At 44.2% G+C, this 42,273-nt stretch carries 31 protein-coding genes, 1 pseudogene and 1 riboswitch; of the genes and pseudogenes, 24 read left to right on the top strand and 8 right to left on the bottom strand.

Going from position 1 to position 42,273, the window contains the following annotated elements; all coding sequences use genetic code 11:
* Position 1: 1 nt before the first annotated feature.
* Complete coding sequence (locus GK047_RS30785; protein ID WP_481856064.1) at positions 2-82, top strand: hypothetical protein; 81 nt, start codon at positions 2-4, stop codon at positions 80-82.
* Between the two features lie 155 nt (positions 83-237).
* Here the strand turns inward: GK047_RS30785 and GK047_RS28010 are convergent, their stop codons facing one another.
* On the bottom strand, positions 238-1,746 hold the full coding sequence (locus GK047_RS28010; RefSeq protein WP_275901725.1) for a thiol-activated cytolysin family protein: 1,509 nt from the start codon (positions 1,744-1,746) through the stop codon (positions 238-240).
* A 630-nt stretch (positions 1,747-2,376) separates the two neighbouring features.
* Between GK047_RS28010 and GK047_RS28005 the strand changes: the two genes are divergently transcribed.
* Complete coding sequence (locus tag GK047_RS28005; protein WP_163953914.1) at positions 2,377-3,078, top strand: transposase; 702 nt, start codon at positions 2,377-2,379, stop codon at positions 3,076-3,078.
* A gap of 251 nt (positions 3,079-3,329) precedes the next feature.
* On the opposite strand, the gene GK047_RS28000 is transcribed toward GK047_RS28005, so the two are convergent.
* A complete protein-coding gene (locus GK047_RS28000) occupies positions 3,330-4,316 on the bottom strand; it encodes an aldo/keto reductase (RefSeq protein WP_163953912.1) in 987 nt (328 codons plus the stop codon).
* A gap of 162 nt (positions 4,317-4,478) precedes the next feature.
* On the opposite strand from GK047_RS28000, the gene GK047_RS27995 reads away from it, so the two are divergent.
* The 7 genes and pseudogenes from GK047_RS27995 to GK047_RS27965 all read left to right on the top strand — a co-directional run bounded on the left by GK047_RS27995 (position 4,479) and on the right by GK047_RS27965 (position 15,203).
* Complete coding sequence (locus GK047_RS27995; RefSeq protein WP_163953910.1) at positions 4,479-4,898, top strand: GTP pyrophosphokinase; 420 nt, start codon at positions 4,479-4,481, stop codon at positions 4,896-4,898.
* 300 nt (positions 4,899-5,198) lie between these two features.
* Positions 5,199-9,764: a CBM96 family carbohydrate-binding protein gene (locus GK047_RS29970; protein WP_240344331.1), complete on the top strand. Its 4,566-nt coding sequence runs from the start codon at positions 5,199-5,201 to the stop codon at positions 9,762-9,764.
* 369 nt (positions 9,765-10,133) lie between these two features.
* Positions 10,134-11,303, top strand: a pseudogene (locus GK047_RS29965) (family 8 glycosyl hydrolase); the annotation flags it as partial.
* Entirely contained in the window at positions 11,301-12,017 is a 717-nt protein-coding gene (locus GK047_RS29955; RefSeq protein ID WP_346010401.1) for a galactose-binding domain-containing protein, read from the top strand. The pseudogene GK047_RS29965 and the gene GK047_RS29955, both read left to right, overlap by 3 nt.
* Complete coding sequence (locus GK047_RS27975; protein WP_205517018.1) at positions 12,004-12,636, top strand: CBM96 family carbohydrate-binding protein; 633 nt, start codon at positions 12,004-12,006, stop codon at positions 12,634-12,636. The genes GK047_RS29955 and GK047_RS27975 overlap by 14 nt, the downstream gene beginning before the upstream one ends.
* A gap of 593 nt (positions 12,637-13,229) precedes the next feature.
* Positions 13,230-14,180 (top strand): cysteine synthase A, encoded by a 951-nt coding sequence (cysK, locus tag GK047_RS27970; RefSeq protein WP_163953905.1) that lies wholly within the window; start codon positions 13,230-13,232, stop codon positions 14,178-14,180.
* Between the two features lie 9 nt (positions 14,181-14,189).
* On the top strand, positions 14,190-15,203 hold the full coding sequence (locus GK047_RS27965; RefSeq protein ID WP_163953903.1) for a 1-aminocyclopropane-1-carboxylate deaminase/D-cysteine desulfhydrase: 1,014 nt from the start codon (positions 14,190-14,192) through the stop codon (positions 15,201-15,203).
* Positions 15,204-15,272: 69 nt separating this feature from the next.
* Here GK047_RS27965 and GK047_RS27960 read toward each other — a convergent pair whose 3' ends face one another.
* Positions 15,273-15,827, bottom strand: coding sequence for a hypothetical protein (locus GK047_RS27960; RefSeq protein ID WP_163953901.1), 555 nt, complete (start codon positions 15,825-15,827; stop codon positions 15,273-15,275).
* Positions 15,828-16,005: 178 nt separating this feature from the next.
* On the bottom strand, positions 16,006-16,755 hold the full coding sequence (locus GK047_RS27955) for a Calx-beta domain-containing protein (protein WP_163953899.1): 750 nt from the start codon (positions 16,753-16,755) through the stop codon (positions 16,006-16,008).
* Positions 16,756-17,101: 346 nt separating this feature from the next.
* On the opposite strand from GK047_RS27955, the gene GK047_RS27950 reads away from it, so the two are divergent.
* The 10 genes from GK047_RS27950 to GK047_RS27905 all read left to right on the top strand — a co-directional run bounded on the left by GK047_RS27950 (position 17,102) and on the right by GK047_RS27905 (position 29,009).
* Positions 17,102-17,287, top strand: coding sequence for a hypothetical protein (locus tag GK047_RS27950; protein WP_163953897.1), 186 nt, complete (start codon positions 17,102-17,104; stop codon positions 17,285-17,287).
* A 107-nt stretch (positions 17,288-17,394) separates the two neighbouring features.
* The gene (locus GK047_RS27945; RefSeq protein WP_163953895.1) at positions 17,395-17,688 is read left to right on the top strand and encodes a Dabb family protein; all 294 of its coding nucleotides are present in this window, start codon (positions 17,395-17,397) and stop codon (positions 17,686-17,688) included.
* A 203-nt stretch (positions 17,689-17,891) separates the two neighbouring features.
* Positions 17,892-18,428 carry a glycerol-3-phosphate responsive antiterminator gene (locus GK047_RS27940; protein ID WP_163953893.1) on the top strand — a complete coding sequence of 179 codons (537 nt, stop codon included), beginning with the start codon at positions 17,892-17,894 and terminating at the stop codon, positions 18,426-18,428.
* Between the two features lie 240 nt (positions 18,429-18,668).
* Positions 18,669-19,553 carry an HAD-IIA family hydrolase gene (locus GK047_RS27935; RefSeq protein ID WP_163953891.1) on the top strand — a complete coding sequence of 295 codons (885 nt, stop codon included), beginning with the start codon at positions 18,669-18,671 and terminating at the stop codon, positions 19,551-19,553.
* A 66-nt stretch (positions 19,554-19,619) separates the two neighbouring features.
* Positions 19,620-20,954: an ABC transporter substrate-binding protein gene (locus tag GK047_RS27930; RefSeq protein ID WP_163953890.1), complete on the top strand. Its 1,335-nt coding sequence runs from the start codon at positions 19,620-19,622 to the stop codon at positions 20,952-20,954.
* A gap of 127 nt (positions 20,955-21,081) precedes the next feature.
* Positions 21,082-24,726, top strand: coding sequence for an S-layer homology domain-containing protein (locus GK047_RS27925; RefSeq protein ID WP_163953888.1), 3,645 nt, complete (start codon positions 21,082-21,084; stop codon positions 24,724-24,726).
* Positions 24,727-24,767: 41 nt separating this feature from the next.
* Complete coding sequence (locus tag GK047_RS27920; RefSeq protein ID WP_163953918.1) at positions 24,768-25,652, top strand: carbohydrate ABC transporter permease; 885 nt, start codon at positions 24,768-24,770, stop codon at positions 25,650-25,652.
* A gap of 19 nt (positions 25,653-25,671) precedes the next feature.
* The gene (locus GK047_RS27915) at positions 25,672-26,487 is read left to right on the top strand and encodes a carbohydrate ABC transporter permease (RefSeq protein ID WP_163953886.1); all 816 of its coding nucleotides are present in this window, start codon (positions 25,672-25,674) and stop codon (positions 26,485-26,487) included.
* A 46-nt stretch (positions 26,488-26,533) separates the two neighbouring features.
* Positions 26,534-27,280 (top strand): glycerophosphodiester phosphodiesterase, encoded by a 747-nt coding sequence (locus GK047_RS27910; protein WP_163953884.1) that lies wholly within the window; start codon positions 26,534-26,536, stop codon positions 27,278-27,280.
* 166 nt (positions 27,281-27,446) lie between these two features.
* Positions 27,447-29,009 carry a tetratricopeptide repeat protein gene (locus GK047_RS27905; RefSeq protein ID WP_163953882.1) on the top strand — a complete coding sequence of 521 codons (1,563 nt, stop codon included), beginning with the start codon at positions 27,447-27,449 and terminating at the stop codon, positions 29,007-29,009.
* A gap of 217 nt (positions 29,010-29,226) precedes the next feature.
* Here GK047_RS27905 and GK047_RS27900 read toward each other — a convergent pair whose 3' ends face one another.
* Both GK047_RS27900 and GK047_RS27895 read right to left on the bottom strand, forming a co-directional pair.
* Complete coding sequence (locus tag GK047_RS27900) at positions 29,227-29,856, bottom strand: CAP domain-containing protein (protein WP_163953881.1); 630 nt, start codon at positions 29,854-29,856, stop codon at positions 29,227-29,229.
* A gap of 7 nt (positions 29,857-29,863) precedes the next feature.
* Positions 29,864-29,999: riboswitch (cyclic di-AMP (ydaO/yuaA leader) on the bottom strand.
* 191 nt (positions 30,000-30,190) lie between these two features.
* The gene (locus GK047_RS27895) at positions 30,191-30,889 is read right to left on the bottom strand and encodes a response regulator transcription factor (protein ID WP_163953879.1); all 699 of its coding nucleotides are present in this window, start codon (positions 30,887-30,889) and stop codon (positions 30,191-30,193) included.
* Between the two features lie 281 nt (positions 30,890-31,170).
* Here GK047_RS27895 and GK047_RS27890 point away from each other — a divergent pair, with 281 nt between their 5' ends.
* The 3 genes from GK047_RS27890 to GK047_RS27880 all read left to right on the top strand — a co-directional run bounded on the left by GK047_RS27890 (position 31,171) and on the right by GK047_RS27880 (position 36,222).
* On the top strand, positions 31,171-31,563 hold the full coding sequence (locus tag GK047_RS27890) for a hypothetical protein (RefSeq protein WP_163953877.1): 393 nt from the start codon (positions 31,171-31,173) through the stop codon (positions 31,561-31,563).
* Positions 31,564-31,648: 85 nt separating this feature from the next.
* Positions 31,649-32,902 (top strand): GGDEF/EAL domain-containing response regulator, encoded by a 1,254-nt coding sequence (locus GK047_RS27885; protein WP_163953875.1) that lies wholly within the window; start codon positions 31,649-31,651, stop codon positions 32,900-32,902.
* Between the two features lie 80 nt (positions 32,903-32,982).
* On the top strand, positions 32,983-36,222 hold the full coding sequence (locus tag GK047_RS27880) for a response regulator (RefSeq protein WP_163953873.1): 3,240 nt from the start codon (positions 32,983-32,985) through the stop codon (positions 36,220-36,222).
* A gap of 56 nt (positions 36,223-36,278) precedes the next feature.
* On the opposite strand, the gene GK047_RS27875 is transcribed toward GK047_RS27880, so the two are convergent.
* Both GK047_RS27875 and GK047_RS27870 read right to left on the bottom strand, forming a co-directional pair.
* A complete protein-coding gene (locus GK047_RS27875; protein WP_163953872.1) occupies positions 36,279-37,550 on the bottom strand; it encodes a methyl-accepting chemotaxis protein in 1,272 nt (423 codons plus the stop codon).
* A gap of 54 nt (positions 37,551-37,604) precedes the next feature.
* Complete coding sequence (locus GK047_RS27870) at positions 37,605-37,901, bottom strand: hypothetical protein (protein WP_163953870.1); 297 nt, start codon at positions 37,899-37,901, stop codon at positions 37,605-37,607.
* 219 nt (positions 37,902-38,120) lie between these two features.
* Here GK047_RS27870 and GK047_RS27865 point away from each other — a divergent pair, with 219 nt between their 5' ends.
* A complete protein-coding gene (locus GK047_RS27865) occupies positions 38,121-40,169 on the top strand; it encodes a molybdopterin oxidoreductase family protein (protein ID WP_163953868.1) in 2,049 nt (682 codons plus the stop codon).
* A gap of 186 nt (positions 40,170-40,355) precedes the next feature.
* Positions 40,356-42,095: a methyl-accepting chemotaxis protein gene (locus tag GK047_RS27860; RefSeq protein ID WP_163953866.1), complete on the top strand. Its 1,740-nt coding sequence runs from the start codon at positions 40,356-40,358 to the stop codon at positions 42,093-42,095.
* The last annotated feature ends 178 nt before the right edge of the window (positions 42,096-42,273 follow it).

Here is a 42,273-nt window from a genome sequence, read left to right as displayed (position 1 = left end):
TATCCACTTTTACAATACCGAACGATTACAAGCAAAACTAAACGGCCTCAGTCCGAAGGAATTCAGGACCAAGGCCGCTTAATTAATTTTTATTTTTTGTACTGTCTACTTGACGGGGTGCAGTTCAAGCTGGAGCAATACAGTCTTGGACTGCTTTTTTTCTGTTATTCAATCATGTCCCGTTTGCTGAATTCACTGAACTAACTCTTAGAGATTCCACTCTAACAATCTATACAATTATTTACTGATTGCACCGCTTGGGTACAACGTAGTTCCTCCAATTGAAACTTTAATATTGTCTGTTAATGGAACATTGGATTCATTAATAACGGTTCTCCACCAATCCCACGCAAGGCCCGTACATTCTTTTGCGATAATGGTGATGTTTTTGGAGTTCGGCGGCAGCGAGATTACCGTAGAGAAATGTGCTGTTTTATCATAGCCGTTTCCATCCCAAGTTTTATGAGTCAAGATTTCACGTCCATTTGCATCAAATGTATACTCATCCCAGGATATAAAAAACTGAGCAACATAAGCACCCCTATGATCTAGCGTAATTTTCCCTTTCGTAAATTCATTTGCCTTAGACTCAATATATTCCGTATTGTTGTGGACGGCCGCAATCGAATTATCCTTCAAAAAAATGCTTGTATAAGAAATTGGGTAGGCCGGATTTTTAAGACTGAATTGTGCATTTTCCTTTATTATATTTTGAATCACATTAAAATCTTTGGAGACAATCTGATTGTGCGATTGAGCATCGCCGCCTAATACAACAGCAGTAAATGAACTGTTCTCATAAATGTCTTTGTACTGCCCGCTTGCTTGAATGCCCTGACCCTTAAGCAATGCTTTGAATGCTGATTGCACTTCATTACTTTTTGAAGTCGTCTCCAATTTCACATAAATGGTTCTGCCATAAGCAACATTGGATACCATAAGTGGCGGTGCCGAATTACTTACCCCTTTACGGGCTAAATCTGCAAACGTCACATTGCTATCAAATAGATCTGAAGGATTGTTAGGAAGCCCAGCGCTTACGGTATAAAAAATTTGCTTATAGGCCGCAACCATCACTTTTTTCTCGCTTTTTGCAACCGCATCAAAATCGATGCCGAGCGTATTGTCGAGATACTTCGCGTTTACATTCAGTGCGCTAGCAATCTGATTTTTGCTGTAAACCATAGATTCTGAATATTGTAATCTTGCAGGTAAAGTGCGGGTGGCCGAATACTTGTCACTCCAGGTCGAAACTAACTGATCGACTGCACCTGAAACAGTGCCATAGGATGGATTTTGCACCGAAACGGTATTTTCATTTTTCATACCGGGCAAATCGATGCTAATATTGAGTGGTTTTCTCGGAACCATGATCAGATCAGGTTGATTATCAACAAAAGCCTGGTTTGCAAGTTGTATTGCGCCTGGGTAGGTGCGGCTTGTCATCGAATCAATAATCGAAATATCAACGGGTGAGGTTGAGAGGGATTTCTTCTCTCGTTCAACTACGATTATTTTCCCGTCCGCCTGGATCCCTTCTTTGGGAACGAAACTATTGATGTGATCACCATTTACGGCCAACACATCATTCCGATTATAATTCAGGCTAGCGATCCCCGTATCGATATCATTCGAGACGGCTGTTTCAGCAAAGGAAAAACTTGAATAAGTAAAGACATTTAAACCGACTAGCAGACTTATGAGGAATTTTGTGCTTGTAGAATGTTTCAAACTCTTCATGAACATCTCCTCCTGTTAGCAATAAGAATAGTTTGGATCAATAATCACTGACACCATAATACTATATCGGTTTTTTAGTTCCATATGTTTATACTTTACAAAAATTACGATGGAATGACCAACACGCTGTGTTTGTTTTCAAGTTCTTGAAGGTACTTTACCGGGTTCTTTCTAAACCTTCCGTGTGGCACATCTTCGCCCAGTCGAGACACTTTTGACAAACTCAATAACCTTATTCCGCCGCTGCTTCTATTAAACTATCGATCTGTGAGAAAAAAACGGAAGATCCGCTTGGTTTCCGCATACCTTCGGCGAGAGCTTATTGATTTTTCATGACTTCTTTAAATGTCTGTATACCTATGGGAGAGCACTGAAAAACGATTACAGAATAAGAAAAAAAAGACTGGTGAGCGATCATCAGTCTTTTTTCTTGCATAGCTTTATCCATTCACCGCGGTAATTTGATATACTACTTCTGAGGTGACATTATCTTAGAACTAAACAAACAACAAACACTTTCCTTTCACAGCGAATTATATAAATTGATCCCCCAGACCATTTACTTATTCAAATTCACCAACTCATTGACTTTTCGTTCATTATGGATTTTCCCGTCTTGAGGAGACCAAAAAGATTGTGAGCGATGAGCGGTTATTAGCGTGGAAAGGGGTGCAGTCTGCCATAGATCCCGATGCCCGTTTCGGCTGGAAGAGCGCCACAACTTTCTTTTTTGGATACAAAGAAAGCATCGCAATGACAGAGGATGGCATCATTACGGCAATGAAAGTAGAACCAGGTAACGCCAGCGATCCGAAGGCATTCCCCGACCTAATGAAGCAAACGGCTGAAACAGGACTTGTCGTCAAAGAGGTGCTTGCCGACCGAGCGTATGGGAGTTTCACGAATCTCAAGCTCCTAGCTAAGGATGAAATTACGCCAACGATTAAGCTAAATGCCATGATGCTATACGGGCATCAGGACGAACAAAAGGAGAAGTTCCTGTACCATAAAGACAGTGAATCAGTGGAGTGTCCTGCGGGGCATCATAGCACTCGAAAAGCAAAAATGGGGCGAAAAAACGGAAATGAGTGCCAGCGGCTGACATTCTTCTTTGATGTGGATAAGTGCAGCACTTGCCCTCTGCAAGAAGGCTGCTACAAACCAGGATCTAAATCCAAAACGTACTCCGTTCCGATTGTTCCTGATTTCAAACAAAACGCAGTTGAATACCACGAATCTGAAGCGTTTAAGAAACGCTACAAGATGAGATACAAAATTGAGCAGAAGAATAACGAGCTAAAGACTCATCATGGCCTGGCGAATTCACAGTATAGCTGAGGTCTTCTTGGCATGCGAATACAAGCTGTCCTAACTGCAATTGCAGTAAATGCTAAACGAATGGTGAAGCTAGCGCAGTTAATAGTAGCCCTTTAGAGGGCTATTCCACTCGCGTTAATTCCAGTAATTGCAAAAAAAGTCGATGCAATGCTGCTTTAGGCAACAATACATCGACTTTTTCAGTGCTCTCGGATGTTCGAGCCTGTCCTTCTGTCATGTCCACGGGTCAAACCCATTGAAGATGACGAAGGTTACAAGTTTAGCATGCGCATATTAGCTTCTGGATAACGGGTGCCTGAGGCAGCGCCATGGGGAGCGATTTCGTCAATCAGGGCTAATTCGTCCTTCGTCAGCTCAATGTGAAGCGCTCCGATATTTTCGTTCAGATTTTCTCGACGTTTCGTCCCTGGAATCGGAACGATGTCTTCACCTCGCGAGAGAAGCCATGCGAGGGCAAGCTGGGCAGGCTTACAGCCTTTTGATGCAGCAATTTCTTTAATCTGTTCTACAAGATTGAGGTTTTTTTGAAAGTTATCGCCCTGAAACCGAGGGGACATGCGCCGATAATCGTCTTCCGCCAGATCCTCGAATTTCTGGATTTGTCCAGTGAGAAATCCTCTTCCAAGGGGGCTGTAGGGAACGAAGCCGATACCAAATTCACGACAAGTCGGCAAAATTTCATCCTCGACATCGCGGCTCCACAGAGAGTACTCTGTTTGAAGAGCGGTTATGGGATGAATGTGATGAGCACGTCGAATGGTTTCTGGAGCAGCTTCGGATAAACCGAGATAGCGTACTTTCCCTTCAGTTACCAGGTCTGACATGGCCCCGACAGTTTCTTCAATAGGTGTATTGGGATCGACTCTGTGTTGATAGTACAAGTCTATGTATTCAACACCCAAGCGCCGCAGGCTCGCCTCGCAAGCAGCTTTAACGTATTCAGGGCGCCCGCTGATGCCGAGAAATTTGCCGTCCTCGCCGCGCATACTGCCGAACTTTGTTGCAATGACAATTTCATCGCGACGTCCTTTCAAAGCTCGCCCGACGAGTTCTTCGTTCTTTCCAACCCCATACATGTCTGCGGTATCCAGAAACGTAACCCCAAGATCAAAAGCGAGATGAATCGTGCGAAGGGATTCTTCTTCGTCGCGGCCACTATAAAATTCCGACATGCCCATACAACCCAGTCCGAGGGCCGAAACCTCTAAGGTGCTTGTTCCTAAGCTTCTCTTTTTCATCCTATACCGCCTTCCTATAATATTATTTCCATAATATGACTAGTCTGCCTTCAGTGTAGTCTTCTCCAATTGCCTTTACAAGTGCTAGCAAGCTTATTTGCACGATCTCCTCTTTGTAACCTATAATAAAATGGGAACACATATTCCGGGGAAGGTGTCAGAATGAGTACATTAACTAAAGCGATACTATTAGCTGCTAAAGCACATGATGGTCAAACGGATAAAGGTGGAAATCCATACATCCTGCATCCGATTCGGTTAGCTTCAAAAGCTAAGACAACGGAAGAAGCCATTGTTGCCGTCTTACATGATGTGGTGGAGGATTCTGCCTACACATTGTTTGATTTGAGACGTGAAGGTTTTAGTGAGGGGATTCTATATGCGTTGGATGGTTTGACAAGAAGAGTGGATGAGTCCTATGAGGAGTTTATACTAAGAATTAAACAAAACCCGCTAGCCACTAAGGTGAAGCTTCTAGACTTAGAAGATAACCAAGACATTAGCCGCATTCCTAATCCTACCGAAAAGGATTTTGAGAGAATCAATAGATATAAGAAAGCAATGGCTGCACTAACTTTTTAATCTAACGTGAATGTTACGAAAAATTTGGCGAGACAACCTATTAAGCGGGTTGCTCGCTTTTTTCATGTTGTGAATGGTAAGAATATGGCGTGCTGGCCTGCTTACATAAAGGTTACCTAAAAAAAACAACAGTCCATATAAAAAAAGTCTCTTCCATATTCGGGTGAATGGGATTACAACTTAATTATCACAATATTACTCTTCATCCTAGAAGTTGGATATTTGATTGTTTGAAGGGGGGAATTCGTCATTTAGATTAATTCTGACATCTCTACAATTCAAATTTAAGGAGGAATAATTTTGTTGATAGCGAGAAAAGGTTTGGCAGTTGTGCTAGGTGCGACACTTGCTATTTCTTCTTGGGGTTTTCTTCCGGTTTCGAAAGTGGAGGCAGCGGGGGTGCACGAGTCACTTCCAGATTGGTCTAAAGCGGGTTACAAAAGCGGGGCGTCTTTGCCAACGGGGGGGACGGTTATTGATTTAACCACCAAAGGTGTTAAGGCCAATGATGGATTGGATGATTCGGATGCGCTACAGGCAGTAATCGACGCTATCCGCAGCGGGACCCTTACTGTTAATGGCAGCAAGGTCAGCGAGACGAATCGGGCTGTTTTACAATTTCCTGCGGGGCAGATTGATCTGAGTAAATTCACGCGGGTGGATGCGAGTTGGATCACAATTCGAGGTGCGGGCACCGATCCTGCCACGGGGACGAAAATCGTGTTCAAACCAGCAAGCACCTATGTATCCGAAAACGGCCTGCCCGTCATAGACGGAAAGCTATGGCCAGGATATGGAGCCTTTCGTGTGGAGGATCGGGATAAAAGCCCCGATGAACCCGATTACGAAGGCAGTATTAACTTCCATTGGAAGACTGGCGTTAAGGTGGCCGCTGCCGGCGGCGGAACGAAAGGCAGCAGCCAAGTTAAATTGGCTAGCGGAGGAGCCAGTAAATTCAAAGTCGGTGACACCATCTATGTAGGCGCAGCAAATACAACTGATTTTTATCAAATGATGGGCGCGCCGGAAACGTACTGGATTAACCAGCACATGCGCAGTCAAATGTTTAAGGTCGTCAGTCTAAGCGGTGATACGTTAACGATTGATAAGCCACTTGAATTTGACATTCCGTTTAGCAATGGCGGGACAATTCTAGGGACGACTTACTATAGCAAGGTCATGCCGATCAAGCTTGTAGAAGGGGTCGGTTTTGAAAACTTTTATTTCACACAAGATATTTCTTATACGCAATATAGCAATAAGAACGCAAACGATTATGATGCGAACAGCAATCCTGGCGGCGTTGGTCTCAAATATACGAATGAGGCTCCGGAATATGCGATCCATGCGATTGTTTTTAAATGGGCCCAAAATGGATGGGTGAAAGGTATTCGCACCTATATGACAGGTTCACATCCCATCGTTACTGAGTTCGCCAGATACATGGAGTTCCGGGATAATGTCATTTTCGGTGCATGGAATAAAGGAAAAGGCGGACATGGCTACTTCCGCGGATCCAAATTGTATGATAGTAAGATTATCAACAATACAATTGATCGCGTTCGCCATTTAACGCTGCAATGGTCAGCAACGGGCAACGTTGTTTCAGGTAACACGATGACAGTTGATATGAATCTGCATGGTGGTTGGGAGCGTCATAATTTAATCGAAAACAATACGATTACAGTCCCTTTCCTTCATCGGAGCTGGGGCGAGGGTGAGGGCGGGGCAGAGCCAGAAGGCGGAACCTGGTTCCCAATCTGGTACGCAGCGGGGCCTCATGCATCGAAGTGGTCAGGTTCATCTGGCGAGCAAAATGTGTTTTTTAACAACACAATGAGCAAGCAGCAAACGCAGGGTGGAAGCTATACGACGTATGCACCTTATAATGATCCTCACCGTATTTATGAAATAGGTTGGGATGGAACCAAATGGATGCATTTGGCGAAGCCTGCTGGAACGATTATCAGCACATGGACGGACAATGAAAAGGTTGATTATTCGACGGCTCCAAATGCTGGTGTGTATGATTGTTTAACCTTTTCTGGAAACTCCTTATTGGGTAGTGGAACGGCTGTGGTAAATTGTGAAGGCAGTAATCCTGGGGATACGCAAGCACCAACCACACCAGCGAATTTGGCAGTCACAAGCACAACAGCCTCCAGCGTGACACTTTCATGGAGCGCTTCGACCGACAATGTAGGCGTAACCGGCTATGAGGTGTATAGGGGCACAATCTTAGCCGCATCGGTTACAAGCACAAGTGCGACGGTAAGTGGGCTTAGCGCGAGTACAGCCTACACGTTTACAGTGAAGGCCAAAGATGCTGCCAGCAATCTATCTGCTGCTAGTAGTGCGGTAACGGCAACGACAAACAACGGAACGACGCCGCCATCTGCGAATCTGGCTCTGAACAAAACTGGTTTTTCCAGTTCAAATGAAACAACGAGCGTGGGAGCAGCTAAAGCCTTCGATGGCAATGCGATATCGCGGTGGGGAAGCGCCGAGGGGATTGATCCGCAATGGATCTATGTTGATCTTGGCGCGAAGAAAAGCATTAACAAAGTCAAATTATTGTGGGAATCTGCCTATGCGAAGAATTACAAAATCCAAGTATCCACCGATAGCGCAGCGCCTACGAATTGGACGGATGTCTATTCAACCACAACGGGGGACGGGGCCATTGATGAGCTTACTTTCCCAGCGCAAGATGCCAGATATGTAAGGATGTATGGTACGGCTAGAGGAACAGCTTACGGGTATTCTTTGTATGAATTTGAAGTGTACGGTTCAGATTCAACAAGCGGAGACACCCAAGCGCCATCGGCGCCAGCGAGTCTGGCAGTAACCGCTACAACCGCTTCCAGTGTGTCGCTTTCCTGGAATGCATCCATAGACAACGTCGGTGTAACGAGTTATGAGGTATATAACGGCGCGGCGCTTGTGACAAGCGTGACAGGCACTAGCGCAACAATAAGCGGGCTGAGTGCGAGTACGACTTACGCGTTTACAGTAAAGGCGAAAGATGCCGCTGGCAACGTATCCGCTGCAAGCAATACGGTTAGCGCAGCTACAAGCGGAGGTACGCCCAATCCGCCGAATACACCGGTTACGCTAACAGCGATAGCGGATAGCTTCGTTCGCGGAGGTACGTATGCAGGCGACAATTATGGTTCTTTGGATACCATGAGCATCAAATTAAGATCTTCCAATGCCTCTTACGATCGCAAAGGGTATGTGAAGTTTAATACGTCTTCGTTAAGCGGCCCTGTAAGCTCAGCAGCATTAAAGCTTTATGTGACGAATATTCACAGCAATACGACGTCCTACACGTTGGAAGCTAAGGGGATTAGCAATGATGGATGGAGCGAATCCACGCTTAATGCAACGAATCAACCGTCAGAAGCTGGAACCCCTGTGGGTACGGCAACGGTGAATCAAGAAGGCGTCTATATAAATTTTGATGTTACCGCTTTCATTAACAGTCAAACAGACGGAGCGGCAAGTTTCCGACTTGCAGGTCTGAATGAAGATTTGGGTTCTGATTATGCGACCAAAGAAAATGCCAATGCGGCTGCCCGCCCCATTCTTGTGGTCAATGGAGGGGGAAGCAGCGGAGGAGACACACAGGCCCCTTCTGTACCAACCAATCTAACGGTTATGGGGAAAACGTCATCAAGTGTGTCTCTCACTTGGAATGCCTCTACGGATAACACTGGGGTGACGGGTTATGAGGTGTATAACGGTTCGACTTTAGCGGCTACAGTACCGGGTACGAGCGCGACAGTGAGCGGATTAAGTCCCAATACGGCGTATGCATTTAAGGTAAAAGCAAAAGATGCGGCAGGCAATGCTTCCGGGGGAAGCAATCAAGTCAGCGTGACCACGGATAGCGACGTTATTGTCGGGCCCGGTTGCACTAACGCACTAACTTCTACAGCCGCTATTCAGACTGCAATGAAGAATGCGAAGCCCGGCGATGTCATACTTATTGCCCCAGGGGCATACATTGGAGATGTTTCAACGGCCGGCGATATTCCCAGAACTCCTGAAGATCCGTATGGGCCAGGTCTATTTTACTCTCCGAAAAATGGGACGTCTGCAAATCACATTGTGATGAAAAGCTGTGATCCCCAGAATCGTGCCACATTAAAAGGCGTTGCGATGAATGATGGATCCTATGGCATTCATCTGACAGGGGATTATTGGGAGCTTCGCGATCTTGTCATTATGAACGCACAAAAAGGAATTGTTGTGGATAATGGCAATCACAACTTGCTGAATAACGTTGAAGTTCATCTCATTGGGGATGAAGGCGTGCATTTCAGGGATGGCAGCTCGTATAATACGTTGGAATATTCTAAGATTTATGATACGGGCAACTATCAAGCCGGGTATGGAGAAGGGGCTTACGTCGGTTCAGATGAAAGTACGCCCTATGAACATATCGTCATCGGAAATGTCATAAGATACACAGTATTTAATGGCGATATTACAGCAGAGCATATCGATATCAAAGAGGGCGCTGACGGGACGATTGTTGAGTATTGTAACTTCAATGGAACGGGTATCACGGGCGACAATAGCGCCGATAGCTTCATTGATGTGAAGGGCATCAACACCGTTGTCCGTAATAACCAAGGGTATCGGAATGGGAATGCTAATGTGGTGGATGCGTTTCAGGTACGGACTCATGGCTCCCTGTATGGAACAGGAAAGAACAATACTTTTTATAACAATACAGTTAATTTAGATGGCGTGCCGGGCTATGTTGTTTATGCGACGAGTGCAGCTACAGGCACGAAAGCGCATGATGATGTTAGAATAAATGGCGGCAATCTATATAACAACAATGTAAATAAATAAGCAGGAAGTGTACGCTGATTGCTCACAAGGATAACAGTGTCTCAGGTGCTGCAGGTACTCTTTGAACAAAGACTTCGCAGCATCAGATTCCCTTTCCCAATATAGAGTCACTTTTATCCTAAAAGTTAAAACGCTTATATTTAAAAATAACAGGTAAAGGGGGGAGTAGTGATACAGCAGGGCGTTCAGTAAGATTTACATCCTCGGATCTGGATTGATCAAGATGGCAAAAACAATCAATTAGGAGGTATTAGAATGGAAATGACCAAGGTAAGGCCCGTCAAAAATAAGTTGAAGGTTTGGTCTGTTGCTGTGCTTTGCGTTACCTTTTTAACGGCGAGCTTTCTCTCGCCTGCATTAGAGCAGAAGGCCGAAGCTGCAGGCGAGCAAAAGCCCTTTCCACAGCAAGTAAATTATACGGGGATCACGAAACCTAATCATGTTACGCAAACACAATTGAATTCGGATGTTGCTTCTTATTATAATTCATGGAAATCAAGCTACCTGAAAAATGACTTGTCCTCTCTACCCGGCGGATATTATATCAAAGGTAATATAACCGGAGGTGCAGATGGGTATAAACCATTAGGCTCCTCTGAAGGTCAAGGATATGGCATGGTGATTACCGCCTTAATGGCAGGCTACGATACGAATGCAAAAACCATTTACGATGGTCTTTTCAAGACAGCCAGAGCTTATAAAAGCTCAGCAAATGGAAATTTAATGGGTTGGGTGGTGGCAGATGCTAAAGCCGCTCAAGGTCATTTTGACTCGGCTACCGATGGGGATGTGGATATTGCTTACTCCCTGATTCTTGCTCATTATCAATGGGGATCAACAGGTACGATCAATTATTTGGCAGAAGCCAAAAAGATGATTACAGATGGTATTAAAGTGAGTAATGTCACGACCAATAACCGATTGAACCTGGGCGATTGGGATGAGAAAAATGCTTTGAATACGAGACCGTCTGATTGGATGCTTAGTCATTTAAGAGCCTTCTACGAGGTTACGGGTGATCAAACATGGCTTAATGTCATCAATAATCTGTATAGTGTTTACACTTCATTCAGCGCCTCCTATTCCCCAAATACGGGACTGATTTCGGATTTCGTTGTAGGAAATCCACCTCAGCCAGCTCCAAGAAACTTTCTGGATGAGTTTCCAGAAACGGATGAGTACAATTACAATGCATCTCGCGTGCCTTTGCGAATTGTTATGGATTATGGGTTATACGGAGATACAAGAGGTAAAGCAATTGCTGATAAGATGGCTACCTGGATTAAAGGGAAAACAGGCGGCAATCCTGACAATATTAAAGACGGCTATAAATTAAATGGGGCAGTGACAGGTTCAGCAAGCGGATCCGAAGGCGTTTTCGTCGCTCCCTTGATTGCAGCAGCTACATCGAACAGCAGTAATCAAGCTTGGATCAATGCGGGCTGGGATTGGATGAAGAGCCATAAAACAGGCTATTACAGCGACAGCTTTTCATTGTTAAACATGTTGTTTATTTCAGGCAACTGGTGGAAGCCTGTGGCTGGTGGCTCACCAGATACACAAGCACCTTCCGTGCCAGGGAACTTAACCGTTACGGGTAAAACCGCTTCCAGTGTGTCCCTTTCATGGAACGCGTCTACGGACAACGTAGGTGTAACGAGCTATGAGGTTTATAACGGGGCAACATTGGCTGCATCAGTTCCAGGTACGAGTGCAACTGTAAGTGGGTTGAGTGCGAGCACGACATACACCTTTACTGTGAAGGCTAAGGATGCGGCTGGTAACCAATCAGGCGTTAGCAATACAACAACGGCTACGACAAATAACGGACCAACGCAGCCAACGAATCTGGCTCTGAACAAAGCTGGCGTTTCCAGTTCAAACGAAACAACGAGCGTAGGAGCAGCTAAAGCTTTCGATGGCAACGCGACAACAAGATGGGCGAGTGTTGAGGGTGCTGATCCTCAATGGATCTATGTTGATCTTGGCGCTACGAAGAACATTAATCGAGTTAAACTAAATTGGGAAGCTGCTTATGCGAAGGGCTACAAGATTCAAGTATCCACTGATAGCGCATCTCCATCCAATTGGACCGATGTTTATTCAACGACTACAGGGAATGGTGCTATTGATGATCTTACAATCACTGCTCAGGATGCCAGATATGTAAGAATGTATGGCACGGTAAGAGGAACTTCTTACGGATATTCTTTATATGAATTCGAAGTCTATGGTACGGATGTTACAAGGTGATACCCAAGCCAGCAAGACTTATACCTTTGCAGTGAAAGCGAAAGATGCAGCTGGCAATGTTTCTGCTGCGAGTAATGCCGTCAGTGTGACGACAAGTGGAGGAACGTCCAATACGCCAATTACGCTAACGGCAACTGCGGATAGTTCCGTTCGCGGCGGTACCTACGCAGGCGATAATTATGGTTCGCTGACTACCATGAGCGTTAAGCTAAGAGCTTCCAATGCTTCCTACGATCGCAAAGGCTATGTGAAGTTTAATACTTCCGCCTTTAGCGGGAATGTAAGCTCGGCCATTTTGAAGCTTTACGTGACGAATATCCACAGTAATACAACATCATACACATTGGAAGCTAAAGGAATTAATGATGATGTTTGGACTGAGGCTACGATCAACGCAACGAATCAACCCTCCGAAGCTGGGACGTCTGTGGGCACCGTGACGGTTGATCAAGAAGGTGTATATGTAAGTTTTGATGTAACGGCTTTTGTTAACAGCCAGACTGATGGAGCAGTGAGCTTCCGTCTTGCGGGTTTAAATGAAGATTTGGGGGCAGACTACGCGACGAAAGAAAATGCGAATGCAGCAGCCCACCCAATTCTTATCGTTAATGGAGGCTAGTTCTGCATCGCTCGACAAACTGGTTTCTTTTCCTAATTAGTTCGCTGCCCCTTTAGGACGGCGAGTGCCGACAATCCTTCTACTCATGGATTGTCGGCGTTTTTTTTATGTATATGATTTCAATGTAATGTAATGCTAGTTTCATACTTCATGCTCACAGCTTTCACCGAACTATGTTTACTGAAAGATAGTGGTGGAAGAGGTATCGGATTTTGTGAAGATCTTATGAGCATGAAAAAGGGGAGGGTCATGCGGCTTCGGCTGTATGGCTTATTTATGTAGAGGGGCGCTACTTGGATAGAAGGATTAAAGATTGAATAGAAAATACTGATTAGACATGGTTTCCTTGTTTCGGTAAATTTATGAATAGGCATATAGCATACAAAACCAATGTAATTTATATGATTAATAATAATATTTACTTTGTGACAGGAATAAGGAGGAAGATGGCAATGAGGTCAAACCTGACGGCTGCTTCTGAAGATATTAATAGTGAGGAATCTGTGCAATTAATCAAAGAATTGAGCGTGGAACTGGGTGCGCTTTACGGCTCAAGTTCCAGATCCTATTAAATAAACGACGAGGGAGGAAGTATGGGAAACAGAAACAAGCTATGTGATAGTATTCTGGATTTGATCGGCCAAACGCCCATGGTGCGTATTAACAAGCTAGTGAGTGAAGAAGATGCTGAGGTCTATTTGAAGTTGGAATCCTATAATCCAGGCGGCAGTGTGAAGGATCGCACGGCTTATGGCATCATTCGTCAGGCAGAAAAAGATGGTCTACTAAAGCCCGGAGGTACAATTATTGAATTGACAAGCGGTAATACAGGAATTGGCTTGGCTTCTATCGCGGCAGTTCTTGGTTACAAGACCATCATCTATATCCGAGAAAAATATAATAAAGAGAGGTTTGACCTTCTGCGTGCGTTCGGTGCCGAGATTATTACGTTTAGCGCAGATGAAGACATTGATGTCGTGAAAGAAAGAGTGGAAAAACATCATCAAGAATTGCCGAATAGCTTTGTCGCGAGGCAGTCGGAGAATCCGGCAAATCCGGCTATCCACAGGCTGACGACCGCCGAGGAAATTCTGGATCAAACGGATCGCAATCTCGATGCCTTTGTAGCTACCTCTGGAACAGGCGGCACGATAACGGGTATCGGAGAGCGACTGAAAGAAGTGGTGACGAATGTGAGCATCTATCTCGTGGAATCGGAACGTTCGAAGGTTCTCGAAGGAGAAGAACCTGGCGAGCATTATATCTATGGGATTAGTCCTTCGCAAATTCCAGAAGTCATAAATATGCAAATTTTGGAGGAGATCATCCATATTTCGGACGAAAACGCTTGGCTAACGTCAAAGGATTTGGCACGCAAGGAGGGCATTCTTGCCGGTCCTTCTACGGGGGCAGCGGTTTGGGCCGCTATTCAGATCGCTCGTCGCCTAGGTAAAGGCAAGCGGGTGGTTGCGCTTGGACCCGATACGGGAGAACGCTATTTAAGTATTGGTTTATTCGATGACAAACCGCTCGTATTTCAGTAGGAGGTTCACATGGGCAATAACATGGAAACGTTACCTCGCATCATCCTTGGACAGTGGCCTACCCCATTACAGGAAACGAGGCAGTTATCTGAAATCCTGGGCTGCAGGCTATTGGTGAAGCGGGAAGATTTATCTGGGCTTGGAGCTGGGGGAAATAAGGCAAGGAAGCTTGAATTTCATTTGGCTCAAGCTTTAGCAGAGCACGCAACCCATATTATTACGACAGGGGCTGCCCAATCGAATCACGCTCATTTGACGGCCGCGGCAGCTCGTAAATTAGGTCTACAAGCTCAGCTTGTACTAAATGGTCAGTCAGATCTGAACCGCTTGAGCGGTAATTTGTTGTTGGATCAAATATTAGAAGCGCAAATTACTTTTATCGAGCCCCCGATAAGTCAATCGAATCAAGCGTATATGAATGAAAAGATGCGTGAACTTGCCCATGGTGTTGCCCTAGAAGGGGGGAAAGCTTTTATTATTCCTGAGGGAGGGACGGACGCGCTTGGTACACTTGGTTATATTGTGGCGCTTCAGGAACTCGGAGTTCAACTAGAGCAGCTGCATCCGAAAGTAAGGCGCGTGCTTGTTGCAGTCGCAGTAGGAACTTGCGGCACGTTTGCAGGATTAATATCCGGCAAAGTGGTAGCTTCCTTTCCTTTTGAAATTGATGTTCTCGGAGTGAGCATTAGCGGGATTACGGAGATTAAAAAAAAGCGGACGGTTCAACTTGTAAATGATGCCTTACAGCTGGCTGGTTCTGCTGCTAAAGTGTCCTTAGAACAAATCGTAATCGAAGATAGGTTTATCGGAGAAGGATACGCCCAAATGACCAAGGAGTGTGGCGAAGCGATCCGCATCACCGCGCAGTCTGAAGGCATCTTTCTGGACCCTGTCTATACGGGGAAGGCAATGGCTGCGTTGATCGATAAAGGACGCGCTGGTGAGCTTAGAAGCTATGATGCTGTAGTCTTTATGCATACTGGTGGGCTTCCATTGTTATTTCATTATGGTTTAGATGAATGAATGTTGGTGTAGGGGAAATAAAAGGTCGGGTGAATATTAGCATTCACCCGACCTTAAAAAGGAGTTTGTTTATTTCTTAGCTACATCAGCAAGCACAAGCTTATCGCTTACTTTTTTCATCGTATAGGTTACGCCTTCTTTGGTAGTGAACTTGACTTGATCCAGCGTATTAGCCGCATCAAAGGTAACATCTTCTTTTTTGGTGTTCAACAGGTTTGTTGGGAAGAACGAAGCTGCATTCGTTACAATAGCGTCGTCTGCTTTTTTATCTGTTAGGTAATGTACGGCTATTTTCTCTGCCATAGGGGCATCGAAATAGCTGGAAAGAAATTTCACGGCTTTTTCTTTGCTGTCCGCAACGACAGGGTTTAGGATGAATGCTCCATCTTTGGACTTGACTTCACCGAATAGGAAGTCTATTTTCTCAAGCGCGATTCGAGCTCCGATGTAGCCTTTCATATTAACAGCATCCTGACTCTCTGTTTTTACTTGTGGAGAGACAGTTGCGTTAGCGGATGGAGCGGGGCTTGCGGATGAATTTTTTTGATCAGTTGAACATGCTGCCGCAGTAACCATCATAGAAAGTAGTAGAACTCCTGCTGCTGTTTTTTTCAATGTCATCATTGTGCACCTCTTCATGTAGTCATCTTGATAATGTGTTTGCAATATAAAAACATCCATATTATGTATATGGATGTTGCTGGCAAGTTAACAATATATACGATTATGTAAGAAATTGCAATAATTTGCGAGAATGTCACAAAAAAAACACAGTTTTTTCTCGTAGTACGCTAGGTTTTAATCAACCATCTGAGTCAAGTACGCTATCATCTTCAATAACAATGGTAGTATAAGAGTTCTCACTAAGTACGACATTATCTGAGGGGTTGAATAATTGAACGCCAAATGCCTCGAGGGGCTCGATTATGTTATCTTGGATCAATCGTATTGTAAGTATTTTGGAGTTTTCGCCTTCTTTAAAAGTAAGCTGGCCCTGTATGGGGATGAAATCCTGACCAGCTCTTGCTGACCTGCTTACAGTTGAATAATTTACTGTTGCGACACCAATGCTGTTCGTGCGAGTTACAGTTAAATTCATGCTCCCATCTCTTCTTTCTTTAACCTTACTCATAATAGGGATAAATTGTAGCTGTGGCTTAGCAGGTTTTGGTTGATAGGAAATATATCTGACCTCATTATATATTTGACCACTCATGAAACGAAGCTCTAGACGTAACTCTTTAATGCCGCTTGTCGTCTCTGCTAATGATACGATCCCATGAGCTTCATAATACGTATGTGGAACATATTGTTTATGACCGTCGATGGATACAGAAGCCGAAGTAATCCGTGACCAGGAAGGAACAGGACCTTCATCATTAGGCATATAACCTGCATCAATCAAAAGTTTATCGCTTTCGATAATCTGATAAGGAGTTGGAGACTCCCAAACTTTCCCCCAAATCTGTGCTGAACCCGCTGTTGGCAGACTTATCAAAAGCAAGGCGAAAATGATAAAAGAGTAAGCCATTCTTCTTTGCGTGAGTCTCATGTACTCCAAACCTCCTAGTTAATCGTTCTTCACCTAATCATAGTATCAAAAGGGAAAATTCGGAATAGTCTTGCAGGAGGAGTCATTCGATTAAAGGAAGGTTATTCCTGTCGAAGACTAGCTAATTGTGGGTAATCAAATAACCTTCAACGCCATTTGGTTGAAAGGTTTCTTTATACTTTTCAAATCTTATTCAACCAGGGATCAACGCAGAACTGCATCAACGTGTTGAAATTATTATTTCATTTGTTGCACGTTAAGGGAAAATTTACTTTTCTTCCATATCTAGTTAAAACGGTGCAAACGAATCAGCGATATAGTGGAGTCAGATCATAAAGGGAGACACATGCGTAAAATTTGGACAAGAACGACCTTGCTGCTGGCATGCCTCACATTAGTGGCAGTGAAGGTCAAGGGTATGAAACTGGAAGCACTGTTAATTTTTGGATTCCTCACGGAGCATGCAAAGTTCTCGATAAGACTTAAGCGAACGATGTTGTCCTTTGGCTATACACGAATCTTATTTAAATGAGTTCCAATAGTGAATTTCATAAATTAGTCATCTTGGCAAATCAATCTTGGATTAAATAGGTTGAGGTGATATAGTGAAAGACATGAATTGTAGAAAAGAGGCGCGCCATGATTGATCATATTGTACTTGTGAAATTTAGTGAAACCACGACACAAGATCAGCTACAGCAAGTCGTAGAGAAGTTCAGAGCGTTAAGGAATCATCTTGTAGGAATCGTGGATCTTCAAGCAGGTCTTAATTTCTCCGAGAAAAATCAAGGGTACCAGATTATATTAACGGTTCGCTTTGAGAACAAAGCGGCTCTTGAGGCTTATGGACCAAATCCAGAACATCAAGCGGTTGCTGCTTATATTAAAGAAGTAGGAAGAATAGATAGCATTGTTGTTGATATGGAAATCTAATTTTCAATAAGTGTAAAAACGCTGGTCACTTTTGTGACTAGCGTTTTTACATATATGGCTATGAAAACTGGATTTAACTCTTGTATTGGAATAGAGAAGTGGAAGGTTGCTCAAGGTAGAGTATAAGGGGACGACTTAACACTGAGCAAACAAACGAATGTTACCCTTACAGGGAAGGTATGCTTTTTTTGGAGGTGCGCATCATGAACCAATTTCCCATTATCGCTTCAGTTACGAAAGAGGAACAAATTCCGAAGATGTTGGAAAGTAGAGTAGAGAGAGTCAATTTAATGACAGGGCATATCGGAAATCTAGAGTCGATTATTAGACAAGCTCATGATTCAGGTAAAAAAGTCTATGTTCATATGGAGATGGTTTCCGGACTTGGCAAGGATACGTATGCGATAAGTTATTTAGCTGAAAAGTTTCACGCAGACGGTATTCTAACTACCAAATTAGCCGCTGTTGCGGCAGCGAGACAAGCAGGGATTAAAAGTATTCAACGTATTTTTGCGATTGATACGGCAGCTGTGCAAACGGCGATTCGCATGATTAACAGCAGCCACCCCGATGAGGTCGAGTTGATGCCCGGCTTAATGCCGAGAGTGATCAGCGAACTCAAACATACGATTAAGCAGCCCTTAATTGTAGGTGGATTAATTCGTTATGAGCAAGAAATGATCGAAGCGCTTGAGAGCGGCGCAGATTTCATCTCGACTGGCGACCCGTCAATGTGGTAGAAACCTTTACAAACTCTATGTATAGATTTAATACTGTGCTAACAAAACTGCTTTATGCTTAATTTAACAATTAAATATGCAGCACCAAACTAGTAATCATGGGTTGAGAATATGAGAAAACCCTTGTTCAGTAAAGTGTGAAAACAAGCCGGACATGCGTTATACGCGATGTTTCGACGACGCTTGTTTTTACATTTTCGGAACAAGGGTTTTTATTTTTTTCTGAAAAGAGGTAGAGCTGTGTCGGAGCACGTTGTACATCATAAGAATGGGTTCGAGCCTTTCTATGGAAATGCAGTGAAAAAGGAACAAAAGAAAGCTCAAAAAGGGCTTGACGATTTTCAAGGTTATTTATTTGATCTGGATGGCACGGTGTATGCAGGCAATAAAATATTGCCGGGTGTGCTTTCCACACTGAACAAACTTCGCGAGCAAGGGAAAATGGTCCTGTTTGTGACCAACACAACGATCCATACCCGAGATGGAGTAAGAGATCGCCTCCAACAGTTGGGGGTTCCTTGTTCCGAGGATGATATTTTAACGGCCTTATGCGTGTCCCGTATGTACTGTCAGGAACATTTGCCCAAGGCGAAGGTGTTGATGATCGGCGAACAAGCCATGAAGAGCGAATTGGAGAACTACGGTGTGGAAACAACGGAAGATGCGCTCAGCGCAACGCATGTGTTGGTGGGATTAGATAGGCAGTTTACTTATGAGAGGCTGACGCTTGGAATGAATGCCCTCCGCAATGGCGCGCGATTACTCGCTGCTAACCCAGATCCCTTCTGCCCGCTCGAAGACGGAGCGATTCCCGATACGTGGTCATTGGTGAAAGCCTTGGAGACTGCAAGCTTGCAGCCCGTTTTCAAAGTCATTGGAAAGCCATCTGATTACTACGCGCAGAAGGCGTTGGATAAGTTGGACGCAGCACCGGAGGCATGTTTAATGGTCGGAGATCGAGTTTCCACGGATATCTGCTTCGGTAATGCCAATGGCATGTATAGCGCGCTTGTGTTGACAGGAGCAGATTCTCGTAAGGACATCATGCTGCAGGGTATAGAGCCCGACTATGTGCTGGCTTCTCTCAGTGAAATCGTTGGGGAGCGTAGAAGGTACGGCGATTAATAAAGGCATTAACCTTCATTATTTGGAGGAAACCATACAAAACCTACTCTTGGGAGGACATTGAACATGAAAAAAGTATTGCTGACCTTAGCTGCGGTAGCGCTTGTTACATCCGCTTGCGGGCAAAAAGAAAGCACGCAGAACACCGCTCCTACGGATACATCAACGACTAGTCCTGCGGCTAAACAGGATGCGAAGCCAGTCGAGCTGCAGTTTTATTTTCCAGTAGCGGTTGGTGGTCCCATCACAAAGTTAATCGACCAATTAGCGAGTGACTTTCACAAGGAAAATCCGAACATTACTGTCAAAGCCGTATATGGAGGAAGTTACCAGGACACGATGACCAAAGTGGTTACGTCCGTGCAGGGCGGAACTTCACCCGATTTAGCGGTATTGTTGTCTACGGATTTGTACAGCTTGCTTTCTATGAATGCGATTGAAGATTTGACGCCTCGCTTCAACAAAGAGTACTTTAACGGCTTTTATGAAGCCTTCATGGGAAATACGAAATCGGGTGAAACCGTATGGAGCGTCCCTTTCCAACGGAGTACAATCGTTCTTTACTACAACAAAGATTTATTTAAAAAAGCCGGACTAGATCCAGAAAAAGCGCCAGCCAACTGGAATGAGATGCGTGAAGCTGCAAGCAAGCTGACGGTGAAGGATAGCGCTGGCAAAGTAGCGCAGTGGGGCATTGAAATCCCAAGCACAGGTTACCAATACTGGATGCTGCAAGCATTATCTTTGCAAACTGGCACTAACATCGTTTCCAATGATGGCAAGCATGTATACTTCAACAAACCAGAAGTTGGGGAAGCTTTGCAGTTCTACACAGACCTTGGCCGTAAAGATAAAGTTATGCCAGAAGGCACACTCGAATGGGCGACCGTTCCGTCCGATTTCATTAGTGGTAAAACAGCGATGATGTACCACACAACGGGAAACCTTACCAAGGTGAAATCCGATGCTAAGTTCAATTTCGGCGTATCCTTCTTACCAGCTAACAAGAAGTATGGTTCACCAACAGGCGGAGGCAACCTATACCTGTTCAAAAACATTTCCGAAGATCACAAGCAAGCTGCTGTGAAGTTTATGCAATTCCTAACGCAACCGCAGCGTGTCGCGCAATGGTCGATGGATACGGGGTATGTAGGTACGACCAAAGCTGCCTATGAGACGGATTTGCTTAAAAATTATATCAAGGATTTCCCTCAAGCGGCAGTGGCAAGAGATCAACTCCAATATGCGGACAGCGAGTTATCCACGTATCAGAATGGACAAGTAACTAAACTTTTCAATGATAACATTCAAGCGGCTTTACTTGGAAACATGTCGCCCAAAGAAGCGCTTGATAAGTCTCAGCAGCAGGCTGATGATATTTTGAAAAATTTCCGTAAATAAGGGCTTAATCCATATTCAATAAGGCAGGAACTATCACGGCAATGATGCCGTGATAGTCTTATGATAGGGCAGTTACAGTTAGTGAAAAAAAGGAAAAGGGTGCCTTATGCAAATGTGTAAAAAGCTGATGATTTACATGCTTCTGTTCGCTTTGATTATCTTACCAACGCTCTCAAATGGTGACGTTGTATCCGGGCAAGTAGCTGGGCCGAAGACACCTACTGGATTCGATGCCGTAGGGGGAAATCAAAGTGTCCAACTCTCGTGGACAGGCAGCGATGCTGCTGTTGGTTATCATATCTATTACACAGGCGCTGCACAGCCTGTTACGGTTGTTGGAGCGACTTACAGTTATACAATTACCGGTTTAACCAACGGAATGACTTACCAATTTCAGATGACGGCTTACGATGCAGCAGGCACGGAATCTTCGGCTACCGTGAATAAAAGCGTTAAGCTGCAGAGTGTCATTGATATGATACCGCCTATGGCGCCAAAAGGCTTGAAATCACAAGCAGGCCCCAACTTTGTTTATTTAAGCTGGGATGCAGGCGCAGAAGATGATCTTGCCAGTTATCGAGTCTATGTGAACGGTAAGCTGAATAAAACCGTCACATCGCCAGCACATGCGATTACGGTGACTTCATTAACCTTAGGCAATACGTATACCTTTGAAGTATCAGCTCTTGATACAGCTAAGAATGAGTCCGCTAAATCCGCAGCATGGCAGGCGACGCCGACTCATTCGCTCATGATTAGCGAAGTCGTGCCAGATACGGATAATTACGCTTCTTATGATGCTTTCGAATATATCGAGTTGTACAATGCGTCAGAAGTTCCGGTTGACTTGAAGGGGTACACGATTAAATCTGGCAGCTGGTCTAATGTGTTCAGTACATCAATCATCGTTCAGCCTTGGGCCACCCAATTACTGTGGACTAGGCGTGCTGAAATCGCCCCGCTTACTTTAGAGGGCTTTAACCATTATTATTTATCCGCCTACAAGAGCAAATATTTGTCTCCGAATCAAGTTGCCATAATGGATAACGTCGGAGGGCTGACGAATACTGGGAATCAAACGGTTACTTTGCAGGATGCTTACAGCAACGTGATTAGCAAAGCGGCATATAACGGAACGACGGATATTAGCCTTGGAACAAGTGCGGTATTCAGCTACCCGATAGATGGGTCTGTGAATATGCGTGTAAAGGCAACGAAACAAGCACCTACACCTGGTTGGTTGCAAGTAGGACAGGCGCCTGCTAAGCCGATTAAAAACAATCAGCCACCGCAGACACCGACTCATGTGCAGGCAGTTCCAGGGGATGGCTTCGTTACGGTAAGCTGGTTGCCGAATACGGAAAACGATTTATTTGGCTATAACTTGTATAGGAATGGAGTTAACGTACCCGAAGCATTTATTCCAGCTTCATCGAATGAATTTACAGTGAATGCCTTGACAGGGAATATGGCGTATACGTTTCAAGTTGCTGCAGTGAACACATCGAATGTGGAGTCGGCCTGGTCACCTAAGGTAACTGCGATTCCTGCACATGTTAAGCTGGGTCAACAGGAAAGGGTAGAGAACCCGCGGAATCCCGCCTATCAGTCGCTGTGGGATATCAGCAAAGAAGGTCCTGTTATTCCGGGATTGGCAGAGGAACTTGTTCCGCAAGGAGTCGGGTATGCCCCGAATGAACAATGGCTGTTGACCGACTATTACTTCACAGATGGGAGACCGGGTGTAATCGCTGTAACGGATGCTCGCACAGGTAAGTTCGTTAAATCGGTTTCGTTGTACCAGGAGGATGGTTCACCTTATACCGGACACGCTGGTGGGGTATCTGTAAGCAAAAGCCATGTGTGGATATCATCTGAGGGCTATCTCTATCAAATGAATTTAAACGATATTGTGAAAGCAGCAAATGGCGATCAGATTAAATTTGCCAATCGAGTTCCAGTCCCGGTGGATTCCGCATTTTCAACGTATGACGATGGTGTGCTTTGGGTAGGGGAGTTTTATGAGAGCGTTAGCTATCCGACGGATGTGAATCATTATACGACCACTCGTGATAATAAGACGAATCATGCTTGGATTGCAGGTTACGTGCTTGACGAAGCTGCGGATACGATAAAAGCAGACAAGTGGGATGGCGATAAAGAGCACAAAGCTGTTCCCGACTATCTCTTGTCTTCGCCAGATAAAATCCAAGGTATAGTCGTAAAAAAAGATACGATTTATTTAAGCTCTTCATACGGCCGAAACAATAACAGCTTATTATACAGGTATGCGAATCCTACTAGTGAAGCTCCACATGCACAAGTACAAGTCGGACAAGCTTCTGTACCTCTCTGGATGCTTGACGGAATTTCTCAAACAAGCAGTAACGCAACCCTTGTCGCCGTCCCAATGACAGAAGGGATGACATCCATTGATAATAAACTTTATGTCTTGGTGGAATCGGGAGCTAACAAATATCGTTATACAACAACTTATGTGATGGATAAGATACTAGAGATCAATATGGATCTGTGGGAGCTGCTTGGAACGGCGTCTATTCAAGACATTCCGCAGGTGCTTAAACGGGACGAAACTGTGCAAGCCAGCGTGAAAGAGGCACGTGGCTATGGGATTGCTATCGACCGGACACCATTTTATTCGTTTGTGAGCGGCAATACGGATGTTGTCGAAGTGACGCAAGGCGGAGCTATTACCGCTAAAGCGGTAGGGGAAACCGTCATTACGGCGACTTACCATTCAAGCAGCTTGCATGTTCCTATTCGTGTGGTAAAGCGTGACACTGGCGGTGGCAATAATAATGGCAGCGACGGTAACGGTGGGAATAGTAATAACAGTAATAACAATAATAATAGCGGAAACGACCATACAGGCAAGGGAAGTGGTGATAACCAGAGTGGCAACAAACATGTGATTCCTTTGTCAACGATAGAACAAGCAACTGTTAACCAAACTGTTCAAACGTACAGTCAGAATGCGAGTGCTTCTTTGACACAGGTAGCCGAAAGCTTTAAGTTCGATGCTGCTGCAGGTGCAAAGCAAGTGGATTTACCAATTATGGATAGTCAACCTGTTGGAACGCCAATTGGCATTTACCGCATAGCTGCTGAAGGAAAGTTGATTTATGTTGGGGGAACGGTGAAGAACGGCACCCTCAGCGCTGTTTTAACGGAGCCAGGTACTTACGTAGGATTAGCCTACAACAAAACCTATGAGGACCTGTCGGCAGCGAATTTTGCCTATGAGGCCGTCAGACAGTTGAGTGCGATGCAGGTGGTTAGTGGAACCGATACGAACAACTACACACCACAACAAAGCGTGACTCGTGCTGAATTCGTTGCTATGCTGGCTCGGATGCTCGGGTTGAAAGCTCAGCGCTCAACTAGCTTCACCGATGTGAAATCGGATGCCTGGTATGCAAGTGCGGTATCTGGCGCAGAAGAAGCGGAGCTGACACAAGGAATGTCAGGAAGCCTTTTCGCTCCAAATGAAACCGTATCTAGAGAACAAATGGCAGCATTCCTCCTACGTGCATATGCACTTAAGATGAAGCAAACCACATCTTCTGCAGCTGAAGCTTCATTCGTAGATATTTCTGAGGTAAGCCAGTGGGCAATAAAAGATTTGAACACCGCGTATGAGATAGGTCTAGTAAGTGGCCGTGAGCAAAGCCGATTTGCGCCGCAGGAGCGCACGACGCGTGCAGAGGCCGCAAAGGCTATCTATCAATTGCATTTGGTGCTGCCAAATTAACGTAAAGTCGAAGTTGCGGGGGGATAAGTTTGAAACAGCAAATGCTGCAAACAAGAAGAAAGATCAACTGGAAGGAAAATGCTTTTGCTTACGCGCTGCTGCTTCCTTCCTTGGTATTGCTGGCTCTCTTTACTTTTTATCCAACGATTAAATCGGTTTATTTAAGTTTCTTTAACTCTACATTGTCGATCAAGAAATTTGTTGGATTCGACCAATATGCACAAGTCTTACAAGATGATGTCTTTTTCAAAGTAATGAAAAACAATCTTCTTCTTTCCATTGGGACTGTTCCAACAAGTATACTGCTAGCGATTTATTTGGCGGTTTGGGTGAATAACAAGTTAAAAGGGACGAGTATTCTCAGAGCCGCTTTTTTCTATCCGACAATAATTCCGATGATTGCAATAGCAAACATTTGGTTGTTTATTTATACACCTGACTATGGATTGCTCGACAAATTTTTGGGGTTTATGGGGTTGCCTATCCACAATTGGTTGGGTGACCCTCATTGGGTCATTGTTTCCATGATTATTATGGTGATTTGGAAAGAGTCTGGTTTTTTCATGATTTTTTATTTGGCTGGCTTGCAAAACCTGCCAAGAGAAGTCTATGAAGCGGCTGAGATGGAAGGAGCAAGCCCATGGCATGTTTTTCGTAAAATTACGTTTCCTCTGCTTATGCCAACGACTTTATTCGTGATGACAATCGCTATAACCAATTCTTTCAAGCTTGTTGATCATCTGTACATTATGACAAAGGGCGGCCCGGATAATGCCAGCAATTTGTTGTTATATCACATTTACGAAACAGCGTTTAGCTTCTGGGATATGGGCAAGGCTTCTGTCTTGACGGTCGTACTGCTTGTTATTTTACTTGCAGTATCCATTTTCAATTATGCTTTTCTAGACAAACGTGTTCATTACTAGAGGGGGGAGAAGCTGACTTATGTTCGTTCGAGTGTTAAATCGATCACTTGTTGTGTTGTTAGGGATTATATTTCTAATTCCGTTGGTATGGACCGTTTTCACTTCTTTTACACCGTCGAGTGAAGTCATAACTAGAGCCAATCCGTTCGCAATTGTGAATCCGACATTTTCAAATTACATCTCCGCTTGGACGACGGTTCCTTTTGTCAGATATTACGCTAACACGATCATGATCGTGGGCGGTATTTTAGCGGTACAAGTGATTACAGCCACCTTGGCAGCTTATGCCTTTGCACGCCTCCGATTTATCGGACAAGGTATTGTATTTATTTTGTTTCTCGTTCAAATTATGATACCTGCGGAAATTCTTATTTTTCCGAATTATACGATCATTAAGCAGTTAGGTTTAGTAGATACGAAACTAGCGATTATGCTGCCTTTTTGGGCATCGTCATTCGGTGTCTTCTTGCTGCGGCAAACGTTTAAGCAAATCCCGCTGGATTTGGATGAGGCTTCTAAAGTAGATGGATGTCAGTGGTGGCGTACATTATGGCATGTGTATTTTCCATCAGCTAAGCCGACGTATATTGCATTTGGGCTGATCTCCGTGAGTACGCACTGGAGTAACTTTATGTGGCCGCTTATTGTGACCAATTCGGTAGAGAACCGGTCGCTCACAGTGGGACTTGCTATATTTGCCCAAACTTCAGAGACAGGGGCGCAATGGGGGACGGTAACGGCTGCGACGCTGCTTGTTGTTTTGCCGCTGCTGTTGGCATTTTTCGTCTTTCAGCGTCAATTCGTTGAGAGCTTCATGCACTCAGGGCTCAAATAAGTCTCAGCGGCGTTAAGAACAATTATGAATGAAAAGGATGAGGAACATGAACTGGAATTCTACAGATTCAACGACACCTTGGGTGTTCGCGCACAGAGGCTCTTCAGCGGAAGCGCCAGAGAATACGATGGCTGCATTTCTGCTTGCTGTGGAGCAGAAATGCGATGTGATTGAGTTGGATATTCATCTCACGCGTGATGATCAAGTCATCGTGTGCCATGATGAAACACTAGGCCGAACGACGAATGGTTCTGGCCGGATAGGGGAGTTGACGCTTGAGGAAATTAAACGAGTCGATGCCGGCTCTTGGTTTGGTCAAGCTTTTGCGGGTGAAACGGTACCGCTGCTTGAGGAAGTACTCAAACAAGTGCCAAAGTCTATCGGATTAAATATTGAGCTCAAGCAAACTTATGACGGCCGTATCGTGGACCCTGTCATTAATTTACTGCGTGAGTATGAACAGTCCCAATCGGTTCTGTTCTCCTCGTATGACCACAAGCTCTTATATCAAATGAAGGAAAAAGCGCCGGAAAGCCGTGTTAGCCTTGTATATGATGCCAAGCCTGTGAATCCGCTGCGACTGATTGAAGATTTTGGTTTGGATGTTTTCTCCGTGTCTCTGCACGACTGTATGGTGGATGCAGAGGATGTTGCAACCATTCGCCGGAGCGGTAGACACGTTATCGTGTGGACTGTGAATGAGGAATTGGCGATGCGTCAAATGCTAGACTGCGGTGTTTCAGGGATTATTACAGACTACCCGGATGCTTTACGCAGGTTGATTCGGATTTAGTCTCTTATGGATCATAAACGTTCTGTCGGTTATGATCTTTTTCAATACTAGAAAAACGACTTGGTGATTGAATCCAGTCGTTTTTTTGTCGTAAATGCATGAAATAAGTTGTAAATTGTTGTAAAATAACACCTAGTAAACTAAAAAGTAGCTGGGGTGGATTCAAGTGATTAAAAATATTCAAAGCTCATCGGCAAATACGTTTATTTATTATTTAGCATTTTCATTTTTCTTTCTTAGTGTAATTGCGCTTTTTGGGGCCTTTTCAGATGTTTCCTTTATCGTCTCTTTTGCCTTTTCTGGCGTGTTTTTTACTATTTATGATTCTTCGTCAAAAAAGAACGGTTATATGCTATTTCTTGGCGTATTATTTGTAATAACAATTCCACAAATATTAAAAATGGACACCATTCATGATTTTATAAGCTGGGCGTTAAAAACGCTTAGTTCGATCTCAGTGGGGTATCTAAATGTGAGTTCGGCTTCTATTGGCAATGCGCTGACGATTGCCAGCTTAGGGCTTGTCTTGTACAGTCTATGGAAAAAGAACGAAGAGCTTAAAGAAGTAAAGGAAGAAAATAAAGAAGCGAAGGAAGAAATTATTGACTTAAAACAAAGCATTATTAATCAAGAAGACTGGGACAAGCGTTTTGAACAAATCAATGAGCTGGAGGATGAGGAGGAGAAAATCAGAGCGTTAACGGAAATCATAAACACGGAGAAAAATAAGGCTAATTTAGTAAGAGCATATACGGCGCGGGGAAATATATATAGAAAGAAAAGTATTTTTTCAAACGCCTTAGCTGATTTGAACAAAGCAATGGAGCTAAATCCGGAGAGTGCTACCGTTTATAATAATCAAGGCATCCTTTATAAAGCAATGGAAAAACCTATGGAAGCTTTAACGGCGTATACAAGGGCAATCGAGTTAAGTCCGAACTACGCCATGGCCTATAATAACCGAGGAAATATTTTGAAAGACATGCAGAAAAGAGAAGAAGCGATAGCAGATTACAACAAAGCTATACAATTAAAACCAGACTATGCCATGGCCTTTAATAATCGGGGACTTGTTATGGCAGAAATGAAGCACCATCAAGAGGCCTCATCAGACTATAATATGGCAATCGAACTAAACCCAGATTATGCATTGGCTTATTATAACCGTGGAAATCTTATGAAAGAAACCGGAAAACAAGCAGAAGCATTACTAGACTATACCAAGGCAATCGAGCTAGACCCAAGATACGCCATGGCCTATAACAATCGAGGAAATCTTTTAAGAGATACTGGAAAGCAAAAAGAAGCGTTATTAGACTATGACAAGGCAGTAGAGTTAGAGCCTGATTACGCTTTGGCCTATAATAACCGAGGAAATCTTTTAAAAGATAATGGAAAGCAAGAAGAAGCCTTATTAGATTATGATAAGGCAATAGAGTTAGAGCCTGATTACGCCTTGACATATAATAATCGAGGCAACCTCTTGAGAAAAATTGGGAAAAAAGAAGAGGCCTTATCTGATTATTCCCAAGCCATTCACATAGACTCTGAGTATGCTTTGGCTTATAGAAACCGAGGTCATCTGTTTATTGAAATGGGCGAAAGGGAAAAGGCTTTTGCGGATTATACGCAAGCTATCGAACTAAAGCCAAGTTACAAGACTCAGTTGAAATCTGTATTAACTAATTTACAATTGGCGATTGACGAAGCTGCTGCTGGTAAGGATTAGCCAAGTAACCTTGACAGCACGAAAGAGGTTGAAAATAATAAAAAGGGTTATCTGTATCGGTCCAGATAACCCTTTTCGCGTTCGCGATGAAATCCAAGGGTATTTGTTCAGTCCTCCGATACCAGCGGGCCGTTTTGAGGAGCTTTTCTTGGTCTCGACGAACTTATAAGAATAGTAAGAAACGAGCCCCTACTCAGTTGAGTTGAGGCTCGTTGTTTTAGTTAGCGATGAATTCTTGAACCCATTCGTTATTATAATAACCTACACCAATCTTGGTGTAATTAGGACTAAGAATGTTTTGTCGATGCCCAGTGCTGTTCATCCATGCGTTCATTACAGCTTGGGGAGTTTGTTGCCCCATGGCAATATTTTCGCCAGCATAGCTATATTGAATCCCATAGGAAGTCATCATGTTAAATGGCGATCCGAATGTGGGTGAGGTATGGTCAAAGTAATGGTTGTTGTACATGTCTTTCGCTTTATCCAATGCCATTGCAGAAAGTGATTTGTCAGTAGCTAGCGGCTTAAGACCAGCATTAGTACGCTCTTGATTGACCAAACTAATCACTTGGTCGGCATAAGTTGCTTGACTAATCGCAGGTGCTGTGTTAGTTAAAGTATTGCCCGGAACTTGCAAAATCATACCAGGCCAGATGTTATTCGGATTGGTAACTTGCGGATTTTGTCTAATTAATGCGCTAAGGGCTATGCCTTGTTTTTGTGAAATGCTCCACATGGTATCTTGGCCTTTAACTGTATAAGAAGCGGCCGAGGCATTAGCGGCTCCAGCGTATGCGACCATACCCAGAATAAGCAAACTAGATAACGCAGTTTTTTTGAAATGCATGTGTGAATCCTCCCTTTTTAGTGGCCTACGAGGTTAGCTGACGGATTCGGGTCAAAAAGTAATCACCCTACCAAGCGGACTTGGCTTCACCCCTACAAATGGTTCCCCCGCGCTTCATGAAGAAGCTTTGGCCTTGAAACAAACTCAGAAAGATGGTTGCAACCTTCTAGGCTTCTGAGTTGTTCTATTCTAGCATAGGTGCGCTAGAAAGTGCTTCCCGCAATTTTTGCCAGCAGGATCGAAGGAAGGAATCGTTAAGACCCAGGAAGACTCAATGAAGACTCCATAAACGCCCTCTAACTCGGCTTATGCTGCCAGTTGGAGGGCGTTTGGGTTAAACGACAAATTTATATCCGACACCCCAGACGGTTTTGATATGTTGGGGTTCTTTTGGATTTACTTCAATTTTTTTTCGTAAATTCGTTATATGAACGTCGATGGCTCTATCATTGATGTAAGATTCATAACCTCTTAAAGCATTTATGAGTTCTTCTCTTCGAAAAACGCGCTGGGGATGCTCATACAATAGTCGCATTAGCTCAAACTCGGAGAACGTCATCTCAATGGATTCCCCCCGGACAAAGAGCATTCTCGTTTCTAGATTGATATTCAAGTTGATAGGCTGCGGTGCGCTAGAAGGAGATGCGTTTACAAATTCCTCGGCAGCCGATTGCTTGGCTCTGCGTAGGATGGCGAGTATTCGGGCTTTTAATTCATGCATGCTGAAAGGCTTGCATAAGTAATCGTCAGCTCCGACCGTGAAAGCTTCGATCTTTTCGCTGACCTTGGCATTGCTGGATATAATAATGATCGGTACCTCAGTCACTTTACGAAGGGTATTGCATAGGTTGGTACCTTCAAAATCGGGGAGCATTAAATCGAGTAAAATAAGATGAGGTTCAAATTCATTGAGCGCTGAGACACCATCCTGGCCATTGTGGGTTCGCAGCACTTCGAAGCCTTCTTCGGATAAATACATACAGATCATTTCGCCGATGATATCATCGTCCTCGATTAATAGAACTTTTACCATACAGATTCCCCCAAAATAGTTCTTAGTAATCAATTATTAGTTCTATTAAAAGCGCAAACGCTAACATTTTACTCATAAATTCATTATACTGTGTCGATTTTTAAGAGTAAATCTCTAAAATCGCGATCTAGTAAATATTTCATAAAATAATTGTTAGCAAATTATTAGTTTGGCTAGTTAGAAGAATTAATAGATTTACAGGTAGATGCCTAATAATTGGAAAGTATGATAGAAGTAACTTTATAGATAGGCATAAAATTCGATGAGCTGGTGAGGGAAAAATGACAATATGTGAATTTTATCGAAGTCAGTTGGTGCTTATTTTTAATGAATTAGAACCAGGATGGAGCGAACTGGAAACCTATGATTTTGGCTATCAGTGGACCAGGCAGGTGAATAGCTACCTAGAAACGCTCCGAATTGTACAACTCGGGGATACGCATCCTTTTGTCATGTATACGATCACACTGCCGGAAGATTTTAAGCAGACGAATATTTTTGATATGGCCTATCAGTATAAAAGCCAATATGAGCTGTCCTTGCTGCTGCATCATTCCAAGCTGCAATTATCCATGAGCAAGAATTGTAGTGAGTTAGATGAGAGCATGGCGGGGTTTTTGTTCCGTTCACGAGCTGAACTTTTTGACATCATAGATTTCTCTGTGTATGGCTGATTCAATTACAATTTTAACAAAACATAAAAAGTAGGGTGGAAATCGTGAAAATGCTAATCTGTACACCAGTTGGAGCTGGACGTTGATGGATTCCATGGATCATTATGGCGTATTAATTGTTGGTGATTCGAGAGATACGAGGCAACCGGTTAAGGCTATATTTGAGCAGGATGCACAGTTTGTTGTTACGGGAATCGTCAAAGATGGTCAAACGGCTCTGGATGATATCGTGGCATGCAGGCCCGATTTGGTTGTTATTGATTTGACCTTATTGGACATGTCCGAAATGACAGGTAAGGATGGCCATATTTCGATTTTTTCTATGATCACTCATTGTCCTGTACCCGTAGTTGTACTCAGTACGAACACGCCTGAGGGCTCCATGCAGACGATTCAAGCCATGCGAATAGGTGCGGCAGATTATTTTCATAAGGAGACGCTGTTTCAACGACCAGCGAGCGCTTCCATGACGGTACACTTTATGCAGCGTTGTAAAATGGTTATCCAAATTGGGGTTCGAAGCATTGATGGTCAGGTTGCCAATGACCAGTTTCATAAGCGAATGGTGCTGGAAACTCATTTGCGAAGAGCTGTCGCGAATGAAGAGTTTCATCTTGTTTATCAACCTGTAGTTGATTCCACTTCGGGGCGGATTGTCGGCTTGGAAAGCCTAATCCGTTGGAATAATGCTCAGCTTGGGCGTGTTTCTCCAGCAGAATTCATCCCTGTAGCGGAAGAAACGGGACTCATTCATGAGATTGGGGAATGGGTGTTGAAGGAAGCCTGCAAGCAGAATAAGAAATGGCAGGATGCTGGGTTGCCTAAATTGTCCGTTGCCGTTAATTTATCCAGCCGTCAGTTTAATGATTCAAGATTAAGCGGGATGATTCAAAATATATTGGAGGAGACAGGACTGTCGCCGCAATATTTGGAACTGGAGATTACCGAGAGTATGAGTATGGATGTCAAAGCGGCATCGACTACCTTGTATGAATTGAAGAAATTGGGGGTACAGGTGGCGATGGATGATTTCGGGACAGGCTATAGCTCACTGGGTTACCTAAAAGATTTCCCTATCGATAAGATGAAGATTGATCAATCTTTTATTAAGGGATTGAAACAAAGTCAAGTGAATGCAGCCATTGTTCATACGATGATTACGATGGCTCATAATTTGAATCTGCTGGTTGTCGCCGAGGGCGTGGAAACAGAGGAAGAACTGCAAGTTGTTAGAGCATGCGGATGCCGATTGGTTCAAGGCTATTATTTCAGTCCTCCTTCCAATGCGGAGCAGATTGGAGAACTTTTGCAGTCCTACGTATGCTCAACGCTTGCGTAGAATCTAAGAATAATAGTGACATTACTAGAGGGACATCGTAAGATACAGAAGTAATCTAAATTGAAGAACCATATAGGCTGGTGATTGTCCTGCTGCGTGATTTAATAACCAACTTCTCGATCATTACGATTTTTGTCTTGTTTGTTGAACAATTTTTTATACGAAAGAATACGGACACCAAGCCCATTTGGCTGCATAAGGTGTACGTTGGTGTTGCCCATGGCATACTGGTTAACTGTCTCATGTTATTCAGCGTTCAGATGGATGAACATGTCAGTCTGAATTTCAGGGGCGTTGGTTTGCTGCTTTCCGCATATTTAGGAGGGACGCTTTCGTTAGTGATTACGTTTGTTCTTTTATGGACAGGCCGACTTTGGATAGAGGGTGGGATTCAAATCCCTCAGCTGCTCATTGGTCTCGTAGCGTTGCTAGGAACCAGTTATATGTTTGCCAAAACGCGTTCATACTGGCTGAAATGGCTTTATGGAGGCGCATTTTTCTATGTGTTTTACTACGCTGTGATCTGGTTGTTGTATGGAACGTCTTTGAAAATTATTGGCATCTACATCTTTTACCAGTCCTGCTGCTTGTTTCTAATTGCTTTGTATTTAAAATATTTGCTGCGAACCCGAAATTACAAACATATGGTTTATCAAATGGAACGAGAAATGATAGGCATGCTGAGGCTGCAGCCTGGATTCACATTTAAGTTCCAAAAGCATCGAGATGACTACGTCTATGTGCTGATTGAAGGGCAATTGTTAGAGCAGTTAGGATTAATACCTAACGATTTCATAGGCAAGAGGACGGATGAAGTCGCCTTTTATTCCGAAACGTTAGCCGTGTTCCTGAAAGAGCGCTATGCTCAAGCGTGGGAAGGTGAACGAATCACTTATGAAGCGCTGTATGGTTCATACAACGTGCTCGTGACGCTGCAGCCGATTTTACAAGATGGTGAAGTGATAGAAGTGATTGGCTCCGCTGTTGATATGACGGAACATAAGGCGGCTGAATTCAAAATCAGGGAGCGGGAAGAGCAGTATCGTACACTGGTCGAGAACTCTGATGATTTTATTCTTGGTTTTGACGCCAAAGGTATCGTTACTTCGGTAAATCAAAAATTATGTCAAACGCTGCAGCTCCGCTCCGACCAACTGGTGGGACGCCCGTTTGCCCCGATGCTGACCTTAGATGACGCGGATTTATGGGAGCAAGCATTCGAGCATACGATTGCGCTACACAAAGCCCAAAGATTCGAAATGAGCATGATCCTTCCCGATGACAGCGAAAGCACGTTTAATGTGACCTTATCTCCCTTCTATAGTGTAACTGAGGAGATAGCTGGCGTTATCGCAACAATCCATGATATTACCGATCTCAAGAAGAGAGAGGAAGCAGACGAAGCAAACTGGGCGAAGAGTCAGTTCCTAGCGAGAATGAGCCATGAAATCAGAACGCCTTTGAATGGGATCATTGGACTCTCTCTGCTGATGCAAAAAACGGAGCTATCCGACATTCAGAAAGATTACCTGAACAAGATTGAATCTTCCTCCAATGCGCTGTTAGGGACGATTAATGATATCTTGGATTTCTCCAAAATTGAAGCAGGTAAGATTACATTGGAGAAAGTAGATTTCTCCTTGGAGGAATCATTGCGACGAGTAGCTGATCTTTCCAGCTTTTCTTTTGGGAAGAAGCAGATCGATATGATCATTGAAACGTCGGATGATTTGCCCCATTTTGTGAACGGTGATGCGTTTCGCTTGGAGCAGGTCTTGATTAATTTGGCCAATAATGCGATTAAGTTCACAGAGCATGGCTATATTCGTATCTGTGTCGGACTAGAAGCTTATATGGAAGAGCATGTGCTGATCTCCTTTGCTATCGAAGATACCGGTATCGGTTTATCTAGAGAACAATTGTCGAAGCTGTTCTCACCGTTCACCCAAGCGGACAGTTCCACGAGTCGGAAGTACGGGGGAACAGGATTAGGGCTGGTCATCTGCCAGCATTTGATACAATCGATGGGCGGTATTTTGAAGGTAGATAGCAAACGCGGAGAAGGCAGTCGCTTTTACTTTAACGTAATGTTTGAGCAAAGTCGGCAAGAAGCGGCAGGCGAGCAGGAGCTTGTGCAGTTTGCGGAGGGGAACCATCACGTGCTACTCGCTGAGGATCATCCGCTGGTTCGTGAGCATTTGGCAAATACGTTACAGGCATTTCAACTTCAGGTGAAGACGGTTTCGTCTGCCTCGGAACTCTGTGAAGTCTTAGATGGGACACATGCAAACGGTTACCCAGAGGTGGATTTTCTGATCGTCGATATGGAAATCGATCAGATGAAAGAACCTCCCGTATGGAATCGGGTGATGAGTACTTTAAACCGAGACAAGACAAGAGTTGTCGCAGTAACAACCGTATTCGGTCGAGAAGAGATGGAGCATTTTCCTTATGAGCTGCGGGCCGATGCTGTATTAATGAAGCCGATTAGCAGGCTCAACCTACATCAAACTTTACATATGTTGATTCAAAATGAAAATCGGAATGCTCAGCAGCCGATTCAGCTAGATCAGAAATCGACTAGTGCGCAGGCTGACCCCAAAGGTTATATTTTGGTTGCAGAAGATAATGAAATTAATCAGTTGGTTATTTCACATTTGTTGGAACAGCTTGGCTATCATGTGACGATGGCTAAGAATGGTCATGAGGTTCTGGAACAGATTGATCAGCATACGTGGACGCTTGTTCTTATGGATCTTCATATGCCGGATATGGATGGTTACGAAGCAACGAAAAAGCTTCGCCAAAATAAGCGATATAACCGAATTCCTATCGTTACGCTAACGGCTAATGTCTTAATGCAGGATATCGATCGGTGCTTGAAGTTGGGTATGAACGATATTTTAATTAAGCCGGTCGATGATGTACGCTTGGAGCAAATGATTAATAAATGGAAGAATCTTAAATGGTTGTACGAGATTAAGGGCATCGACACAGCGCAAGTCTTGAAAAATGTGGACGATAAAATTCATATTTTTCAATATATGGTGAACAAGTTCAAGCAGGATTACAGTTCTTTCTCAGCGCAAGTTAACACTGCCCTGGATCAACAAGAGATCGCATTAGTCCGACGGATGGTCCATACGTTAAGGGGGATCGCTGCTAATTTCTATGCAGAGTCATTGTTGGAAATCGTTCGAATGTTGGATACGGAGTTAGAACTAGCGAACAATGAAAAGAACATGGACCGCTGGAGACAAAGCGCAGCTAAGATTCAAGTAGAGATTGACCGCATCATTCATGCGGTAGAAATGATTTAATTCAAAGAAAAAGCACACCGTTTTGGTGTGCTTTTTCTTTGAATCGTAGATACTCATTAGATACTAAACAATCTGATTTTCTCTTTGAGCTCCATCGTCTGGAGGTTAAGGACTTCCGCGGAAGCGGCAATTTCTTGCATAAAGGCGGTTTGTTCTTGGGTCGCAGAAGCAGCTAGCAGCGCTTTATCCGATATTAGCTGCGAGAGGTTGGCAATTTCCTGCCCTTTCGCTTCTGAAATATCAATGATTTCAGCTTGATGAGTAGCTGTATTTGCAATCAAGCTTACCGCGCTTGCCGTTTCATGGACGGAGGCTCCTATTTGCTGCATGGCGGAACCCGCTTTCTCGCCTTTTTGAAGCTCATCTTGTATATGTTGAACTTGGAATTTCAGCTTTTGTTCCATTTTTTGAACCTGGGATTGAATGTCCTTGATGAGCGTATCGATATTTTGGACGGCATGATTGCTTTGTTCAGCTAGTTTTCGTATTTCCACCGCCACAACAGAGAAACCAACACCTTCTTGACCTGCGCGGGCTGCTTCGATACTCGCATTCAAAGCGAGCAGATGGGTTTGATCCGCAATTTCTCCGACCCACTTCGAAACTTTTCTAATTTCTGATGTTCCTGCATTCAACTTATCTGCTAGCGCGATAGATTCCTGACTGATGGTGGAGAGATCCGAAACCCCATTCAGCAATGACCGAATACTTGTACCGCCCTCTTCAATGGCGACCACCATTTGCTGTGAGAGAATATGGACGTCTGCTGCTTTACCGTTCATCTCAACGGCTGCTCGCGCCGCTGATTCAATAGCATCCAAACAATCCTTGGACTGCTGCTCTTGCTGATGTGTACTTGTTGAAATATGATCCGTACTAAGTGAGATTTGTTCAGCTTGCTTGGCTGCATGCGCAATTGCGCTGTTTAAAGAAGCTGAGCTTTGTTCGGCCACGGAGACGTGAGTGGTGATATCGATAATCATGTCTCGAAGCTGACGAACCATACTTTGGAATGAAGTATTCAGATTGCCGAGCTCGTCATTGGATGGATGATCGGGAATCACGATATCCAAATGTCCAAGTGCCGCCTCATCTGCTAATTTAGCTAACCGAATTAATGGTTTAACAATCCACCTAGCCATGAACCATCCCAACAAGCCAGTCCAGAATACGCCTAAGCTGAGGGTGCCGATTGTAAATAACCAACTGGGAAGGACGCTTAACACTTCGTCTTTAATATAAAGGATGAAAATTGCGCTCGTCCCATAGGTGACAATAGAAACCGTAATAATGCCGATGACGATTTTTTGAACCAATCCGATACGCATAACTGAGTTTCAACCCCTCGTTGGTTATTCATTCGTAGGTGATCTTTTTGTTCGCTAAAGCGGAGAATTGTCCTTGAGAAAGGTTTTTGCTAACTGCTCCGCATGTGAATCTCTGGAGGCATCCTGATAATCCTCTAAGATGTCTATTTCATACTCTTCACCCGGTTTGTAGGCTCTGAAAATGGCTTGCTCTTTATTTTCTAAGCGCACATCGTGTCCGCAATCTTTTAAGCATTGTTCAAAATCGAGCAGGGAGGGAGTTTGATTTTCTTCTAGGAAGATAACGCCCCTGAGAAGCTTGACGCCTTCCTTACGAATGAGTTTAAAGCGAATAATATGTTCCTTTTTCATGGATAAGCACTTCCCTTATCGTTACTTTTTAACTATTTATTCTATTGTAATGAATCTTGGAGGAGTAAGGCTGTGATATTTGTTACAGCGGAATGCGGAAGAATGTGCTTCAAGGGAGGGGAGACTGCTGGGACCTGTTTAGAGAGATCGGCAGAAACGGCTTTCGCTTATGTCTTATTCGGTATATATTAAATGAAAGTGTGTGTAAAAGGAGCTTCTATGCGTACAATGATCGATCAGCCAAACGGTATTTTTCCATCTGTATGCTCACTGGATTGTCCAGATCAGTGCGGCCTGCTGCTTCATAAAGAAGACGGGAAAATCGTGAAAATAGAGGGAGATCCCTCTCATCCCGTCACACAAGGGAACATTTGTAACAAAGTTCGCAACATGACAGCTCGCATCTATGACGCCAAGCGCCTCCAGTATCCACTTAAGCGTGTGGGCCCAAAAGGGGAGAATCACTTTGAACGTATCTCTTGGGAGGAAGCGATAACGACCATTACTTCTAGCTGGAAAAAACTCATCGCCGAGGAAGGCTCGGAATCAATCATGCCATACAGCTTTTATGGCAACATGGGACGGATAGGGACAGAAGGAATGGACCGTCGATTTTTCAATCGGATGGGGGCTAGTCGGTTGCTGTACACAATCTGTCAATCGGCGGGAACCGAGGGTTACAATTACACAATGGGCGGCAGCTTTGGCATTGATCCAGAAGACACCGTCGACTCCAAGCTAATTATCATGTGGGGTATCAATGCGGTTAGTACGAACATGCATCAAGTGGTTCTCGCAGAGAAAGCGCGTAAGAATGGCGCACAGATCGTCGTCATTGATGTTCATAAAAATCAAACTGGCCGTTGGGCCGACTGGTTTATTCCCATTTTGCCAGGTACGGATGCGGCGCTTGCCCTTGGTCTCATGCATATTCTATTCGCAGAAAATAGCGTGGATGAAGATTTCCTTCAGCAATATACCGTAGGGCATGAAGAGCTTCGAGAGCATGTAAAGCAATACAATCCGTCGGTCGTTTCAACCATTACAGGGGTTCCTGTCGATGACATTTATCGCTTAGCGCGTATGTATGGGGAAACGACGCCTTCCTTCATACGTATTGGCAATGGACCGCAGCATCATGACAACGGTGGCATGTGTGTAAGGACAATATCTTGTCTGCCGGCATTAACGGGGCAATGGCTGCATAAGGGCGGAGGCGCGATTAAAGGAAACGGCGGCTATCTGGATCATAACGCAGCTGCGCTGCAGCGGCCTGATTTACTGACCAAACCAACTCGCCAAATTAACATGAACCTGCTCGGGAGCGCCTTACTTGAGCTAGATCCTCCGATTCGTTCTATGTATGTGTATAACTCGAATCCCGCAGTTGTGGCTCCTCATGCCAATAAAGTGAGAGAAGGGCTTCTTCGGGAGGATTTGTTTACGGTCGTTCATGACCTGTTTCTGACGGAAACGGCATTGTTTGCCGACATTGTTCTGCCTGCTACGTCCTCCTTTGAAAATACGGATTTCTACCGTTCCTATTGGCATCATTATGTGCAAATCCAACAGCCAGTCATTGCGCCTTACGAGGAGAGTAAATCAAATGTAGACGTATTTCGTTTGTTGGCTAAAGCAATGGACTATGAGGAACAGGAGCTTCGAGATACGGATGAAGAGATGATTCGTCAAGCGTTAGATCATCCCGTCAATCCGAATCTCGATGGGATTACGTACGAGGGGTTGGTAGAAACGCAGTATGCTAAGGCCAGAACGAAGCCACTCTTTCCAGGTCGTCTAAAGACGCCAAGCGGCAAGATTGAGCTATACTCCGAGACACTGGCTAGCAAGGGCTTTTCGCCACTACCAACCTATACGCCACTTGTGGATGATGGGGATTTTCCTTTTCTTTTCATCCCTGCACCGAATCATAATTTCTTAAATTCGACATTTTCTAACAATGAGAAGCACGTGCGGATGGAAAAAATGCCTAGGCTTCATATGAACACAGCCGATGCAGCGCTACTAGGCTTAGCAAGCGGAGACTATGCTAGATTGTGGAATGAGCGCGGCGAATGCGAGCTTGTCGTCTCCGTGGGGGCGGATGTGCTACCTGGGGTCGTTGTCAGTCAAGGACTTTGGGCGGATTCGCCGGGAAGCCAAGTCCTCGTTAACGCGCTTACACCCGACCGTGTAGCTGATATGGGAGGAGGGGCGACGTTCTTTTCTGGTCGCGTCCAGGTCGAAAAGTTGAATTCCTCATCTTAAGATGAGTGTTGAGGAATTAGATCGCCTTTTTCTTCTGTGACTAAGAGAAGAAGGTTATGTAGTATTAATAAACGATATCCTAATGTCGAAAAATAGCGTATTATTTTATATGCGCTTTACGAATCTATTGTACGATTAACTACATAGATAACTAACAGCAAGGTACAAATAGAGATGAGGGATATCATGCGCATACGGTTGCCAAGAATGACTGTAGGCAAGAAATTATTCACCAGTTTTATCATCGTTTTGATGCTAACTGGTAGTGTAGGTTGGATGAGCCTTACGAATATGAGGTTGATTCAGAATAAAAGTGAAGAGATTAGTAAAACATGGATGCCAGGCGTGGAGGCTGTGAACGCAATTAGTTATTTAACTGAGCTTGTACACTCGCTGGATATGCAGTTGTTTATTCTGACCGACAAGGTGCAGATTCAGACCACGGAAACACAAGCAATTGCGGGAATTAACAATATAGACGAGCAGCTTAAACAATTCGAGGGGACACTGACAGACGAGCAGGAGAAGCGGAATTTTGACGCATTCAAAACCCAGTGGGATACATATAAAGGCTACCATGAGAAGTTCGTTCAATTAAGTAAGGAAGTTAATTTGAGCAAGGGATCGGGTCAAAGAGATAAGGAAGTACAGGCATTACTGGTCGATTCCAATAAAGCGTTTTTCAATTTGCAGAAATATGTGGACGTCCTTGTTCAAATCAAGCATGAAGGCGCAACAGCAGCATCTGAAACTAGCTCTGTTATTTATAAATCGGGCCAGATGACTATGCTATATGTACTGGCTTTTGCTGTGCTTGTTGGGCTAAGTCTCGCTTTTCTGATTACTTATAACATTTCCAAACCTGTACGGCTTGTGTCCGGCGCCTTACAAGCTGTGTCGTTGGGCAGCTTGGCCGATCGCGATGTGAAAGTGAGGAATAAAGACGAGATCGGCGAGCTGGTCGGTTCATTAAACCGGATGAAATCGAATGTGCGAGATATTTTACATCAAATTAAGGACGCTTCTTTGTTAGTTGCGGATTCTTCGAAGGAACTGCTTGCGCATGCGGAGCAAACCTCCCAAGCGTCAATCGAAGTCGTGGAAGTGATGCAAAAAGTAGCAAGCGGAGCCGACATTCAAGTGCAGAATTATGAGGATACGCATACGGCAATGACCGAAATGTCGATCGGGGTTCAACGCATCGCTGAAGTCTCATCGGATGTGTCGGACATTTCAATGGAAGCTTTTCGCGAAGCGAAGCAAGGCGAGACTGATCTTCAAGCGCTTATTACGAATATGAATGGCATGAGCGATACGGTTAGAAGGGCGAATACCGTGATTCAGAATTTAGAGAGTCATTCTCAGGAAATCAACAATATGATTGGTTTGATGGGCGGCATCGCGAAGCAAACGAACCTGCTTGCTTTGAATGCGGCAATTGAAGCAGCACGAGCAGGAGAAGCTGGCAAAGGTTTTACGGTGGTGGCAGGTGAAGTGCGCAAGCTATCGGAGCAGTCCACACAGTTTGCCAACCGAATTACGGACTTAATCGGACAAGTACTTAACAATACCGAAATTGCTGTCCTAACGATGCAGGCGTGTTTACAGGAAGTGGACTCTGGCAAAGGGATGGCTCATACGGCCGAAGCATCGTTCCATCGCATCTTCGTTGCGTCAGAGAAAGTTGTCGTTCGCATCCAAGAGGTTGCTGCCGCGGCGCAACAAATGGCGGCCACCTCCGAGGAAGTAGCCGCTTCTGTAGCGGAGACAAGCTCGCATGCGAAGAATTCATCCTCATACGCGCAGCATGTGGTAGATACCTCCCAGCAACAGCTGGCGTCATTGACTGATATCACTTCATCAGCTGGTAAGCTCAATCATATTGCGGAAGATTTGCGTACATCAATTGGTAAATTTCAGCTTTAGACGGACAAACCCGCATCCGCCTGTTTATTGAATACGTTTGTAGACACAAAAGAGCTTGTCCCAAAAGTAACAATTAAAGATGTGCGGGACAAATCCAAGCGTTAAAAAAGTTAATAGTTAAACGGAAAAGGAGCTAAGCGGCTTGTATGTGCTTAGCTCCTTTGTTTTTGGCGTCCAC

Source organism: Paenibacillus sp. SYP-B3998, assembly GCF_010820665.1.
Classification (GTDB): Bacteria; Bacillota; Bacilli; order Paenibacillales; family NBRC-103111; genus Paenibacillus_E.
Note: the sequence above shows the minus strand (reverse complement) of the source record. Positions and strands in the feature narration are given on the sequence as shown.

Coding starts and splice junctions, on each gene's coding strand:
- GK047_RS27895 (WP_163953879.1), bottom strand. CDS start 30,889: ATGGTAAAAGTTCTATTAATCGAGGACGATGATATCATCGGCGAAATG.
- GK047_RS27870 (WP_163953870.1), bottom strand. CDS start 37,901: ATGAAAAAGGAACATATTATTCGCTTTAAACTCATTCGTAAGGAAGGC.
- GK047_RS27900 (WP_163953881.1), bottom strand. CDS start 29,856: ATGCATTTCAAAAAAACTGCGTTATCTAGTTTGCTTATTCTGGGTATG.
- GK047_RS27910 (WP_163953884.1), top strand. CDS start 26,534: ATGAACTGGAATTCTACAGATTCAACGACACCTTGGGTGTTCGCGCAC.
- GK047_RS27940 (WP_163953893.1), top strand. CDS start 17,892: ATGAACCAATTTCCCATTATCGCTTCAGTTACGAAAGAGGAACAAATT.
- GK047_RS27945 (WP_163953895.1), top strand. CDS start 17,395: ATGATTGATCATATTGTACTTGTGAAATTTAGTGAAACCACGACACAA.
- GK047_RS27975 (WP_205517018.1), top strand. CDS start 12,004: ATGTTACAAGGTGATACCCAAGCCAGCAAGACTTATACCTTTGCAGTG.
- GK047_RS27875 (WP_163953872.1), bottom strand. CDS start 37,550: ATGCGTATCGGATTGGTTCAAAAAATCGTCATCGGCATTATTACGGTT.
- GK047_RS27950 (WP_163953897.1), top strand. CDS start 17,102: ATGCGTAAAATTTGGACAAGAACGACCTTGCTGCTGGCATGCCTCACA.
- GK047_RS27995 (WP_163953910.1), top strand. CDS start 4,479: ATGAGTACATTAACTAAAGCGATACTATTAGCTGCTAAAGCACATGAT.
- GK047_RS27920 (WP_163953918.1), top strand. CDS start 24,768: ATGCTGCAAACAAGAAGAAAGATCAACTGGAAGGAAAATGCTTTTGCT.
- GK047_RS27865 (WP_163953868.1), top strand. CDS start 38,121: ATGCGTACAATGATCGATCAGCCAAACGGTATTTTTCCATCTGTATGC.
- GK047_RS27925 (WP_163953888.1), top strand. CDS start 21,082: ATGATTTACATGCTTCTGTTCGCTTTGATTATCTTACCAACGCTCTCA.
- GK047_RS27955 (WP_163953899.1), bottom strand. CDS start 16,755: ATGAGACTCACGCAAAGAAGAATGGCTTACTCTTTTATCATTTTCGCC.
- GK047_RS27860 (WP_163953866.1), top strand. CDS start 40,356: ATGCGCATACGGTTGCCAAGAATGACTGTAGGCAAGAAATTATTCACC.
- GK047_RS27960 (WP_163953901.1), bottom strand. CDS start 15,827: ATGATGACATTGAAAAAAACAGCAGCAGGAGTTCTACTACTTTCTATG.
- cysK (WP_163953905.1), top strand. CDS start 13,230: ATGGGAAACAGAAACAAGCTATGTGATAGTATTCTGGATTTGATCGGC.
- GK047_RS27965 (WP_163953903.1), top strand. CDS start 14,190: ATGGGCAATAACATGGAAACGTTACCTCGCATCATCCTTGGACAGTGG.
- GK047_RS28010 (WP_275901725.1), bottom strand. CDS start 1,746: ATGTTCATGAAGAGTTTGAAACATTCTACAAGCACAAAATTCCTCATA.
- GK047_RS27890 (WP_163953877.1), top strand. CDS start 31,171: ATGACAATATGTGAATTTTATCGAAGTCAGTTGGTGCTTATTTTTAAT.
- GK047_RS28000 (WP_163953912.1), bottom strand. CDS start 4,316: ATGAAAAAGAGAAGCTTAGGAACAAGCACCTTAGAGGTTTCGGCCCTC.
- GK047_RS27930 (WP_163953890.1), top strand. CDS start 19,620: ATGAAAAAAGTATTGCTGACCTTAGCTGCGGTAGCGCTTGTTACATCC.
- GK047_RS27885 (WP_163953875.1), top strand. CDS start 31,649: ATGGATTCCATGGATCATTATGGCGTATTAATTGTTGGTGATTCGAGA.
- GK047_RS27915 (WP_163953886.1), top strand. CDS start 25,672: ATGTTCGTTCGAGTGTTAAATCGATCACTTGTTGTGTTGTTAGGGATT.